The following is a 55,229-nucleotide window of genomic DNA, read 5'->3' as shown; positions in this document are numbered from 1 at the left end:
GAAGGCACGGCTATGCTGCGCGACTTCCGTATTACCGATTTTCAGAACTACCAGGCCATCATTGGCCATCAGGCCGTCGCGCTCGATCCCACGGATACTGAGCAGATGGATATGCGCACCTTAATGAATACCGATACCGATCGTGCGCGTGCTGAACTGCACTGGCGTATCACGCTGGTCTTCACCGTATTTATGATGGCGCTGATGGTGGTTCCGCTGAGCGTGGTAAACCCGCGCCAGGGCCGCGTGCTGTCGATGCTGCCAGCGATGCTGCTGTATCTGGTGTTCTTCCTGCTGCAAACCTCAATCAAGTCTAACGGCGGGAAAGGAAAAATTGACCCGATGATCTGGACCTGGGTCGTGAATGGTTTGTATCTGCTGCTGGCAGTCGGACTCAACTTGTGGGACACGGTGCCTGTGCGTCGTCTTCGTGCCCGGTTTACGCGTAAAGGAGCCATCTAATGCAGGCGTTTGGCGTACTTGACCGCTATATCGGTAAAACGATTTTCACCACCATCATGATGACCCTGTTCATGCTGGTGTCGCTCTCGGGCATTATCAAATTTGTAGACCAGTTGAAAAAAGCCGGGCAGGGGAGTTACGACGCGTTGGGCGCCGGGATGTATACCCTGCTCAGCGTACCAAAAGATGTGCAGATCTTCTTCCCGATGGCGGCCCTGTTGGGGGCGCTGCTGGGCCTGGGGATGCTGGCTCAGCGTAGCGAGCTGGTGGTTATGCAGGCATCGGGTTTTACCCGTATGCAGGTTGCGCTGTCGGTGATGAAAACCGCGATCCCGCTGGTGCTGTTGACCATGGCGATTGGCGAATGGGTCGCGCCGCAGGGCGAACAGATGGCGCGTAACTACCGTGCTCAGGCTATGTACGGCGGTTCACTGCTCTCCACGCAGCAGGGATTATGGGCGAAAGATGGTCAGAACTTTGTCTATATCGAACGCGTGAAAGGGGACGATGAACTGGGCGGCGTGAGTATCTATGCCTTCAATAACGATCGTCGTTTACAGTCGGTGCGTTATGCCGCCTCCGCTAAATTTGATGCGAACAACAAGCTTTGGCGGTTATCCCAGGTTGATGAATCTGACCTGACGAACCCGAAACAGATCACCGGTTCGCAGACCGTTAGCGGTACCTGGAAAACCAACCTGACGCCGGACAAGCTTGGGGTGGTAGCGCTCGATCCCGATGCGCTCTCCATCAGCGGTCTGCATAATTACGTGAAGTATCTGAAATCGAGCGGACAGGATGCGGGGCGTTACCAGCTCAACATGTGGAGCAAAATCTTCCAGCCGCTGTCCGTGGCCGTGATGATGCTGATGGCGCTATCGTTCATCTTTGGACCGCTGCGTAGCGTGCCAATGGGGGTTCGCGTGGTAACCGGTATCAGCTTTGGTTTTGTGTTCTACGTCCTCGATCAGATTTTCGGTCCGCTGACGCTGGTGTATGGCATTCCGCCAATTATCGGCGCACTGTTGCCGAGCGCCAGTTTCTTCCTGATCAGCCTCTGGATGCTGCTAAAACGCTCCTGATAAACCTTCTTCCTCGCTCCCGGTTGCCCGGGGGCGAGGCTAATCTCCTGTTTCACCCCGCACTTTTTCTCACAACCTTCAACGCCTCGCCGTGAATTTGAGTATTATTGAGCGATAAAGTCGTGAAGGGATCCTCTATGAAGCAAATTCGAATGCTGGCCCAGTACTACGTCGACCTGATGATGAAGCTCGGGCTGGTGCGTTTTTCCATGCTGCTGGCGCTGGCGCTGGTCGTTCTGGCCATCGTCGTGCAAATGGCCGTGACCATGGTTCTGCATGGTCAGGTCGAGAGCATCGACGTGATCCGCTCTATTTTCTTTGGCCTGCTGATTACCCCATGGGCGGTCTATTTTCTCTCCGTGGTGGTTGAGCAACTGGAAGAGTCCCGACAGCGTTTATCGAAACTGGTGGATAAGCTGGAAGAGATGCGCGAGCGCGATCTCAAACTCAACGTTCAGCTCAAGGACAACATTGCCCAGCTGAATCAGGAAATTTCAGACCGTGAGAAGGCGGAAGCCGAGCGTCAGACCACGCTTGAGCAGCTAAAAGTTGAGATGAAAGAGCGTGAAGTGACGCAGATCCAGCTTGAACAGCAATCCTCTTTCCTGCGCTCGTTCCTCGATGCGTCGCCGGATCTGGTGTTCTACCGTAATGAAGATAAAGAGTTCTCCGGCTGTAACCGGGCCATGGAACTGTTGACCGGGAAAAGCGAAAAGCAGCTGATCCACCTGAAACCTCAGGATGTCTATTCCGAAGAGGCGGCAGCAAAAGTGATGGAGACGGATGAAAAGGTCTTCCGCCATAACGTTTCGCTGACCTATGAGCAGTGGCTGGACTATCCTGACGGGCGCAAAGCCTGCTTTGAGATCCGCAAAGTGCCTTATTACGACCGGGTGGGGAAACGTCATGGTCTGATGGGCTTTGGCCGCGATATCACCGAGCGTAAGCGCTATCAGGATGCGCTGGAGCGCGCCAGCCGGGATAAAACCACCTTCATCTCCACCATCAGCCATGAACTGCGCACCCCGCTGAATGGCATTGTGGGGCTGAGCCGCATTCTGCTGGATACCGAGCTGACCAGCGAGCAGGAAAAATACCTGAAAACGATCCACGTCTCGGCGGTCACGCTGGGCAATATCTTCAATGATATTATCGACATGGATAAGATGGAACGCCGTAAAGTTCAGCTCGACAACCAGCCGGTTGATTTTACCGGTTTCCTCGCGGACCTGGAAAACCTGTCAGGTTTACAGGCTCAGCAAAAAGGGTTGAGCTTTGTGATGGAGCCAACGCTGCCGTTGCCGCATAAAGTGGTGACGGACGGCACACGTCTGCGGCAGATCCTGTGGAACCTCATCAGCAACGCCGTGAAGTTTACCCAGAAGGGGCAGGTTGCGGTGCGCATTCGCTATGACGAAGGCGACATGCTGCACTTTGAAGTTGAGGACTCGGGTATCGGCATTCCTCAAGAGGAACAGGATAAGATCTTCGCCATGTATTATCAGGTTAAAGACAGCCACGGCGGTAAACCGGCGACCGGTACGGGCATTGGACTGGCGGTGTCGAAACGTCTGGCGAAAAGTATGGGCGGGGATATCACCGTTGCCAGCCAGCCGGGTAAAGGCTCCACCTTTACGCTTACCGTCCACGCGCCTGCCGTGGCGGAAGAGGTGGAAGATACGTTTGAGAACGACGATATGCCGCTGCCAGCCCTGCACGTTCTGCTGGTGGAAGATATTGAGCTGAACGTCATTGTCGCTCGGTCGGTACTGGAAAAACTCGGTAACAGCGTGGATGTGGCGATGACCGGGAAAGCCGCGCTGGAGATGTTCACGCCGGGCGAGTATGACCTGGTGCTGCTCGATATTCAGCTACCGGACATGACCGGGCTGGATATCTCCCGCGAGCTGACGCGCAAATATGCTCCTGACGAGCTGCCGCCGCTGGTGGCGTTGACCGCAAACGTGTTGAAAGATAAAAAAGAGTATCTCGAGGCCGGTATGGACGATGTGCTCAGCAAGCCGCTGGCGGTACCCGCCCTGACGGCGATGATCAAGAAGTTCTGGGATACCTGTGATGAAGAGGAGAGCACCATGACGTCTGTTGATAGCGCTAAAGCCCAAACGATACTGGATACCGCCATGCTGGAGCAGTATATCGATCTGGTGGGACCAAAACTGATCACCGATGGCCTCGCCGTGTTCGAAAAAATGATGCCGGGCTATCTGAACGTGCTCGAATCCAACCTGACGGCGCGTGACCAGAAGGGCATCGTCGAAGAGGGACATAAAATCAAAGGCGCGGCAGGATCTGTCGGGTTACGCCATCTCCAGCAGCTGGGCCAACAGATTCAGTCTCCTGATTTACCTGCCTGGGAAGATAACGTAGGTGATTGGGTCGAAGAGATGAAACAAGAGTGGCAAAACGATGTGGCAGTGCTGAAAGCCTGGGTGGACGCCAGAAAAAAATGACCCCGGCTATACCGGGGTGCGCGAATACTGCGCCAACACCAGGGAAATCGTGGCTGCGCCTGATTTTTATGGGTTGTTTTCGCATGGACGCCGCCTGAAAATTGAGGCCGCACGCAGATAAGATAGCAAATCTTAAACAGTTTGTTACATGAATCAGTGAAATGTGTGAAGCATAGCGTTTTAATCAGAATTTTTAATGTGCTTCAGCGAGTTGCATAGAAGGATCGTCAGAATGAAAAAGATTGGTGTCGTGCTGAGCGGATGTGGTGTTTACGATGGTTCAGAGATACATGAAACCGTATTAACGCTGCTGGCATTATCGCGCCAGGGGGCAGACGTTATCTGCTTCGCCCCGGATAAAACCCAGGCAGACGTGATTAATCATCTCACCGGCGAGCCAATGGCGGAAAGCCGTAACGTGCTGATTGAAGCGGCGCGTATTGTGCGCGGCGATATTCACCCGCTGGCACAGGCCGATGCCGCTGAACTTGATGCGCTCATCGTGCCGGGCGGTTTTGGCGCGGCGAAAAACCTGAGCACGTTTGCAACGGAAGGCACGGCGTGTCATGTCGATCCCGATTTGAAAGCGCTATCGCTGGCGATGCATGCGGCAGGTAAGCCGCAGGGCTTTATCTGCATTGCGCCGGCCATGCTGCCGAAGATTTTTGATTTCCCGCTGCGGCTCACGATCGGAACCGACATTGATACCGCTGAGATTGTCGAGGATATGGGCGGCGAACACGTGCCATGTCCGGTAGACGACATTGTGGTGGACGAGGACAACAAGATCATCACCACGCCAGCGTATATGCTGGCGCAGAACATCGCCGAGGCTGCCGCAGGCATTGAAAAGCTGGTGGACAGAGTGCTGGTCCTGACCGAATGAGTCGTAAATTCTCCCCCGGCGGGTGGTTAAAACGGATCCTGCTGCGTATTGTGCTGGTCCTGGCTGTGTTCTGGGGCGGCGGTATTGCGCTGTTCAGCATCCTGCCCGTCCCGTTCTCGGCCGTGATGGCAGAGCGGCAGATTAGCGCCTGGCTCTCTGGGGATTTTGGCTATGTTGCCCATTCTGACTGGGTCAGCATGGATGCAATCTCGCCGTGGATGGGGCTGGCGGTCATTGCGGCAGAAGATCAGAAATTCCCGGAGCACTGGGGTTTTGACGTGGCGGCTATCGAGAAGGCGCTGGATCATAATGAACGTCATGAAAACCGCGTCCGCGGCGCATCGACGCTTTCTCAGCAGACGGTAAAAAACCTGTTCTTATGGGACGGTCGCAGCTGGGTGAGAAAAGGGCTGGAGGCCGGGCTGACGCTGGGCGTCGAGACGGTGTGGAGCAAAAAACGCATTTTAACCGTCTACCTGAATATCGCGGAATTTGGTGACGGCGTATTTGGTGTCGAAGCGGCATCGCAGCGCTATTTTGGCAAGCCCGCCAGCAGGCTGACTATGTCCGAAGCGGCACTGCTTGCCGCCGTGCTGCCGAACCCGCTGCGTTTTAAGGCCAGCGCCCCGTCAGGCTACGTGCGAAGCCGCCAGGCGTGGATTATGCGCCAGATGCGTCAGCTGGGTGGGGAAGGGTTTATGGAGCGAAATAATCTTAGGTAGGGCGGGTAAGCGCAGCGCTACCCGCCGACATGGCGAACGTTAGTCTTCGTCAAACCCGGCGTTGAACAGGGCAATCACTGCCGCCAGCGCTTCTTCTTCCTGCGGGCCGGTGGCTTCAACTTCAATCTGACGGCCTTTGGCAGAATCCAGCATCAGTAGCGCAATCACGCTGTTGGCTTCTGCCTCGGTTCCCTCGTCGTTGCGCAGCAGCACCTCAGCATCAAAACCCTGCATCAGTTCAAACAGCTTCATCGCCGGGCGCGCATGCATGCCCAGCTTGTTGGTGATTTCGACGGTCTGTTTTACGGTCATGTTTTGCGTTTTTCCAGCGTGCGATGACGGGACTGAACGTTCTTCCCGCGTGAGCGGAAGTAATCGGCCAGCTGTTCGGCAATGTAGACCGAACGATGTTTACCGCCGGTACAGCCAATCGCCACCGTCAGGTAGCTGCGATTGTTTGTTTCCAGCATAGGTAACCATAGCTCAAGGTAGCTTCGCGTCTGGTAGATAAAATTGTGTACTTCTGTGTGTCTGTCGAGGAACGCTGCCACCGGCTTATCCAGACCGGTCATCGGACGCAGTTTCGGATCCCAGTGTGGGTTCGGCAGGAAACGCACATCAAAAACGTAATCCGCATCGATAGGTATGCCGTGCTTAAAGCCGAAGGATTCAAACACCATCGTCAGTTCGCGCTCGCGCTTGCCGAGTAAGCGCGTACGCAGCATTTCCGCCAGCTCGTGGACGGACATTTCGGAAGTGTCGACAATCAGGTCGGCCCGGGAACGCAGCGGCTCAAGCAGATCGCTCTCTTTATCGATGGCGCTTTCCAGCGAAAGATTTTTACTGGAGAGCGGATGCAAACGACGTGTATCGCTGTAGCGACGGATCAGCGTGTTGCGGTCAGCATCCAGGAACAAGAGCTGAGGCGAGAAGCATTCCGGCAGGCTGTTCATTGCCTGCTCGAAGATTTCCGGCGATTCCGGCATGTTACGCACGTCGATACTGACGGCGGCAGAGATTTGCCTGTCCGCCAGCGTCCGCGCCAGATCGGGTAACAACACTACCGGCAGGTTATCTACACAGTAAAATCCCATGTCTTCCAGCGCGCGCAGGGCCACGGACTTCCCGGACCCCGAACGACCGCTGACGATCATCAGCACCATGTTCCGTTTCTCCTCAGGGCAGCCGTACTGAAGGCCCTTTCCCGATTATGCCTCATCCTGATTGCCTTCTGCTTCAGTGATAATTTGATAAAGCTCTTCATCACTTTGGGCTGAGCGCAGTCGACGACAAATGGTTTTATCCGCCAGACGTTTGGCAACCAGCGACAGCGTGTGCAGGTGGGTTTTGGTCTGATCGGCAGGAACCAGCAGCGCGAAAAGCAGATCCACAGGCTGGTTATCGATGGCGTCAAAAGCGATAGGCGTTTCCAGTTGCACAAACACCCCCACGGCACGCAGCGTATCTTCTTCCAGCTTGCCATGCGGGATCGCAATGCCATTGCCGATGCCGGTACTGCCCATTTTTTCACGGGTCAGAATGGCTTCAAACACGATCTGCGGCGGCAGACCCAGCTGTTTTGCGGCCAGCTCACTGATGATTTCCAGCGCACGTTTTTTGCTCTGGCAGTGAACGCCACTGCGGGTACAATCCTGGTTAAGGACATTGCTCAGTTGAAGAGCGGAATCGTTGTTTATCATAATTTCACCTAAGCGCTAACTGTACAAATGGCCTGTTGTGTTTCACAACAGGCCGTCCTGCACCCGTTAACTGCCCGGACAATTAGTGTTGTTTCAGTTTATCTTTATGTTTATTGAGCTGTCTCGCAAGCTTATCAATCAAGCCGTCGATAGCCGCGTACATGTCTTGCCCTTCCGCACTGGCATGGAGTTCCCCTCCGTTGACGTGCAGGGTCGCATCCGAGATATGCGTCACTTTCTCCACTTTCAACACAACATAGACCTGGTTGATCCTCTCGAAATACTGCTCGAGTTTCGCAAACTTAGTGTTTACAAAATCGCGTAAAGCCTCAGTAATCTCGACGTTATGTCCGGTGATATTGAGCTGCATAGTGTCTTCCTTATCGGTTGTGTCAAACCAGTTGTTTACGCTGGTTAGACGGCGGAATGGATAAAGACTCTCGATACTTCGCGACAGTACGACGTGCCACCATAATACCCTGATCGGACAGCATGGTGGTTAACTTACTGTCACTGAGTGGCTTCGCGGGGTTCTCCGCGGCGATCAACTTCTTCACCAGTGCGCGAATAGCCGTTGACGAGGCTTCGCCGCCGCCTTCGGTGTTCACGTGGCTGGAGAAGAAATACTTAAGCTCAAAAATACCGCGTGGGCTGTGCAGATATTTCTGCGTGGTCACGCGGGAAATGGTTGATTCATGCATCTCGACGGCCTGGGCGATGTCTGCCAGCACCATCGGTTTCATAAACTCTTCGCCCTGCTCAAAGAACGCCTGCTGCTGTTCGACAATACAGCGGCTGACGCGCAGCAGCGTGTCATTACGGCTCTCCAGGCTCTTGATCAACCAGCGTGCTTCCTGAAGGTTGCTGCGAATGTATTGATTATCAGCGTCATTACGTGCGCTGGTGCACATGGAGGCGTATTGCTGGTTGATTTGCAGGCGAGGAATGCTGTCGGCGTTCAGTTCAACGACCCAGCGGCCATTGTGTTTTCTCACCAGCACATCGGGGATGACATATTCCGGTTCGCTGGTCTGGATCGACTGCCCCGGACGCGGATCGAGCGACTGGATCAGATTCACCGCTTCCTTCAGCACCTCTTCTTTCAGGCGTGTGACGCGCATCAGGGTGCGGAAGTCGTGATTCGCCAGCAGATCCAGATGATCGCTGATGATGAGCCGGGCTTCGTCAATCCACGGTGTCTCTTTGGCAAACTGCGAAAGCTGGATCAGAAGGCAGTCGCGCAGATCTTTCGCGGCGACACCTATCGGGTCGAAACGCTGAACGCGTTTCAGGACGGCTTCAATCTCTTCCAGTTCAATCTCGTCATTGCCGATGCTTTCCAGAATCTCGTTCAGCGTCACGGTCAAATAGCCCGTGTCGTCAACGGCATCGACAATCGAGGTGGCAATGGCGCGATCGGTATCGGAGAAAGGAGTCAGCTCTACCTGCCACATCAGGTAGTCCTGAAGCGACTGGGTGGTTTCGCCCTGGTAGACCGGGAGTTCATCGTCCTGGTAGTCTGCGCGCGTCCCGGAAGGGGTACCCGCGGTGTAGATTTCATCCCAGCTGGCATCCAGCGGCAGTTCGTCCGGCATCTCTTTCTGTTCGAGCGCATCTACGGAGTCGAGCGTTTCTGTGTCCTGCGTCTGCTGGGCGTCTACCTCGTCATGAAGATCGGTTTGCTCCAGCAGCGGATTGCTGTCCAGCGCCTGCTGGAGCTCCTGCTGGAGTTCTAACGTGGACAGCTGCAACAGACGGATTGCCTGCTGTAGCTGCGGCGTCATGGCCAGTTGCTGGCTGAGCCGTAATTGCAAACCTTGCTTCATGTTCAGAGCGTTTTTCTCCGGTTCGGCGTGACTTAACCTCTACCCTATCAGAGTCTGAAGTCTTCCCCAAGGTACACGCGCTTAACATGCTCATCTTCGAGGATTTGCTGCGGCGTACCGTGGGCAATCAGATGGCCCTGGCTCACTATGTAGGCGCGCTCACACACGGCCAGCGTTTCACGAACGTTGTGGTCCGTGATCAGTACGCCAAGCCCGCTGTCGCGCAGGTGCTCAATGATACGTTTGATATCGATAACGGAGATGGGGTCAACGCCCGCAAACGGTTCATCCAGCAGGATGAATTTTGGGTTTGCTGCCAGCGCGCGCGCAATCTCAACGCGGCGGCGTTCACCACCGGACAGCGCCTGGCCGAGGCTGTCACGCAGATGCTCGATATGAAACTCTTCCATCAGCTCGTTCGCACGGTCAGTGCGCTGCTCGCTGGTCAGATCGTCACGGATCTGGAGCACGGCCATCAGGTTGTCGAACACGCTTAAGCGGCGGAAAATAGACGCTTCCTGCGGCAAATAGCCGATGCCACGACGCGCGCGGGCATGAAGCGGCAGCAGGCTGATATCTTCATCATCGATGATGATGTTGCCGGCGTCACGCGGGACGATGCCCACCACCATGTAGAAGGTCGTGGTTTTACCCGCCCCGTTAGGGCCAAGCAAACCCACGATTTCGCCGGAGTTGACGGTCAGACTGACATCTTCGACGACGCGGCGGCCCTTATACGCTTTCGCGAGGTTTTTTGCAGTTAAAGTTGCCATAACGAATTAGTTACTCTTTTTCTGTGCCGGAGCCTGACCGTTGTTCTTGTCCTGCAACTGCGAAGGCACAAGCACGGTCGTGACGCGTTTGCCTTTTTCACTGGAGGCCTGCATTTTCTGCTCTTTCACCAGATAGGTGATCTTGTCGCCTTTGATATTGCTGTCCAGCTGTTCCAGGTAAGCATTACCGGTCAGGATGACCAGATCCTTCGCCAGTTCATAGTGCATATGCGAGGCATGGCCTTTCACCGGCTTGCCGTTGTCCTGCATCTGGTAGAAGGTGGCCGGGTTGCCATAACCATCGATAATCTCTTTGCCCTGCTCGCCGCCCGGACGGGTAACGACCACTTTGTCGGCGTTGATTTTAATTGTGCCCTGGGTCATGACGACGTTGCCGGTAAAGGTGACGACGTTACCCTGCATATCCAGAGACTGGGTATCGGATTCAATATGAATCGGCTGTTCGGTGTCGCCAGTCACAGCAAGCGCGGGAAGACTGGCCGCCAGCAGCGCGCTGGCGATAACAACTTTAAGGCTGAGTTTGTTTGTTTTGAATTTCATAGGAGGTTCTAACCTTTTCAATCAGCTCGGCGTTTTTGCTGCGTAAGTTCCCGCGCATTCTTAAACCGCTGGAATTAAATGTTGTGCCATACAGGGTGACTAGATCCTGCGACGTGACATCCTGGGTGACCAGGTTGATCTGGGCGTTATCCGTCGTAATTTTTCGCAGTTGCGCGTCAGCGGTCAGGGCGTTGACTTCAACGTGACCATACAGGTAAAGCATACGGTCATTTGTCAGTTTTGCCCGGTCAGACTTGATAGACCACGTCGGCACTTTGTCCGTATCAAAGGTGGTCATGACCGGTTGGGTAAACCACGAGGAACCGTCATCTGAAAAATATTCTACATGCTGAGCAACGAGGCGATAGTTCAGCGCGCCTTCCGGGCTATAGACCACGGTGTCGCTGTGATCGCTTTTATAGGTCGGGTCGCTCGTGTTAACCACTTCCGCTTGCGTATCATCGCGGTCAGCGAGGTTGACGCCAATCAGTACCAGGGCGACAAGCGCAAGCAGAATGATAACCCAACGTCTGGTTTTACTCATATCGATTGCCCTTTCGCCTCATCAAGCTTGCCCTGCGACAGCAGAAGCAGATCGCAGACTTCACGGACGGCGCCGCGGCCACCGTGAATATGGGTAACGTAATCAGCACGCGGGATCAGCAGCGGGTGCGCGTCAGCCACGGCGATGCTCAGACCCACCTCCGCCATCACTGGCCAGTCGATCAAATCATCCCCGACGTATGCCACATTCTCTGGTGCAATGGCCAGTTTTCCCAGCAGATCCCGGAAAGCTACCATCTTATCAGACTGCCCCTGATAGAGATGGGTAATGCCCAGCGTTTCACACCGATCTTCTACCAGTTTAGCTTTCCGCCCGGTGATGATTGCAACTTCAATTCCGGACGTGAGCGCACAGCGGATACCGTAACCGTCGCGAACGTTAAAGGCTTTCAGCTCTTCGCCGTTATTGCCCATATAAATCAGACCGTCGGAGAGCACACCATCCACATCGAGGATCAACAGGCGGATATTTTCCGCCTTTGCCATCATGTGGGCGCTCACCGGGCCATAACAGGTTGCAAGGGATGCACCCGCATTACTCATTGTCTTATCCTTCATTACACTACGCCAGCGCGCAGCAGATCATGCATATGTACCACACCCAGCAGTTGGTCGCCATCGGCAACCATCACTGAGGTAATATGACGGGACTGCATCAGGTTCAGCACATCTACCGCCAGCGTGCCCGGACGGACGCGGATCCCGCCTGGCGTCATCACATCAGCAATGCCCAGCGTTCGGACATCTACACCCATATCGAATACCCGGCGCAGGTCGCCGTCGGTGAAAATGCCCTGAATCTTCATCAGATCGTCGCAGATAACCGTCATGCCCAGGTTTTTACGGGTGATCTCCAGTAACGCGTCGCGCAAAGAGGCCTCTTTGCTCACGTGCGGGATCTCATCTCCGGTGTGCATAATATCGTTAACCCGCAGCAGCAGTTTGCGCCCGAGCGCGCCGCCGGGATGAGACAGGGCAAAATCTTCAGGCGTAAAACCGCGGGCTTCCAGCAGCGCAACGGCAAGGGCATCGCCCATCACCAGCGCGGCGGTTGTGCTGGAGGTCGGCGCCAGCCCCAGCGGACAGGCTTCTTTAGGCACTTTCACGCACAGGTGAATATCCGCCGCACGCGCCATGCTGCTTTCCGGTCGGCTGGTCATGCAAATCAGCGGTACGTGCAGACGCTTCAGTACCGGGATCAACGCCAGGATTTCATTCGATTCCCCGGAGTTGGACAGCGCAATAACCACGTCCTGCGGCGTAACCATGCCGAGGTCACCGTGCGCGGCTTCACCGGGATGAACGAAGAATGACGACGTGCCGGTACTGGCAAAGGTCGCCGCCATTTTGCGTCCGATATGGCCGGATTTGCCCATCCCCATCACCACGACTTTGCCGGCACAGTAGAACATCTTCTCACAGGCCAGACTAAAATCCTGATTAATGTACTGATCTAACTGCGCCAGACCTTCACGTTCAATCTCCAGAACGTCTTTGCCTGCTTTCTGAAAGTCAAAACCCGGCTGCAATTCTATTTGCGACATAATGCGTTTCCGTTTACCCAGAGAGAAGAGGCGAAAGCCAGTACAGCATCGCCAGCCATACGATAAATCCACCCGTCAGCAGCGCGCCTGCGCCTTTGCCGATCTGCTCTTTTCGCCGCCAGCAGAGCAGGGCGAAAATCACGCTGACCAGCAGCATCACACCGTAATCGCGCGTGAAAACCATAGGGTTAAACGGCCCCGGCGAGATTAGCGCCGGCAGCCCCGTCACGATTGCGATATTGAAAATATTCGAGCCGATGATATTGCCGATGGCGATATCATCTTCCCCTTTACGCGCCCCGGCGATGGCGGTGGCCAGCTCTGGCAGGCTGGTGCCGATGGCGATTACCGTCAGACCGATTGTCAGTTCGCTCATCGCAAACGCGTTCGCCAGCACCGTCGCGTTATCGACCACCATCCGCGTGGCCATTGGCATGATGATTAGCGCGACGCCCAACCACAGCAGGGCGACGGGTAAGGTTCCTTCCCGGGGCAGCTCGGCGAGATGCTCACGCGTGAGGCTATCGTTACCCTGTTTTTCCGCCAGACGTGCGATCTTCACGCTGTAAAGCAACCAGATCACGGCCAGGGCGAGCAGGAATATACCGTCACCGACGCTCAGCACCCCGTCATAAAGTACGTAGCCTGCCAGCAGACTGACGACTAACATTAACGGCAATTCCCGGCGCAAAACATCAGAATGCACGCGAAATGGATGCAGTAATGCGGCTAAGCCTAAAATCAGTAAGATATTGACGATGTTAGAGCCAATCGCGGTGCCGATAGCGAGGTCGACCTGCCCATGCAGCGAGGCTGAAACAGAAACGATGATTTCAGGAAGCGATGTGCCTACACTGACCACCGTCATGCCGATAATGATGGGCGGCATGCCAATGAGTCGACAGAGAATGGATGCGGCAAAGACCAAACGGTCAGCACTGTAGACCACCAACAGTAAACCAATTATTAACAGTGCTGTTGCTAAAAGCATCAAAAGTCCTTTCTTCAGGTATACTCGCTGGTCCACTGCGCACGAATGTTGGCGCCAGATGAAGTCTGAGACGTAACGAATTCCTAATTTTGACTTTATGCGCCGGAAAAGTAAAACAAATGCCAGCTTTCGCTAACCCCAATAGTGAATATTCTGTAAAAATGCGGGGTTTAGGGCTGATTTACGCTTCATGCCAGCCGTGAAGCAAGGTAAGTAAGGAACCATAAATGAGCCAAACGATGGCGAATATAGTCGATGTCCGGGGCGTCAGTTTTTCTCGCGGCAACCGGTTAATATTTGATGATATTTCGCTGACCGTGCCGCGCGGTAAAATCACCGCCATCATGGGGCCGTCAGGGATCGGTAAAACCACGTTGCTGCGTCTTATCGGCGGGCAAATCCCCCCTGACAGCGGCGAAATTCTCTTCGACGGCGAAAATGTCCCGGCGATGTCTCGCTCGCGCCTCTACACGGTTCGCAAACGGATGAGCATGCTCTTTCAGTCGGGCGCGCTGTTCACGGATATGAACGTTTTTGACAACGTGGCCTATCCGTTGCGTGAGCACACCCATCTTCCTCCTGAGCTGTTGCACAGTACGGTGATGATGAAGCTTGAAGCCGTGGGGCTGCGGGGGGCTGCGAAACTCATGCCGTCCGAACTCTCGGGTGGGATGGCGCGCCGCGCCGCGCTGGCGCGTGCTATTGCCCTGGAACCCGATTTAATCATGTTCGATGAACCGTTCGTCGGGCAGGACCCCATCACCATGGGCGTGCTGGTGAAGTTAATTTCGGAGCTGAACAGCGCCCTTGGCGTCACCTGCGTGGTGGTTTCCCACGACGTGCCGGAAGTGCTGAGTATCGCTGATTACGCCTATATTGTGGCTGACAAAAAGATCGTCGCCCACGGCAGCGCGCAGGCGTTGCAGGAGAATGGCGATCCGCGCGTGCGGCAGTTCCTGGACGGTATCGCAGATGGGCCGGTGCCTTTCCGCTATCCGGCGGGCGACTATCATGACGATTTACTCGGAATAGGGAGTTAAGCCACTCATGCTGTTAAATGCGTTGGCGGGTCTTGGACACCGTGGCCTAAAAACCATCAGTACGTTCGGGCGTGCCGGATTAATGTTGTTCAACGCGCTGGTCGGCAAACCGGAGTTCCGCAAGCATGCGCCGTTACTGGTGCGGCAGCTTTATAACGTCGGCGTGCTGTCGATGCTTATCATCATCGTGTCGGGTCTGTTTATTGGCATGGTGCTGGGGTTGCAGGGGTATCTGGTGCTGACAACCTACAGCGCGGAAACCAGCCTTGGCATGCTGGTGGCGCTCTCGCTGCTGCGTGAACTCGGGCCGGTGGTTGCCGCGCTGCTGTTCGCCGGGCGTGCCGGGTCAGCGTTGACGGCGGAAATTGGCCTGATGCGCGCCACCGAGCAGCTCTCCAGTATGGAGATGATGGCAGTCGATCCGCTGCGCCGGGTAATCTCGCCGCGCTTCTGGGCCGGGGTTATCTCCTTGCCGTTACTGACTATCCTCTTTGTGGCGGTAGGTATCTGGGGAGGCGCGCTGGTTGGCGTTAACTGGAAAGGCATTGATGCCGGATTCTTCTGGTCTGCCATGCAGGACGCCATCGATCTGCGGATGGATTTGGTGAACTGTCTGATCAAGAGCGTGGTTTTCGCTGTGACGGTTACCTGGATTGCGTTGTTTAATGGTTACGATGCCATTCCGACGTCGGCGGGCATTAGCCGTGCAACGACGCGTACTGTCGTACATTCGTCGCTGGCCGTTTTAGGTCTGGATTTTGTGCTCACCGCACTGATGTTTGGGAATTGAGTTCATGCAAACGAGAAAAAATGAAATTTGGGTTGGCGTGTTTCTGCTTCTGGCGCTGCTGGCCGCGCTGTTCATCTGCCTGCGAGCGGCGGACATCACCTCTGTTCGCGCCGAGCCGACGTATCGTGTCTACGCGACTTTCGATAACATCGGCGGCCTGAAAGCGCGCTCACCGGTGCGTATTGGTGGCGTCGTTATCGGACGTGTCGCTGACATTACGCTTGATGAGAAAACCTATCTGCCGCGCGTCGCGATGGATATCGAAGAGCGCTATAACCACATTCCGGACACCAGCTCGCTTTCTATCCGCACCTCTGGCCTGCTGGGGGAGCAATATCTGGCCCTTAACGTTGGTTTTGAAGATCCTGAGCTGGGAACGACTATCCTTAAAGACGGTAGCGTAATCCAGGATACCAAGTCAGCGATGGTGCTGGAAGATATGATTGGTCAGTTCCTTTACAACAGTAAAGGGGATGATAAAAAGTCTGACGATGCCCCTGCGCAGAGTGAAGACCACACCAACGTCGAACCGACGCCAGGCGCGACGAATTAATTTCAGGAGAAGTCATTCATGTTTAAACGACTGTTAATGGTTGCCATGCTGGTCATTGCCCCTCTTACCGCGGCGCACGCTGCGGATCAGAGTAACCCGTACAAACTGATGGATGAGGCCGCGAAGAAAACCTTCGACCGTCTTAAAAACGAACAGCCAAAAATCCGTTCTAACCCTGATTATCTGCGTGATGTGGTGGATCAGGAACTGCTGCCGTATGTGCAGATCAAGTATGCGGGCGCACTGGTGCTGGGCCGTTACTACAAAGACGCGACCCCGGCACAGCGCGAGGCTTACTTTGCGGCGTTCCGTGAATACCTGAAACAGGCTTACGGCCAGGCGCTGGCGATGTACCACGGGCAGACCTATCAGATTGCCCCTGAACAGCCGCTGGGCGATGCCACTATCATTCCTATTCGCGTGACGATTATCGATCCAAACGGTCGTCCACCGGTTCGTCTGGACTTCCAGTGGCGTAAAAACAGCCAGACCGGAAACTGGCAGGCGTACGACATGATCGCTGAAGGCGTCAGCATGATCACCACTAAACAGAACGAGTGGAGCGATCTGCTGCGCACTAAAGGCATCGATGGCCTGACGGCTCAGCTTCAGTCCATCTCTCGTCAGAAAATTACCCTGGACGAGAAGAAGTAATGTCACAGCAGCTTAGCTGGGCGCGTGACGGCGAGACGTTGACGCTGACGGGAGAGCTGGATCAGGATCTGCTTAACCCGCTGTGGGACGCTCGCCATAACGCGATGCAGGGCGTGACGCTGATTGATCTCCATGGCGTCACGCGGGTAGATACCGCCGGTATCGCCCTGCTGGCGCACCTGGTGGCCACGGGCAAAAAGCAGGGGAGCAGCGTTACCCTGACGGGGGTAAGCGATAACGTGATTACCCTTGCACAGCTTTACAATTTGCCCGAAGACGTATTACCTCGTTAATTTTTTCAGTACGTTACTTCTGAAAGCCCCGACAGTTTACGCGTCGGGGCTTTTTGCTTGTTTAAGACCGCGCCACTTTGCTCTAAGATGTTGAGCTTGTTTTCACTATCAGATGATGTAGACCCCATGGAAAATAATGAAATCCAGACTGTGCTGATGAATGCACTCTCCCTTCAGGAAGCCCACGTCTCTGGCGATGGCAGTCACTTCCAGGTTATTGCTGTGGGTGAGATGTTCGACGGAATGAGTCGCGTGAAGAAACAGCAGGCTGTGTACGCGCCGCTGATGGAATACATTGCGGATAACCGCATCCACGCCCTGTCGATTAAAGCGTTCACCCCACAGGAGTGGGCACGCGATCGCAAACTAAACGGTTTTTGAGCTGAGGGCGAAACGCCCGCAGCACGGTTGAATTTATAAGAGAGCAAACGATGGATAAATTTCGTGTACAGGGACCCACGCGTCTCCAGGGCGAAGTCACAATTTCTGGCGCTAAAAACGCCGCGCTGCCCATTCTTTTCGCTGCGCTGCTCGCAGAAGAGCCGGTAGAGATCCAGAACGTACCGAAGCTGAAAGATATCGACACGACCATGAAGTTGCTCGGCCAGTTGGGCACCAAAGTGGAGCGTAACGGTTCCGTCTGGATCGATGCCAGCAACGTGAACAACTTCTCAGCGCCGTATGAGCTGGTGAAAACCATGCGTGCTTCCATCTGGGCGCTTGGTCCGCTGGTGGCGCGTTTCGGTCAGGGACAGGTTTCACTGCCGGGCGGATGCGCTATCGGCGCGCGTCCCGTTGACCTGCATATCTTCGGCCTGGAAAAACTCGGCGCGGAGATCAAGCTGGAAGAGGGTTATGTTAAAGCGTCCGTCAATGGTCGTCTGAAAGGCGCGCACATTGTCATGGACAAAGTGAGCGTGGGCGCAACGGTCACCATCATGTCGGCTGCTACGCTGGCAGAAGGCACTACCATCATCGAAAACGCCGCCCGTGAGCCGGAGATCGTGGATACCGCGAACTTCCTGGTCGCGCTGGGGGCGAAGATCAGCGGGCAGGGCACAGACCGTATCACCATCGAAGGCGTTGAACGTCTGGGTGGCGGTGTGTACCGCGTTCTGCCGGACCGTATCGAAACCGGTACTTTCCTGGTGGCCGCAGCCATTTCTGGCGGTAAGATTGTCTGCCGTAACGCCCAGCCGGATACCCTGGATGCGGTGCTGGCGAAGCTGCGCGATGCGGGTGCGGACATTGAAATCGGTGAAGACTGGATCAGCCTCGATATGCACGGGCAGCGTCCTAAAGCCGTTAACGTGCGTACTGCGCCACATCCGGCATTCCCGACGGATATGCAGGCACAGTTCACGCTGTTGAACCTGGTGGCCGAAGGCACGGGCTTCATCACGGAAACTATCTTCGAAAACCGTTTCATGCACGTACCGGAACTGATCCGTATGGGTGCGCATGCTGAGATTGAAAGCAACACGGTAATTTGCCACGGCGTTGAAAAACTGTCCGGTGCGCAGGTGATGGCGACCGATCTGCGCGCGTCTGCGAGCCTCGTGCTGGCAGGTTGTATTGCGGAAGGGACTACCGTTGTCGATCGTATCTACCACATCGATCGTGGTTACGAGCGTATTGAGGACAAACTGCGCGCGCTGGGTGCAAATATCGAGCGTGTGAAGGGCGAGTAATCGTTCCGGCACCCCCCTGCCACAACAGGCCGGGGGATTGCTGTTCCTGTCAATCCTGGTGCATCAGTCCTGATGCGCTTTCTTCGTTTTGCTCTGGCGCATCATGCGCGTTCTGTCGATAAATTCATGGGTAATGGGATCGTGGTAGCGTGACGGCCATATCACCCACGGATGCGTATCAAGCGCCGTCGCGATAATCAGTTCCCCCTTCGGCCATGGGCGGGTCAGGGCGTTTGCCAGCGTCGACGAGCTTAGCCCATGACGACGTGATTCGGCAGCCAGCGATGTTCCTTTTTTACGCAGTGCCGCAATAATGTCAGCAGAATGCCAGTCGATGAATTTTGTATCCATAATGCTGTCCTTGTGTTCGTTATCGTCCACGTCGTTTCGTGTGAAAAGACAGCATTACTATACTCACTTCGAACATGTGTTCTAAAAAGTTCATGTTACGAGAAGCAATATTCAGAATAAGGCACGGCTTTATACATGCGGCCTGTAACCCGATGGGCTTACGCGGAAATGTAATTTATTGGTGTGTACTGGAATCTCCCTGCGTGGGCGCAGGGAGATGAGGAGGGGATTATCGATCGCGCTGGACGGCGATGTGCGCGAGGCCGATTAGCGCATCACGCCATGGGCTGTCGGGAATGACCTGAATGGCGGCGATGGCTTTGTCCGCTTCTTCTTCAGCGCGCTGACGCGTCCATTCCAGGGAGCCGCAGATAGCCATTGTTTCCAGTACCGGTTCCAGAAGATGGCGTCCATTTCCCTGCTCGATAGCCTCCCGGATCATTTTCGCCTGCTCTGGTGTGCCATTGCGCATCGCGTGGAGCAGCGGCAGCGTTGGCTTGCCTTCGTTCAGGTCATCGCCGACGTTTTTACCGAGCGTTTCGCCATCCGCGCTGTAGTCCAGCAAATCATCAATCAGCTGGAACGCGGTGCCGAGATAACGGCCATAGTCCTGAAGGCCCTTTTCCTGAGCTTCGCTACAGCCTGCCAGAATGCCGGAGCATTGCGCGGCGGCTTCGAACAGACGTGCGGTCTTGCTGTAAATCACCCGCATATAGTTTTCTTCGGTGATGTCCGGGTCGTTGACGTTCATCAGCTGTAGGACTTCACCTTCAGCGATAACGTTCACGGCTTCTGACATCACTTCCAGCACCTTCAGCGAGCCAAGGCTGGTCATCATCTGGAAGGCGCGGGTATAGATAAAATCGCCTACCAGAACGCTTGCCGCATTACCAAACGCGGCGTTGGCGGTGGCTTTTCCACGACGCATGTCTGATTCATCCACAACATCGTCGTGAAGCAGGGTGGCGGTGTGGATAAATTCGATCAGCGCCGCGATCGTGACGTGGGCATTTCCCTGATAGCCAACCGCGCGTGCGGCCAGAATGGCAATCATCGGACGAATACGTTTACCGCCGCCGCTGACGATGTAATAGCCCAACTGATTGATCAGCTGAACGTCAGAGTTGAGTTGCTCCAGGATTGCTGCATTCACACCCGCCATATCTTGCGCGGTTAACTCATTGATTTTTTCTAAATTCATCGCAAAAGCCGGGCTTTTTATCCTGTTTATCCCACACGAGATGGGTACACAAAGGGTTTCGGTTTATAAATAGTATTGCTGATTGTACTGAAAAAACGGCTCAGATAAACGTTACCGTACGTGTTGTGTTTTTTTTCTTCATGTATTGATGGTAGCACTTGTCAAAGGCTCGCGTTTTGCGTAATATTCGCGCCCTATTGTGAATATTTATAGCGCACTCTGAATCATACGAGGATGTGCGCGGAAGCGGAGTTTATATGTACGCGGTTTTCCAAAGTGGTGGTAAACAACACCGAGTAAGCGAAGGTCAGACCGTTCGCCTGGAAAAGCTGGACATCGCAACTGGCGAATCTGTTGAGTTCGCTGAAGTTCTGATGATCGCAAACGGTGAAGAAGTCAAAATCGGCGTTCCTTTCGTTGATGGCGGCGTTATCAAAGCTGAAGTTGTTGCTCACGGTCGTGGCGAGAAAGTTAAAATCGTTAAGTTTCGTCGTCGTAAACACTATCGTAAGCAGCAGGGCCACCGTCAGTGGTTCACTGATGTGAAAATTACTGGCATCAGCGCCTAAGACCTGAGGAGAGATTTAAATGGCACATAAAAAGGCTGGCGGCTCCACACGTAACGGTCGCGATTCAGAAGCTAAACGCCTGGGCGTTAAGCGTTTCGGTGGCGAATCCGTTCTGGCGGGTAGCATCATCGTTCGTCAGCGTGGCACCAAGTTCCACGCGGGTACCAACGTAGGTTGCGGTCGTGACCACACTCTGTTTGCTAAAGCAGACGGTAAAGTGAAATTTGAAGTTAAAGGCCCGAACAACCGTAAATACATCAGCATCGTTGCTGAGTAAGGTTTTCTCGGTCCGGTAACGGATTAAAGCCCCGCAACGTGTTGCGGGGCTTTTTACATTGGAAACCCGGAAAATTTTCTGTAGGGAAAACGGGCATGAAGCAGCAGGCCGGCATGGGTATTCTTTTGGCGCTCACTACCGCAATGTGCTGGGGTGCGCTGCCAATTGCAATGAAGCAGGTACTGGAAGTCATGGAGCCACCGACGGTGGTGTTTTATCGCTTCCTGATGGCAAGCATAGGCCTGGGCGCCATTCTGGCCGTCAAAGGTAAGCTGCCACCGCTGCGCATCTTCCGAAAACCGCGTTGGCTGGTGTTACTGGCTATCGCGACGGGCGGTCTGTTCGGTAACTTCATTCTGTTCAGCTCTTCCCTGCAATATCTTAGCCCTACAGCGTCGCAGGTGATTGGTCAGCTTTCACCGGTCGGCATGATGGTCGCCAGCGTATTCATCCTCAAGGAGAAGATGCGCGGCACGCAGATCATCGGGGCAAGCATGCTGCTTTGCGGGCTGGTGATGTTCTTTAACACCAGCCTGATTGAGATTTTTACCCGCCTGACGGATTACACCTGGGGTGTCATTTTTGGGGTGGGTGCAGCAACGGTCTGGGTGAGTTATGGCGTCGCGCAAAAGGTGTTATTGCGCCGTCTTGCCTCACAGCAGATCCTCTTTTTGCTGTACACTTTGTGTACACTGGCATTATTGCCTTTAGCGAAGCCGGGTGTAATTACCCAGCTCAGCGACTGGCAACTGGCGTGCCTCATTTTTTGTGGGCTGAATACGCTGGTCGGTTATGGCGCTCTGGCTGAAGCCATGGCGCGCTGGCAGGCAGCACAGGTGAGCGCCTTAATCACGCTTACCCCGCTGTTTACGCTGTTATTTTCAGATTTGTTATCAATGGCCTGGCCCGATGTCTTCGTCAAGCCGATGCTCAACCTGTTGGGTTATCTCGGTGCGTTTGTCGTGGTTGCGGGCGCGATGTATTCCGCCATTGGTCATCGTCTCTGGGGGCGTTGGCGCAAAAATGAAGCGGTTGTAATAGTCCCCCGCTCAGGCGAATGAGTTACGGAGAGTAAAATGAAGTTTGTTGATGAAGCGACGATTTTGGTCGTGGCAGGTGATGGCGGTAACGGTTGTGTAAGCTTCCGCCGTGAAAAATATATTCCTCGTGGCGGTCCTGACGGCGGTGACGGTGGGGACGGTGGCGACGTGTGGCTGGAGGCGGATGAAAACCTCAACACGCTGATCGACTACCGTTTCGAAAAATCTTTCCGCGCCGAGCGTGGCCAGAACGGCCAGAGCCGCGACTGTACCGGTAAACGCGGTAAAGACGTGACGATCAAAGTGCCGGTGGGTACGCGTGTCATCGATCAGGGCACGGGCGAAACCATGGGTGATATGACCAAACACGGTCAGCGCCTGATGGTGGCGAAAGGCGGCTGGCATGGTCTGGGTAACAGCCGTTTCAAATCTTCCGTTAACCGTACCCCGCGTCAGAAAACCATGGGTACCCCGGGTGATAAGCGCGACCTGCAACTGGAACTGATGCTGCTGGCGGATGTGGGGATGCTGGGTATGCCAAACGCCGGTAAATCGACGTTTATCCGTGCGGTCTCTGCGGCGAAACCCAAAGTAGCGGATTATCCGTTTACGACGCTGGTGCCGAGCCTGGGCGTTGTCCGTATGGATAACGAGAAGAGCTTTGTGGTCGCTGACATCCCGGGTCTGATTGAAGGGGCAGCAGAAGGCGCCGGTCTGGGTATTCGCTTCCTGAAGCACCTTGAGCGTTGTCGCGTACTGTTGCACCTCATCGACATCGATCCAATCGACGGTTCCGATCCGGTTGAAAACGCCCGTATTATTATCGGCGAGCTGGAGAAATACAGTGAAAAACTGGCGCAAAAACCGCGCTGGCTGGTATTTAACAAGATCGACCTGATGGATAAAGCGGAAGCTGAAGCGAAAGCTAAAGCGATTGCCGACGCGATGGGTTGGGAAGATAAGTACTATCTGATCTCTGCCGCCAGCCAGGTTGGCGTGAAAGATCTCTGCTGGGATGTGATGACCTTTATCATCGAGAATCCGGTTGTTCAGGCAGAAGAGGCGAAACAGCCTGAAAAAGTCGAATTCATGTGGGATGACTACCACCGCCAGCAGCTCGAAGAGCTGGAAGCGGAAGAAGATGATGAAGACTGGGACGATGACTGGGATGAAGACGACGAAGAAGGTGTCGAGTTCATCTACAAGCACTAACTCCTGTATAAAGCCCCTTAACGGGGCTTTTTTTTATCCTATTTTCGCCGGTAACCAACAGCTGGCGATGAGGCCGCCCTCAGCGCCGTTCTCCAGCGTTAAATGGCCATGATGGAGCTGTACGATACGCTGTACGATGCTCAGCCCAAGGCCGCTGCCGCCGTAGCGCTGGTCGAGACGTCGGAAAGGTTCGGTGATCGACTGGCGGTGCGCCTCATCAATACCCGGCCCCTGATCGGTAACGCTCACCCGGGTACCGCCCTCCGTCGCTGTTAATGCCACTTCAATGGTTGTGCCTGCCGGGCTGTAGCGGGCGGCATTCTCCAGAAGGTTCCTTAGCATCAGACGTAACAGGACGGCGTCCCCCTGTACCGTCAGCGCGCTGTGGGCCGGCCATATTACCGTATGCTCTTTGGCTTCATGCTCCAGGCTGAGCGGAGCAATGATCGTCTCCGTCCAGTTCACGGTATCGTAATGGCCGCTGGCCATCGCCTGCCCGGCACGCGCCAGCATCAGCAGCTGTTCCACTGTGTGCATCAACTGATCGATACGGCTTATCAGTGGCGTGGCCTGCGGGGAACCGGACTGAGCCATCAGTTCCAGATGGAGCCTAATCCCCGCAAGCGGCGTACGTAACTCGTGTGCCGCATCGGCGGTAAACAGGCGTTCCTGTTGAATAGTGTGGTCCAGCCGGGCGAGGAGTTGATTGAGCGACGTGGTTACAGCGCCTATCTCTTCCATATCGGAATACATCGGCAGGGGAGTCAGATTATCCGCCGAACGGTTCGCAAGGCTGGCGCGAAGTTTGTTGAGTGGTCGGGTGATCCAGGTGACGGCCCAAAATGAGAAGAGCAGGGTAAAACCGACCATCACCAGAGAAGGGACCAGCAGGGAGGCAATGGCTTCGCGGATCTCTTTTTCGACATGGTTGTTGCGCGCTTTGGCGGACAACGTTTCGTTCACCAGAAAACCGATCTGCTCGCGGCTCTCATGCCACAGCCAGACAACGCTAATGAGTTGAAAAAATAGCAGAATAACCGCCAGCAACACCATTAATCGCCGGCGCATACTGTTCATTTCTGGCTCTCCAGACGGTAACCCACGCCGCGTACGGTTTTGATGCGATCTTTACCGAGCTTGCGCCGCAGATTATGAATGTGAACTTCAAGCGTGTTTGATCCTGGATCGTCCTGCCAGGAGTAGATGTCCTGTTGCAGCGTTTCACGGTGCACGGTCTGCCCGCTGCGCATGATCAGGCGCGTCAGCAGAGCGAACTCTTTTGGCGTCACTTCCACAGGCTGAGACTGGCGCAGCACCTGCTGAGTTTGCAGATTGAGGGTGATATCTCCGTCCGTCAGCAGGTTGTCGCTGTGGCCCTGATAGCGGCGGATCAACGCCCGTACGCGAGCCTGTAGCTCGGCAAGGGCGAAGGGTTTTACCAGATAATCGTCAGCGCCAGAATCCAGCCCGTTAATTCTGTCTTCAATGGCATCGCGGGCGGTGAGAATCAAGACGGGATTCTCAACCCCGCGACGACGCCACTGGCAGAGCAGCGTCGCGCCGTCTTTATCCGGCAGCCCTAAATCCAGGATCACGAGGCTGTATTCACCGCTCTGGATCAGGGCATCTGCTTCAGCGGCCGTGGTGGCACAATCCAGGGCGTAGCCTTCATTCCCCAGCGCCAGCGCTAACCCTTCCTGCAATAACAGATCGTCTTCAACTATCAGTAGTTTCATCGCTAGTTATTCTGGTAGATGTCCTTATAGAGCCTGCTTTCGAAACGCACCAGTGGAATACGGCGATTGCGCTGGTCAGCCGGTTCGACGGCATAGCCGGAAAGATACTGCACAAATGCCATGCGTTGTCCGCTGGCGGTAGTGATAAAACCGGCAAGGTTGTAAACGCCTTGCAGGGAACCCGTTTTGGCTGACACTTTGCCATCCACGCCCGCAGCGTGAAGGCCCGCGCGGTACTGAAGAGAGCCGTCGTGTCCGGCAAGCGGCAGCATCGTAATAAAGTTTAGCTCAGCGTCATGCTGAGCAATGTACTGCAAGACCTGCATCATGGTGGCCGGCGAGATCAGGTTATGACGCGATAAACCGGAACCATCAACGGCGATCGTATTGCCCAGATCGATACCCGCCTGCTGGCGCAGGATCTGACGTACGGCATCAGAACCGGCCCGCCAGGTGCCCGGCACACCAAATCGCGCGTGCCCAATCATGCGGAACACCGTGTCGGCAATCATGTTATCCGACTTTTTCAGCATAATCTTAAGCAAATCATGCAGTGGCGCGGACTGTTTGCTGGCGATCACCGTGCCTGGCTCATTCACCTGCGTCTGGCGCAGCAGCGTTCCGGTGTAGGTTATGCCCGCCTGCTTCAGTTCATCTTTAAAAATGGCACCGGCATAGCCCGCGCCATCCTGAATGGCGAAGGCCAGCGGGAGGGGATCGGACCGCTGGGTCAGGCAGCCGGTGAGCGTATAGCGATTGAGATCGCCCGGTACCACGTCCAGCTCGCAATACTGCGCCTCCGGGGAGCCTTTCGCCAGCGTCCGCACCTGGCTGAACATCGTGACCGGGTAGTATGAGGCCACGCGGATAAAAGCTAAGTCATTTGGTTTTGGCGCGCTGTAAAGCGATACGGAGAAGCAGTTACGGTCAACGATGGCGGCGGCTGGCGGGGCGCTAAAGCACTGCGTCATGTCGTTCCACGGCCAGCCAGGCGCTTTATCGTGGCTGGCGAAAATGGAGGTGTCGATCAGCACGTTGCCATCAATTTTTGTTACGCCGGATTTTTTCAGTACCGCCACCATATTGCGGACATCCTGGCGCTTAAAGGTGGGATCGCCACCAAAACGGGCGATAAGATCGCCTTTCAGTTCGCCACCCTCAACGTTACCTCTGGTTTCAAGGGTGGTAGTAAAACGGAAGTCAGGCCCGAGCTGGAGCAGGGCGGCGAGGGCAGTGATCACCTTCTGGGTACTGGCAGGCAGCGCCATCTGTTGACTGTGATAGTCAATCTCGGGAGCCTGTGCGCCAACCTTCTGCACCATCAGGGCAAGGTTCGCGCCGGCGGGCAGTTGATTAATGTACTCATCAACATTCGCGGCCTGAACGGTGAACGTTATACTGGTAGTCAATCCGATGATAAAACTGGAAAATCGCATAATCTCGCGCTAACAACCCGAAAACAAACCGTCATACTACGGTGCATGGCACTGTAAAGTAAACGATGACCCATAGTGAACTTCGCGGTAAAATGCATATCAAATTGAAAAATTGCTGCTGACCTGGGGCGTTGCTCCCGGGTCGGTTTTCTTTTTGCTTCTGGCCTGTTCAGGTGGGCTGGAGCAGGGAACACTGCTCCCAACAGGAATGTTTAAGAGGTATAACAAATGCAAGCTATTCCGATGACCTTACGTGGTGCCGAAAAACTGCGCGAAGAGCTGGATTTTCTCAAATCCGTGCGTCGCCCTGAAATCATCGCCGCTATCGCGGAAGCGCGTGAGCATGGCGACCTGAAAGAGAATGCTGAATACCACGCGGCGCGTGAGCAGCAGGGTTTCTGTGAGGGGCGCATTAAAGATATCGAGGCGAAACTGTCTAACGCGCAGGTTATCGATATCACCAAAATGCCAAATAATGGCCGTGTGATCTTCGGCTCTACCGTCAGCGTCCTGAATCTGGACAACGACGAAGAGCAGACCTATCGCATCGTGGGTGATGATGAAGCGGACTTCAAACAGAACCTGATTTCGGTGAACTCGCCGATTGCTCGTGGCCTGATTGGCAAAGAGCAGGACGATGTGGTCACCATCCGCACCCCTGGTGGTGAAGTGGAATACGAAATTATTAAGGTTGAATACCTGTAATTCGCTTCTCTACTAAGATGTTGATACATTGTAAAGAAAAGAAAAAGGCCGCATAGCGGCCTTTTATCAACTCAAGGAGCATGGCATTTTGCTCGCCTGCTGAAAGAAATCCCTCGTTTCACACAGAAAATGTGTTCGATTCAGGATATCCTTAACGTGGCAGCGAGATTTTGCGCTCTTTAGATGGGCGATAGAGCACCAGCGTTTTACCGATGACCTGTACATTACAGGCGCCGGTTTCGCGCACGATGGCTTCCACGATCAGGTTTTTAGTGTCTCTGTCTTCAGAGGCGATTTTCACCTTGATCAGCTCGTGGTGTTCCAGCGCTTGTTCAATCTCGGCAAGCACCCCTTCGGTCAAACCATTGTTGCCAAGCATCACTACAGGCTTGAGCGGATGTGCCAGACCTTTAAGGTGCTGTTTTTGTTTAGTACTCAGATTCATCGTATATTTTTGCTTACGTTGGGATTGAAAACGGTTCATTCTACCGCCATCTCCCTAATATCGCCAAATAGCTGCGTAGAAATTTACGTCACAGGCAAGCAACGATGAACCAGGACGGAAATGTTAAATGACAGGTAAAAAGCGTTCTGCCAGCTCCAGCCGCTGGCTTCAGGAACACTTTAGCGATAAATATGTTCAACAGGCGCAGAAAAAGGGGTTGCGTTCCCGCGCCTGGTTTAAACTTGATGAAATACAGCAAAGTGACAAACTTTTTAAACCGGGAATGACGGTGGTCGACCTCGGTGCGGCACCTGGCGGATGGTCCCAGTATGCGGTTACGCAGATCGGCGGAACGGGCCGAATCATCGCATGCGATCTTTTACCAATGGATCCCATCGTCGGTGTCGACTTCCTTCAGGGCGACTTTCGTGATGAATTAGTGCTTAAAGCACTACTTGATCGTGTAGGTGACAGTAAGGTCCAGGTTGTCATGTCGGATATGGCGCCAAATATGTGTGGAACACCGGCGGTGGATATCCCCCGCGCCATGTATCTGGTGGAACTAGCGTTAGAAATGTGTCGTGATGTACTAGCGCCTGGTGGTAGTTTTGTTGTGAAGGTGTTTCAGGGCGAAGGTTTCGAGGAGTATCTTAAGGAAATTCGCTCCCTGTTTGCGAAGGTCAAAGTTCGTAAGCCGGACTCTTCCCGGGCCCGTTCCCGTGAAGTGTATATTGTAGCGACCGGGCGAAAATGATAACCGGTAGATTTCAGGCGAAAGTTTGAATGAAACTGGATATAGAGTATCCTGACGCTGTTTTTAACACAGTTGTAATATGAGGTTAATCCCTTGAGTGACATGGCGAAAAACCTAATACTCTGGCTGGTCATTGCCGTTGTGCTGATGTCAGTATTCCAGAGCTTTGGGCCCAGCGAGTCGAATGGCCGCAAGGTGGATTATTCTACCTTCCTGCAAGAGGTCAATCAGGACCAGGTTCGCGAAGCGCGTATCAACGGACGTGAGATCAACGTTACCAAGAAAGATAGTAACCGTTACACGACTTACATCCCGGTGAACGATCCTAAGCTGCTTGATAACCTTCTGACCAAAAACGTCAAAGTGGTAGGCGAGCCGCCGGAAGAACCAAGCCTGCTGGCTTCTATCTTCATTTCCTGGTTCCCGATGCTGCTTCTTATCGGCGTCTGGATCTTCTTTATGCGCCAGATGCAGGGCGGTGGTGGCAAAGGTGCCATGTCGTTCGGTAAGAGCAAGGCGCGTATGCTGACGGAAGACCAGATCAAGACCACGTTTGCTGACGTAGCAGGTTGTGACGAAGCAAAAGAAGAGGTGGGTGAACTGGTTGAATACCTGCGCGAGCCGAGCCGTTTCCAGAAACTGGGCGGTAAGATCCCGAAAGGCGTCCTGATGGTCGGCCCTCCGGGTACCGGTAAAACCCTGCTGGCAAAAGCCATCGCGGGTGAAGCGAAGGTGCCGTTCTTTACTATTTCAGGTTCTGACTTCGTTGAAATGTTCGTGGGTGTCGGTGCATCTCGTGTGCGTGACATGTTCGAGCAGGCTAAGAAGGCAGCACCGTGCATCATCTTCATCGATGAAATCGACGCCGTAGGCCGCCAGCGTGGCGCAGGCTTGGGTGGTGGTCACGATGAACGTGAGCAGACGCTGAACCAGATGCTGGTTGAGATGGACGGCTTCGAAGGTAACGAAGGTATCATCGTTATCGCGGCAACTAACCGTCCGGACGTACTCGACCCTGCGCTGCTGCGTCCAGGCCGTTTTGACCGTCAGGTTGTGGTCGGTCTGCCGGATGTTCGCGGTCGTGAACAGATTCTGAAAGTGCATATGCGACGCGTACCGCTGGCGCCAGATATCGACGCGGCAATCATTGCGCGTGGTACTCCAGGCTTCTCCGGTGCGGATCTGGCTAACCTGGTCAACGAAGCAGCACTGTTTGCCGCTCGCGGTAACAAGCGCGTGGTGTCCATGGTGGAATTCGAGAAAGCGAAAGACAAAATCATGATGGGGGCGGAACGTCGCTCCATGGTGATGACGGAAGCGCAGAAAGAGTCCACGGCATATCACGAAGCGGGCCACGCGATTATCGGTCGTCTGGTGCCGGAACACGATCCCGTACACAAGGTGACGATTATTCCGCGCGGTCGTGCGCTGGGTGTGACCTTCTTCCTGCCTGAAGGCGACGCGATCAGCGCCAGCCGTCAGAAGCTGGAAAGCCAGATTTCAACCCTGTACGGCGGTCGTCTGGCTGAAGAGATTATCTACGGTGCGGAACATGTTTCCACCGGTGCGTCGAACGATATTAAAGTGGCGACAAACCTGGCGCGTAACATGGTGACTCAGTGGGGCTTCTCCGACAAACTCGGTCCGCTGCTGTATGCAGAGGAAGAGGGCGAAGTATTCCTGGGCCGCTCTGTGGCAAAAGCGAAACATATGTCCGATGAAACGGCACGTATCATCGACCAGGAAGTGAAAGCGCTGATTGAACGTAACTACGCTCGCGCCCGTCAGATCCTGAACGACAATATGGACATCCTGCATTCGATGAAAGATGCGCTCATGAAATATGAGACCATCGATGCACCGCAGATTGACGACCTGATGGCGCGCCGCGAAGTGCGTCCGCCGGCAGGCTGGGAAGACCCAGGCGCGTCTAACAATTCTGACAACAATGGCACCCCGCGTGCGCCGCGTCCGGTCGATGAACCGCGTACGCCAAACCCGGGCAACACCATGTCAGAGCAGTTGGGCGACAAGTAAGTCACTGCTGTTGAAGCGTTTGTCTGTATCTCAAACCCTGGAGCTTGCTCCGGGGTTTTTCTTATCTGTTTAACCACATTAATCCCAGGGACTTCACCATGAAACTATTCGCCCAGGACTCGCATCTCGACCTTTCACATCCCCATGTGATGGGGATCCTGAATGTCACGCCTGATTCCTTCTCTGACGGCGGCACGCATAATTCGCTTATCGACGCGGTTAAACACGCGAATTTAATGATTAACGCGGGTGCCACCATCATTGACGTTGGAGGGGAGTCAACGCGGCCTGGCGCGGCGGAGGTTTCGGTGGAAGAAGAGCTGGCGCGCGTGGTGCCGGTGGTAGAGGCTATCGCCCGGCGCTTTGAAGTGTGGATCTCCGTTGATACCTCCAAACCCGAAGTGATCCGTGAAGTGGCGAGAGTGGGCGCTCACATTATCAATGATATCCGCTCGCTGACCGAGCCGGGCGCGATTGAAGCCGCCGCAGAAACCGGGCTACCGGTGTGTCTGATGCATATGCAGGGTCAGCCTAAGACAATGCAGGAGGCGCCAAAATATGAAGATGTGTTTGCCGACGTCACCCGCTTCTTTATTGAGCATATCGAACGCTGTGAACGTGCGGGTATCGCAAAAGAGAAATTGCTGCTCGACCCGGGCTTCGGTTTCGGTAAAAATCTCTCACACAATTACGCGTTGCTTGCGCGCTTATCAGAGTTTCATCAGTTCGGCCTGCCACTGCTGGTGGGAATGTCGAGAAAATCGATGATTGGTCAGTTGTTGAATGTCGGGCCGAGCGAACGTCTGAGCGGCAGTCTGGCCTGCGCGGTGATTGCCGCGATGCAAGGTGCACACATCATTCGCGTCCATGACGTAAAAGAAACAGTAGAAGCCATGCGTGTGGTGGAAGCCACACTGGCAGCGAAGGAAAACAAACGCTATGAGTAATCGTAAATATTTTGGTACCGATGGCATCCGTGGGCGCGTAGGCGATGCGCCAATTACCCCTGACTTTGTCCTGAAGCTGGGCTGGGCAGCGGGGAAAGTGCTGGCGCGTCATGGCTCCCGTAAGATCATTATTGGGAAAGATACCCGTATTTCGGGTTATATGCTGGAGTCCGCGCTGGAAGCCGGGCTGGCGGCGGCGGGGCTTTCAGCTTCCTTTACGGGGCCAATGCCGACCCCTGCTGTTGCCTATCTGACCCGCACCTTCCGTGCGGAAGCGGGCATCGTCATTTCAGCTTCCCATAATCCGTTCTATGACAACGGTATCAAATTCTTCTCCATCGACGGCACCAAACTGCCGGATGACGTGGAAGAGGCGATTGAAGCGGAAATGGAAAAAGAGATCACCTGTGTTGACTCCGCTGAGCTGGGTAAAGCAAACCGTATTGTCGATGCCGCAGGCCGCTACATTGAATTCTGCAAAGGCACTTTCCCGAATGAGCTGAGCCTGGCACACCTCAAAATTGTGGTGGACTGTGCCAACGGTGCGACTTACCACATTGCGCCGAATGTGTTCCGCGAGCTGGGTGCCAAAGTGATCACTATCGGCTGCGAGCCGGATGGTCTGAACATCAACGAAGAAGTCGGCGCGACAGACGTGCGTGCCTTGCAGGCGCGTGTGCTGGCTGAAAAGGCCGATCTGGGTATTGCCCTGGATGGCGATGGTGACCGTGTGATCATGGTTGACCACGAAGGTAACAAGGTCGATGGCGATCAGATCCTCTACATCATTGCCCGTGAAGGCCTGCGTCAGGGGCAACTGCGCGGTGGCGCGGTGGGCACGCTGATGAGCAATATGGGCCTGGAACTGGCGTTGAAACAGCTGGGCATCCCGTTTGTTCGTGCGAAAGTGGGTGACCGCTACGTGCTGGAAAAACTCCAGGAGAAAGGCTGGCGTATTGGCGCGGAAAACTCCGGCCACGTGATCCTGCTCGATAAAACCACCACCGGTGACGGTATTGTGGCGGCGCTTCAGGTTGTTGCCGCGATGGCGCGTAACCATATGAGCCTGCACGATCTGTGCAGCGGCATGAAAATGTTCCCGCAGATTCTGGTCAATGTGCGTTTCACCGCGGGTAAAGGCGACCCGCTGGAAAATGATAACGTGAAAGCGGTGATGGCAGACGTGGAAGCGACTCTTGGCAGCCGTGGGCGCGTCCTGCTGCGTAAGTCGGGTACCGAGCCGCTGATCCGCGTGATGGTGGAAGGCGAAGACGAAGCGCAGGTAACCGAATTTGCGCACCGCATTGCGGATGCAGTCAAAGCTGCATAATCTTTCAGAATAAGTGTTTAAAAAGGCGGCGTTTGCCGCCTTTGTTTTAAGCAATGAATGGCTTTTTGCTGTTTTTTTCCGCAGTTGATACAATGCCTCGAAAATGCCCTTGCGAAGGTGATTCGCTTTGGTTAGTATTCACACCCGCTTCAGTGGGAAACAAAATCCTGCTAATTGGTCGAAGCATTGGTATGCGGCAAATCCGCAAGGAACAGGTTGATTATGTACGAAGCTCTTTTAGTTATTTTCCTTATTGTAGCCATCGCTCTCGTAGCGCTGATTATGCTACAGCAAGGTAAAGGCGCTGATATGGGAGCCTCCTTCGGAGCAGGCGCTTCCGGTACGCTGTTCGGTTCAAGTGGTTCTGCGAACTTCATGACCCGTACGACGGCGATTCTGGCTACGCTGTTCTTCATCATCAGTCTGGTGCTGGGCAATATCAACAGCAACAAGACCAGTAAAGGAAGCGAGTGGGAAAATCTGAGCGCGCCAGCAAAAACTGAGCAAACTCAGCCAGCTGCACCGGCTAAGCCAACCAGCGATATCCCGCAGTAAGTATTCCGTACCGAGGTGGTGGAATTGGTAGACACGCTACCTTGAGGTGGTAGTGCCCTAACGGGCTTGTGGGTTCGAGTCCCATCCTCGGTACCAATATTCCAGAAGAAAGACGTCGCGAGACGTCTTTTTTTTCGTCTGTACATTCTGTGTATCCGATCTTTTGTAGGGCGGGTAAGCGCAGCGCCACCCGCCGTTTTGCCCGGTGGCGCTGCGCTTACCGGGCCTACGAAGGCCACAAAAAAGGCGCCCAATGGGCGCCTTTTGCATGACTTGCTGTCGATTATTTCTTATCGCTGTGTTCCAGGTTCTCAACCTGAGGGAGGCCATTACCAGAACTGGCGGAGAGCAGGCCATTCTCAACATAGTTGAACAGCTTCTCACGGGTATCGGTGATGTCCAGGTTACGCATGGTCAGCTGGCCAATACGATCGTCCGGAGAGAACACTGACTCACCTTTCTCCATGGTCAGACGCTCTGCTTTATAGGTCAGGTTGTCAGACACGGTATTGAGGATGGAGTAATCATTGCCGCGACGCAGTTCCAGGGTCACTTCGCCGGTGATTGCGCTTGCCACCCAACGTTGCAGGGCGTCACGCAGCATCAGCGCCTGTGGATCAAACCAGCGACCCTGATACAGCAGTTTGCCCAGCTGACGGCCATGAGAGTGATACTGCTCGATGGTGTCTTCGTTGTGAATACCGGTCAGCAGACGCTCGTAAGCGATGTGCAGCAGCGCCATCCCCGGCGCTTCGTAAATGCCACGGCTTTTTGCTTCGATGATACGGTTTTCGATCTGATCGCTCATACCCAGACCGTGACGACCGCCGATGCGGTTTGCTTCCAGCATCAGTTCAACATCGTCGGAGAAGGTTTTACCGTTCAGGGCAACCGGATGACCACGTTCGAAACGCACGGTCACTTCTTCCGCCGGGATCTTCACGTTCTCATCCCAGAACTTCACGCCCATGATCGGGTTAACAATTTTTACGCTGGAGTTCAGGAATTCCAGGTCTTTCGCTTCGTGCGTCGCACCCAGCATATTGGAGTCGGTGGAGTAGGCTTTCTCAACGGACATCTTGTAGTCAAAGCCGCAGGCAATCATAAACTCAGACATTTCATGACGGCCACCCAGCTCGTCGATGAAGTCGGTATCCAGCCACGGTTTGTAGATCTGCAACTCGGCGTTGGTCAGCAGGCCATAACGATAGAAACGTTCAATATCGTTGCCTTTATAGGTGCTACCGTCCCCCCAGATGTTCACGCCATCTTCTTTCATGGCGGCGACCAGCATAGTGCCGGTGACGGCACGACCCAGCGGGGTGGTATTGAAATAGGTCAGGCCGCCGGTCGTATTATGGAAAGCACCGCACTGGATCGCGGCAATCCCTTCGGCAACCAGCTGCTTACGGCAGTCGATCAGACGTGCGTTCTCTGCGCCATATTCCATGGCACGACGAGGGATCGCGTCATAATCTTCCTCGTCCGGCTGACCCAGGTTCGCAGTATATGCATAAGGAACCGCTCCCTTCTGGCGCATCCACAGCAGTGCAGCGCTGGTATCCAGGCCGCCAGAAAAAGCGATGCCAATACGTTGTCCTACCGGGAGATGCTTGAGAATCGTCGTCATATAATAAAACCCTGCTTGATTGACTGATTAGAGACCGCTTTCGCTCTCGATGCATGTTTATGCAAAATAAGTGAGTATTCATTTAATCATCTTTTATCGACGACCGAAAGAGACGTGTGCGTTTTTTGTAAAAATTTCCCTTTTATTGCCCTGGCTGAAGTTGGGTTGACAGGTGGGGTCAACTATCAATATACTGAACGCCGATTTTACGTCCCGTCTTCGGTACCAAATCCCAGCATTATTTGCAAATTCTGTCCAAAACGCGTAGAATTTGCCACGTTTCAGGCGCGGGGTGGAGCAGCCTGGTAGCTCGTCGGGCTCATAACCCGAAGGTCGTCGGTTCAAATCCGGCCCCCGCAACCACTTTCCCATAAAGTTCTTTTTCAAATATACTGTGAAGACTTAGAGCCTTCGTAGCTGGATTTGAAAAAATGCTTTCGGAGAGTGCTCCAGGCCACAGTTGTGGCTATAGGGTTCAGTTATCTAAAGCCCCGATTTATCGGGGTTTTTTGTTATCTGACTACAGAATAACTGGGCTTTACGCCCTTTTTTTATGTCTTGGGGGTGGGCTTGTCCACATTAGAGCAAAAATTAACAGAGATGATTACTGCGCCGGTCGAAGCACTGGGCTACGAACTGGTCGGCATCGAATTCGTTCGCGGCCGTACATCCACACTGCGCATCTATATTGATAGTGAAGATGGCATCAATGTTGATGATTGTGCTGATGTCAGCCACCAGGTGAGTGCGGTTCTTGATGTTGAAGATCCGATTACCGTTGCGTACAACCTGGAAGTTTCCTCACCTGGCCTCGATCGTCCGATGTTCACGGCCGAGCACTACGTGCGCTTTACCGGTGAAGAAGTGGCTCTCGTTCTGCGTATGGCCGTACAGAACCGCCGTAAATGGCAGGGAATTATCAAAGCCGTTGATGGTGAAATGATCACGGTGACAGTCGAAGGCAAAGATGAAGTGTTCGCGCTGAGTAATATCCAGAAGGCGAACCTGGTTCCCCACTTTTAACAGTCTGGATTGAGGTGAAAAGCCCGCGATGAACAAAGAAATTTTGGCTGTTGTTGAAGCCGTCTCCAACGAGAAATCACTGCCGCGTGAGAAGATTTTCGAAGCGCTGGAAAGTGCACTGGCTACAGCAACCAAGAAAAAATACGAACAAGAGATCGATGTTCGCGTAGAAATCGATCGTAAAAGCGGTGACTTCGATACATTCCGTCGTTGGGTAATCGTTGAAGAAGTGACCCAACCGACCAAAGAGATCACGCTGGAAGCGGCACGTTTTGAAGACGAAAGTCTGAACGTGGGTGACTACGTTGAAGATCAGATTGAATCTGTTACCTTCGACCGTATCACCACCCAGACCGCGAAGCAGGTTATTGTGCAGAAAGTTCGCGAAGCCGAGCGCGCGCTGGTTGTCGATCAGTTCCGCGATCAGGAAGGCGAAATCATCACTGGTGTGGTGAAGAAAGTGAACCGCGACAACATCTCTCTGGAGATCAAATCCGAAGGGCTGCCGGGTAACGCTGAAGCCGTGATCCTGCGCGAAGACATGCTGCCGCGTGAAAACTTCCGCCCAGGCGACCGTATTCGTGGTGTGCTGTATGCCGTACGTCCTGAAGCGCGTGGTGCACAGCTGTTCGTGACGCGTTCTAAACCAGAAATGCTGGTTGAACTGTTCCGTATCGAAGTGCCGGAAATCGGCGAAGAAGTTATCGAAATCAAAGCGGCGGCCCGCGATCCGGGTTCCCGTGCGAAAATTGCGGTGAAAACCAACGACAAGCGTATCGACCCGGTCGGTGCTTGCGTCGGTATGCGTGGCGCACGTGTTCAGGCGGTTTCTACCGAACTGGGCGGCGAGCGCATTGATATCGTTCTGTGGGACGATAACCCGGCGCAGTTCGTGATCAACGCAATGGCACCGGCTGATGTGGCGTCTATCGTTGTTGACGAAGACAAACACACCATGGATATCGCTGTAGAAGCGGGCAACCTGGCGCAGGCGATTGGCCGTAACGGTCAGAACGTACGTCTGGCGTCACAGCTGAGCGGCTGGGAACTCAACGTGATGACCGTTGATGACCTTCAGGCCAAGCATCAGGCTGAAGCCCACGCGGCGATCGATACCTTCACCAAATACCTGGACATTGACGAAGACTTCGCCACTGTGCTGGTTGAAGAAGGTTTCTCTACGCTGGAAGAACTGGCCTACGTGCCAATGAAAGAGCTGCTGGAAATTGACGGTCTGGATGAACCAACCGTTGAAGCCCTGCGTGAACGCGCTAAAAACGCACTGACCACCCTGGCGCTGGCTCAGGAAGAAAGCCTTGGCGATAAGAAGCCGGCTGATGACCTGCTGAATCTGGAAGGTCTTGATCGTGCGATTGCGTTCAAGCTGGCTGCCCGTGGTGTTTGTACGCTGGAAGATCTCGCTGAGCAAGGCGTTGATGACCTGGCCGATATCGAAGGTTTAACCGACGAGAAAGCCGGCGAACTCATCATGGCCGCACGTAATATTTGCTGGTTCGGCGACGAAGCGTAATAAACTGTAGCAGGAAGGAACAGCATGACTGATGTAACTGTAAAATCGCTGGCTGCTGAGATTCAGACCTCCGTGGACCGCCTGGTACAGCAATTTGCTGATGCAGGGATCCCGAAGTCCGCTGATGACTCGGTGACCGCGCAAGAAAAACAAACCTTGTTAGCGCACCTGAACCGTGAACACGGCTCTACGCCTGACAAGTTAACGCTACAGCGTAAAACGCGTAGCACGTTGAACATCCCTGGTACCGGTGGCAAAAGCAAGTCGGTACAAATTGAAGTCCGCAAGACGCGCACCTTTGTAAAACGTGATCCGCAAGAGGCAGAACGCCTTGCCGCGGAAGAGCAGGCACAGCGTGAAGCGGAAGAACAAGCTCAGCGTGAGGCAGAAGCCACTGCCAAACGTGAAGCAGAATTAAAAGCTGAACGTGAGGCCGCAGAAAAAGCGAAACGCGACGCCGGTGAAAAAGCGAAGCGTGACGCTGCGGAAAAAGACAAAGTGAGCAATCAACAGACTGACGAAATGACCAAAACTGCCCAGGCTGAAAAAGCCCGCCGTGAAAATGAAGCTGCCGAGCTGAAGCGTAAAGCGGAAGAAGAAGCCCGCCGCAAGCTTGAAGAAGAAGCTCGCCGCGTCGCCGAAGAAGCGCGTCGCATGGCAGAAGAAAACGAGAAGAACGGTGTGAATACCGCTGAACCAACTGAAGATACCAGCGATTATCACGTCACCACGTCTCAGCATGCGCGTCAGGCAGAAGACGACAACGACCGCGAAGTTGAAGGTGGTCGTGGCCGTACTCGCAGTGCAAAAGCTGCGCGTCCTGCGAAAAAAGGTAACAAACACGCTGAATCAAAAGCTGACCGTGAAGAAGCGCGTGCAGCGGTTCGCGGCGGTAAAGGCGGCAAGCGTAAAGGTTCCGCTCTCCAGCAGGGCTTCCAGAAGCCTGCTCAGGCCGTTAACCGTGACGTTGTGATCGGCGAAACCATCACCGTTGGCGAACTGGCTAACAAGATGGCGGTGAAAGGCTCTCAGGTCATCAAAGCGATGATGAAACTGGGCGCAATGGCCACCATCAACCAGGTCATCGACCAGGAAACCGCACAGCTGGTTGCCGAAGAGATGGGCCACAAAGTTATCCTGCGTCGTGAAAACGAGCTGGAAGAAGCAGTAATGAGCGACCGTGATACGGGCGCAGCGGCTGAACCGCGCGCACCGGTCGTGACCATCATGGGTCACGTTGACCACGGTAAAACCTCTCTGCTTGACTACATTCGTTCTACTAAGGTTGCCTCCGGCGAAGCGGGTGGTATTACCCAGCACATCGGTGCTTACCACGTAGAAACCGAAAACGGCATGATCACCTTCCTGGATACCCCAGGCCACGCAGCGTTTACCTCAATGCGTGCTCGTGGTGCTCAGGCAACGGATATCGTTGTTCTGGTTGTTGCTGCCGACGATGGCGTGATGCCACAGACCATTGAAGCTATCCAGCACGCGAAAGCGGCGCAGGTGCCTCTGGTTGTCGCAGTTAACAAAATCGATAAGCCAGAAGCCGATATGGATCGCGTGAAGAACGAACTGTCCCAGTACGGCGTTATGCCGGAAGAGTGGGGCGGTGAAGCGCAGTTCATCCCTGTATCTGCAAAAGCAGGTACCGGTATCGACGACCTGCTGAACGCTATCCTGCTTCAGGCTGAAGTTCTGGAGCTGAAAGCGGTTCGTAAAGGTATGGCGAGCGGCGCGGTAATCGAATCCTTCCTGGATAAAGGTCGTGGTCCGGTTGCAACCGTTCTGGTTCGCGAAGGTACTCTGCACAAGGGCGACATCGTTCTGTGTGGTTTCGAATACGGTCGCGTTCGTGCGATGCGTAACGAACTGGGTCAGGAAGTGCTGGAAGCGGGTCCGTCCATTCCAGTGGAAATTCTCGGCCTGTCCGGTGTTCCGGCTGCCGGTGACGAAGTCACCGTGGTACGTGACGAGAAGAAAGCGCGTGAAGTCGCTCTGTATCGTCAGGGTAAATTCCGTGAAGTGAAGCTGGCTCGTCAGCAGAAATCTAAACTCGAGAACATGTTCGCCAACATGACCGAAGGCGAAGTTCACGAAGTGAACATCGTTCTGAAAGCGGACGTTCAGGGTTCTGTGGAAGCGATCTCCGACTCCTTGCTGAAACTGTCTACCGACGAAGTGAAAGTGAAGATCATCGGTTCTGGCGTAGGTGGTATCACCGAAACCGACGCAACCCTGGCAGCAGCGTCCAACGCGATCCTGGTTGGCTTCAACGTTCGTGCTGACGCATCTGCGCGTAAAGTGATTGATGCTGAAAGCCTGGATCTGCGTTACTACTCCGTCATCTATAACCTGATTGACGAAGTGAAAGCAGCGATGAGCGGCATGCTGTCTCCTGAGCTGAAACAGCAGATCATCGGTCTGGCTGAAGTACGTGACGTGTTCAAATCACCGAAATTCGGTGCGATCGCGGGCTGTATGGTTACCGAAGGGACCATCAAGCGTCACAACCCAATCCGCGTACTGCGTGACAACGTGGTTATCTACGAAGGTGAGCTGGAATCCCTGCGCCGCTTCAAAGATGACGTTAACGAAGTCCGTAACGGCATGGAATGTGGTATCGGCGTGAAGAACTACAACGACGTTCGCGTTGGCGATATGATCGAAGTGTTCGAGATCATCGAAATTCAGCGTACCATCGCGTAATCTTCGTCAACTGAAGAGTAATTAGCGTAGGCCGGGTAAGCGAAGCGCCACCCGGCAGTAATTTTAAAAAGGGGCTTAAGCCCCTTTTTTGTCTGGAGAATTTATTATGGCGAAAGAATTTGGTCGCCCACAGCGCGTCGCGCAGGAGATGCAGAAAGAGATCGCTCTCATTCTGCAACGTGAAATCAAAGATCCACGCGTGGGTATGATGACCACCGTGTCTGGCGTGGAAATGTCCCGCGACCTGGCGTACGCCAAAGTGTTTGTTACTTTCCTGAATGACCAGGATGAAGACGCCGTGAAGAACGGCATTAAAGCGTTGCAGGAAGCCTCTGGTTTCATCCGCTCTCTGCTTGGCAAAGCAATGCGCCTGCGTATCGTGCCAGAGCTGACCTTCTTCTACGACAACTCGCTGGTTGAAGGTATGCGTATGTCCAACCTGGTGACCAGCGTGGTGAAACATGACGATGAGCGTCGTGTTAACCCGGCGGACGACAGCAAGGAGGACTGATGAGTCGTCCTCGTCGTCGCGGTCGTGACGTGCATGGCGTGCTGTTGCTGGATAAACCACAGGGCGCATCCAGCAACGACGTGCTGCAAAAAGTGAAGCGTATTTATAACGCCAACCGTGCAGGGCACACTGGCGCGCTGGATCCGCTGGCAACCGGCATGCTGCCGATCTGCCTGGGGGAAGCGACAAAGTTTTCCCAGTACCTGCTGGATTCGGATAAGCGCTACCGCGTGATTGCCAAACTGGGCCAGCGCACGGATACCTCCGATGCAGATGGCCTGGTGGTGGAAGAGCGCCCGGTGACCTTCAGCGCGGAGCAACTTGATGCGGCGCTGGACAGCTTCCGTGGTGATACGCTACAGGTGCCGTCGATGTATTCGGCGCTGAAATATCAGGGCAAAAAGCTCTACGAATATGCGCGTCAGGGCATTGAGGTTCCGCGTGAAGCTCGTCCGATTACCGTGTATGAGTTGCTGTTCATTCGCCACGAAGGTGATGAACTCGAGCTGGAAGTACACTGTTCGAAAGGGACCTATATCCGCACCATCATTGATGACCTCGGTGAAAAGCTGGGCTGCGGCGCGCATGTGATTTATCTGCGTCGTCTGGCGGTCAGCAAATATCCGGTCGAACGCATGGTGACGCTTGAGCATCTGCACGCCCTGGTTGAGCAGGCGCAAGCGCAGGGCGTTGCGCCTGCCGATCTGCTGGACCCGCTGCTGATGCCAATGGACAGTCCGGCAGTGGACTTCCCGGTTGTTAATCTTCCTTTAACATCGTCCGTTTACTTTAAGAACGGAAACCCGGTTCGCACATCGGGGGCGCCGCTTGAGGGCCTGGTACGCGTGACGGAAGGTGACGAAGGGAAATTCATCGGTATGGGCGAAATGGACGGCGAAGGGCGTGTGGCGCCGCGTCGTCTGGTCGTCGAATATCCGGTCGAAGCGTGACGGTGATAACGCCTCACCTTGCGATAAGCAGGGGAGACGAGTAGAATATCGCCGCTTAACGCCTGGTAAATTGTTTAACAATCTGCGGGGCGTACATGGGATAGCTGAATTAGAGATCGGCATCCTTACATTCTTTATACTTTGGAGTTTGAAAATGTCTCTAAGCGTTGAAGCTAAAGCTAAAATCGTTTCTGAGTTTGGTCGTGGTACTAACGACAGCGGTTCTACCGAAGTTCAGGTTGCACTGCTGACTGCACAGATTAACCACCTGCAAGGTCACTTTGCAGAGCACAAAAAAGATCACCACAGCCGTCGTGGTCTGCTGCGTATGGTTTCTCAGCGTCGTAAACTGCTCGACTACCTGAAGCGTAAAGATGTTGCACGCTACACCGCGCTGATCGAGCGTCTGGGCCTGCGTCGCTAATTCTTGCGAGTTTCAGAAAAGGGGGCCTGATGGCCCCTTTTTTCAACCAGACGGCAGCAATTCAATGGAAACTATTGTATTGTTGCTATAAATGATCTTCATTGCAGAGGTTCGCGCGGCTAATGAGAGGCTTCACCCATGAGGGTGTCGGTTGTCATTAGTCGCGAGGATGCGAAGAAGGTCGGGTTAAATCGTCAGCACACCTGAGGTGTGCTTTCAAACATTTAAGAAAGGACAGAATTTTGCTGAATCCGATCGTTCGTAAATTCCAGTATGGTCAGCATACCGTCACGCTGGAAACCGGCATGATGGCGCGTCAGGCTACTGCTGCCGTTATGGTAAGCATGGATGACACTGCTGTATTCGTTACCGTAGTTGGCCAGAAAAAAGCTAAACCAGGTCAGGACTTCTTCCCACTGACCGTTAACTACCAGGAGCGTACCTACGCTGCCGGTAAAATCCCGGGTGGCTTCTTCCGTCGTGAAGGCCGTCCAAGCGAAGGCGAAACCCTGATCGCGCGTCTGATTGACCGCCCGGTTCGTCCGCTGTTCCCGGAAGGCTTCGTAAACGAAGTTCAGGTTATTGCGACCGTTGTTTCCGTTAACCCACAGGTTAACCCGGACATCGTTGCTATGATCGGCGCATCTGCGGCCCTGTCACTGTCTGGTATTCCATTCAATGGCCCAATCGGTTCCGCGCGCGTTGGCTACATCAACGACCAGTACGTACTGAACCCAACTCAGGAAGAGCTGAAAGAGAGTAAGCTGGACCTGGTTGTTGCCGGTACTGAAGCAGCGGTTCTGATGGTTGAATCCGAAGCTGAACTGCTGAGCGAAGATCAGATGCTGGGCGCTGTGGTATTTGGCCACGAGCAGCAGCAGATCGTTATCCAGAACATCAACGACCTGGTGAAAGAAGCCGGTAAACCACGTTGGGACTGGCAGCCAGAAGCGGTGAACGAGGCGCTGAACGCACGCGTTGCTGCACTGGCAGAAACTCGTCTGAGCGACGCATACCGCATCACCGACAAACAGGAGCGCTATGCTCAGGTTGATGTGATCAAATCTGAAGTGACCGCGACCCTGGTTGCCGAAGACGAAACGCTGGACGCTAACGAGATTGGCGAAATCCTGCACGCCATCGAGAAAAACGTTGTTCGTAGCCGCGTCCTGGCAGGCGAGCCGCGTATCGATGGCCGTGAAAAAGACATGATCCGTGGTCTGGACGTGCGTACTGGCGTACTGCCACGTACTCACGGTTCTGCGCTGTTCACCCGTGGTGAAACGCAGGCGCTGGTAACCGCGACCCTAGGTACCGCACGTGACGCACAGATCATCGACGAACTGATGGGCGAGCGTACTGACAGCTTCCTGTTCCACTACAACTTCCCTCCGTACTCTGTGGGCGAAACCGGTATGGTTGGCTCACCGAAGCGTCGTGAAATTGGTCACGGTCGTCTGGCGAAGCGCGGCGTGCTGGCAGTGATGCCAGAAGCAGACAAATTCCCGTACACCGTACGTGTGGTGTCTGAAATCACCGAATCCAACGGTTCCTCTTCTATGGCTTCCGTGTGTGGTGCCTCTCTGGCGCTGATGGATGCAGGCGTGCCAATTAAAGCCGCCGTTGCAGGTATCGCAATGGGTCTGGTGAAAGAGGGCGACAACTACGTTGTTCTGTCTGACATTCTGGGCGACGAAGACCACCTGGGCGATATGGACTTCAAAGTAGCGGGTTCCCGTGACGGTATCTCTGCCTTGCAGATGGATATCAAAATTGAAGGTATCACCAAAGAGATCATGCAGGTTGCTCTGAACCAGGCTAAAGGTGCGCGTCTGCACATCCTGGGCGTGATGGAACAGGCGATTAATGCGCCGCGTGGCGACATTTCTCAGTTCGCTCCACGTATCCACACCATCAAGATCAATCCAGACAAGATCAAAGATGTTATCGGTAAGGGCGGTTCTGTTATCCGTGCACTGACCGAAGAAACGGGCACCACCATCGAAATCGAAGATGACGGTACTGTGAAGATCGCAGCAACCGACGGCGAGAAAGCGAAATACGCTATCCGTCGTATCGAAGAGATCACGGCAGAAATCGAAGTGGGCCGTATCTACAATGGTAAAGTGACCCGTATCGTTGACTTTGGCGCATTCGTTGCCATCGGTGGCGGTAAAGAAGGTCTGGTACACATCTCTCAGATCGCTGACAAGCGCGTTGAGAAAGTGACCGATTACCTGCAAATGGGTCAGGAAGTACCGGTGAAAGTTCTGGAAGTTGACCGCCAGGGCCGTATCCGTCTGAGCATTAAAGAAGCAACCGAGCAGTCTCAGCCTGCTGCGGCGCCGGAAGCTCCGGCTGCTGAACAGCAAGGCGAGTAAGGTTGCCATTTGCCCTCCGCGCAGGCGGAGGGCTTATTATCAGGCAGGACGCCTTGTTAAGCCGCCGGGGGACAGGACGTTCATCCAATAGTTGTCTTCGGGAGTGGGAAATGAAGCCTTTTTTGCGCTGGTGTTTCGTTGCGACAGCTTTAACGCTGGCAGGATGCAGCAACTCTGCCTGGCGTAAGAGCGAAGTCCTCGCAGTGCCATTGCAACCGACTTTGCAGCAGGAAGTCATTCTGGCACGCATGGAACAAATACTTGCCAGTCGGGCTTTAACCGATGACGAACGCGCACAGCTTTTATATGAGCGCGGAGTGTTGTATGATAGTCTCGGTCTGAGGGCACTGGCGCGAAATGATTTTTCACAAGCGCTGGCGATTCGACCTGATATGCCTGAAGTATTCAATTACTTAGGCATTTATTTAACGCAGGCAGGCAATTTTGATGCTGCCTATGAAGCGTTTGATTCTGTACTTGAGCTTGATCCAACTTACAACTACGCGCACTTGAATCGCGGTATCGCATTGTATTACGGCGGTCGTGATAAGTTAGCGCAAGATGATCTGCTGGCGTTTTATCAAGACGATCCTAATGATCCTTTCCGCAGCCTGTGGCTTTACATCGTTGAGCAGAAGCTCGATGAGAAGCAGGCCAAAGAAGCACTGAAACAGCGCTTCGAGAAATCGGACAAGGAACAGTGGGGATGGAACATTGTCGAGTTCTACCTGGGCAACATTAGCGAAGCAACGCTGATGGAACGCCTCAAGGCGGACGCAACGGATAACACCTCGCTCGCTGAGCATCTCAGTGAAACCAACTTCTATTTAGGTAAGTACTACCTAAGTCTGGGGGATATGGACAGCGCTACGGCACTGTTCAAATTAGCGGTTGCTAACAACGTACATAACTTCGTTGAGCACCGTTATGCATTGTTGGAATTATCGCTCTTGGGCCAGGAGCAAGACGACCTGGCAGAATCGGACCAGCAATAGCTGACGACATAAACATCAGCCCGTAATCTTTTGATTGCCATCACCTTCACTGGTGAGGGCGTTGTTGTTCGTCAATACACCTAATTTGAGCCGGTTCACACTTTTCAATGAAAATTGCTAATCATTTTCACGATGAGCTAAGTAGACTGGCCGCCATTAATATCGAGGCACTTGTACTACATGGCTGAATTCGAAACCACTTTTGCAGATCTGGGCCTGAAGGCTCCTATCCTTGAAGCCCTTAACGATCTGGGTTACGAAAAACCATCTCCGATCCAGGCTGAGTGTATCCCACACCTGCTTTCTGGTCGTGACGTGCTGGGCATGGCCCAGACTGGTAGCGGTAAAACCGCAGCATTCTCGCTGCCGCTGCTGAACAACATTGATCCGGACCTGCGCGCGCCGCAGATCCTCGTCCTGGCTCCAACCCGTGAACTGGCTGTTCAGGTTGCTGAAGCCATGACGGAATTCTCTAAACATATGCGCGGCGTAAACGTGGTTGCCCTGTACGGCGGCCAGCGTTATGACGTGCAGTTACGCGCCCTGCGCCAGGGTCCACAGATTGTTGTCGGTACGCCGGGCCGTCTGCTGGATCACCTGAAGCGCGGTACCCTGGACCTCTCTAAACTGAGCGGTCTGGTACTGGACGAAGCCGATGAAATGCTGCGTATGGGCTTCATCGAAGACGTAGAAACCATCATGGCGCAGATCCCGGAAGGTCATCAGACCGCTCTGTTCTCTGCAACTATGCCAGAAGCGATCCGTCGCATTACCCGCCGCTTCATGAAAGAGCCGCAGGAAGTGCGTATTCAGTCCAGCGTGACCACTCGCCCGGACATCAGCCAGAGCTACTGGTCTGTATACGGCATGCGCAAAAACGAAGCGCTGGTGCGTTTCCTGGAAGCAGAAGATTTTGATGCGGCGATTATCTTCGTTCGTACCAAAAACGCGACCCTGGAAGTGGCTGAAGCCCTGGAGCGTAGCGGCTACAACAGCGCAGCGCTGAACGGCGACATGAACCAGGCCCTGCGTGAGCAGACTCTGGAGCGTCTGAAAGACGGTCGTCTGGATATCCTGATTGCAACCGACGTGGCAGCACGTGGCCTGGACGTTGAGCGTATCAGCCTGGTTGTAAACTACGATATCCCAATGGACTCCGAGTCTTACGTTCACCGTATCGGCCGTACCGGTCGTGCGGGTCGTGCAGGCCGTGCGCTGCTGTTCGTTGAGAACCGCGAGCGTCGTCTGCTGCGTAACATTGAACGCACCATGAAGCTGACCATTCCAGAAGCCGAGCTGCCAAACGCAGAACTGCTGGGCAAACGCCGTCTGGAAAAATTCGCCGCGAAAGTACAGCAGCAGCTGGAAAGCAGCGATCTGGATCAGTACCGTGCGCTGCTGTCCCAGATCCAGCCTGTCGCTGAAGGCGAAGAGCTGGACATGGAAACCCTGGCCGCAGCACTGCTGAAAATGGCGCAGGGCGAACGTAGCCTGATCGTGCCACCTGATGCGCCGATGCGTCCTAAGCGTGAGTTCCGTGACCGTGACGATCGCTTCGAACGTCGTGGCGACCGTAACGACCGTGGTCCACGCGGTGACCGTCCAGAGCGTGGTGGTGAAGACCGTCCACGTCGCGAGCGTCGTGACGCTGGCGAAATGGAACTGTATCGCATTGAAGTGGGCCGTGATGATGGTGTTGAAGTTCGTCACATCGTTGGCGCGATCGCTAACGAAGGCGACATCAGCAGCCGTTACATCGGTAACATCAAGCTGTTCGGTTCCCACTCCACCATCGAGCTGCCAAAAGGCATGCCGGGCGAAGTACTGCAACACTTTACTCGCACCCGCATCCTGAACAAGCCGATGAACATGCAGCTGCTGGGCGATGCACAGCCACGTCCTGACCGTGGCGGCGAACGTCGTGGCGGTGGTCGCGGTTTCGGTGGCGAGCGTCGTGAAGGCGGTCGCAGCGAAGGTCGCGGTGGTGAAGGCCGTCGTTTCTCCGGTGAGCGCCGCGAAAACCGTGGTCCACGCCGTGAAGAAGGCGCCAGCCGTCGTCGTTTCGGTGACGCGTAAGCCTTTCGCTTCTGACGTAAAGTAAAATATACAGCCCCGATAGTTGCTATCGGGGCTTTTTTTATTCCTTTTGTACTCTTGTACTGGTACAGTGCAACACACTAAAATGCAGAACCACATTTTTCACTGGAGATAAGGCCGCATGGCAACACTAACCACCACCCAAACGTCACCTTCGCTGCTTGGCGGCGTGGTGATCATCGGCGGAACCATCATTGGTGCCGGGATGTTTTCCCTGCCTGTGGTCATGTCCGGTGCGTGGTTCTTCTGGTCGCTGGCGGCGCTGGTTTTCACCTGGTTCTGCATGCTCCATTCCGGGCTGATGATCCTTGAAGCAAACCTGAACTACCGCATTGGCTCCAGCTTCGACACCATCACCCGGGATCTGTTGGGCAAAGGCTGGAACCTGGTGAACGGGCTGTCCATCGCGTTTGTACTCTATATCCTGACCTACGCGTACATTTCAGCGAGCGGGTCGATTCTGCATCACACCTTCTCAGAGATGTCGCTGAACGTTCCGGCGCGTCTGGCGGGTCTCTGCTTCGCGCTGGGCGTGGCGTTTATCGTCTGGATGAGCACCAAAGCGGTCAGCCGCATGACGGCAATCGTGCTGGGCGCAAAGGTCATCACCTTCTTCCTGACCTTCGGCAGCCTGCTGGGGCACGTCACGCCGGCCACGCTGTTTAACGTTGCCGAAGTGAACACCTCCTACACGCCGTACCTGCTGATGACGCTGCCATTCTGTCTGGCGTCGTTCGGCTACCACGGCAACGTACCGAGCCTGATGAAGTACTACGGCAAGGATCCGCGCACCATCGTGAAATGCCTGGTTTACGGCACGCTGCTGGCGCTGGGGCTGTATGTGATCTGGCTGCTGGGGACGATGGGTAACATCCCGCGTCCGGAATTTATCGGCATTGCGCAGAAGGGCGGTAACATTGATGTGCTGGTACAGGCGCTGAGCGGCGTGCTGAACAGCCGCAGTCTGGATCTGCTTCTGGTGGTCTTCTCGAACTTTGCGGTAGCGAGCTCATTCCTCGGCGTGACGCTGGGCCTGTTTGACTACCTGGCGGATCTGTTTGGTTTTGATGACTCTGCTATGGGGCGCTTCAAAACCGCGCTGTTGACCTTCCTGCCGCCGATTGTGGGCGGCCTGCTGTGGCCGAACGGTTTCCTGTACGCCATCGGCTATGCGGGACTGGCGGCCACCATCTGGGCGGCGATTGTACCGGCGCTGCTGGCGCGCAAATCACGTAAGCGCTTCGGCAGCCCGAAATTCCGCGTCTGGGGCGGAAAACCGATGATTGCGCTGATTCTGGTATTTGGTATCGGCAATGCGGTGGTGCACGTGCTGTCGAGTTTTAATCTGTTGCCTGTGTATCAGTAAAACGTGCGGTCTGAACCCCTCACCCCGGCCCTCTCCCCATGGGAGAGGGAGAAAAGAATGTAGGCCCGGTAAGCGAAGCGCCACCGGGCAAAGCAAAAAACTACCCCACCAACTCCTCTTTCACCTGCATCGCCAAATCAAACGAATGCAGACGCGCCTGGTGATCGAAAATCTGGCCGTTAACCATAATCTCATCCGCCTGGGTTTCACGCAGCACCGCCTCCAGCCCGTGACGCACTTTCGCCTTATCACCCACCAGCGACATACTCAGAGCCTGCTGCACGCCATACTGCTCGGAGGCCGACCACAGCTGATGCATATTCTCTACCGGCGGTGGAAGCTGGCCCGTCTCACCGCGACGCAGCTTCACAAACGCCTGCTGCATAGAGGTAAACAGGAATTCCGCGTCGCGGTTGCTGTCGGCGGCAATGATATTGATACACACCATCGCATACGGCTTCTCCAGACGTTCAGACGGTTGGAAGTGCGTACGATAAAGATGCAGTGCCTGATGCAGCATATCCGGTGCGAAGTGGGAAGCGAACGCGAACGGCAGCCCCAGTTGAGCGGCGAGCTGTGCGCTGTACAGGCTTGAGCCTAACAGCCATACCGGGATCTTTTCCCCGTACCCCGGCACAGGACGCACGTGCGGGTTCGGATCCCGCGCGTCAAACCAGTCCACCAGCTCGGCCACATCGCGCGGGAAGTTATCGATATCGCCGCTCATATGGCGACGCAGGGCGCGCATGGTCGGCTGGTCGCTGCCCGGCGCGCGGCCAAGCCCTAGATCAATACGGCCCGGATAAAGGGTATTCAGCGTCCCGAACTGCTCGGCAATCACCAGCGGGGCGTGGTTCGGCAGCATCACACCGCCGGAGCCCAGGTGCAGAGTGGTGGTATTCGCCGCCAGATAGCCAATCAGCACCGAGGTGGCGGCGCTGGCGATGCCCACCATATTGTGGTGCTCCGCCAGCCAGTAGCGGTGATAGCCGCGCTTTTCGGCAAGCTGAGCAAGATCGAGAGAGTGCGTGAAGGCTTCTCTGGCCGAGGAGCCTTGTGGGATCGGCGCCAGATCCAGCACCGAAAACGGAATGGTTTTGTCAGTCATAACAGCTCACTTTGTCGACGGTCAATCTTTAATACTGCATTAAAAAATGATAACCGTTGTTAACAAAGTGAGCCTTTTTTACGCCTGCAATTCCAGCCCGGCGAGACGTCTCCAGTAACCGTTGCAGTCGCTGTTTGCCGTCAACGGCAGCGGTGAGGCGCCGTTTTCGTTGGCGCGGAAGGCGTCCAGCATCGCGAAAACGCCGGTATCAAGCGGCGAAAGACGCACCATATCCACCAGCCCGTGCATTGACGCCAGTTCGTTGCCGAGGTTATAGACGTAACCGCTCATGGTCTGAATGCCGTTGAGGACAAACACCTGCTGGTTCTCCTGCGACAGCATACTGCGGCCGTTCGGGTACTTAATGCAGCAGGTTTCGCACTCGTCTTTCGGGCGATCTTCGGAACGTGCGGTGAAGCAGCGGGCAGAGTAGGCCAGCGGCAGATGGCCGTAGCTCAGAACCTCCACTTCAAACTTGTTGCGAATGCCCAGCTCTTCGCACTGTGTGAGCAGGTTGGCCAGCCAGTCGCGGGAGAGCTCAACCGGCATGCACCAGCGGGTCATCCCCTGTTTGAGCAACAGGCGCAGGGTCACCGCGTTATAGCAGTTCAGCGCATGTCCGGCGACAAACGGCAGCTTACGCTCGGCACACAGGTTTACCACGCCCAGGTCGCTCGCCTCCAGCAGGAACTCACCGTTTTCGACGTAGCGCTTCAGCTCGCCCAGTTCAGAGGACGCCTGCACCAGCGCCAGCGTCGAGAGCACCACCTGCTTGCCGCTGCCGGCCAGGTTTTTCGCTATATCCAGCCAGTCGCCCACTTTGGTGGCGCGGCGCTTGCTGCACACCGCTTCGCCGAGGTAAATCACATCGGCGCTGCTGTTAGCCGCCTGCTGGTAAAAATCTTCCAGCGTCTCTTTTGGCCAGTAGTAAAGCACCGGCCCTAATGAATATTTCATGATTATCTCACTGCCATTTACGGTGGTACGCGCCGAGCGTAGTTTGGGTGCCTTCAGACATCGCGCCGAGCGTCTCCATCCAGGCCGCTTGTGGAGCATAGTTTTGCGGGTCCGCCATGCAGCGGTCGATGGCCTGACGCCACACCTTCGCCACCTGGCTCACGTAGGCCGGGCTGCGCTGGCGGCCTTCGATTTTCACCGAGGCAATATTGGCGGCCAGCAGTTCCGGCAGCAATTCCAGCGTGTTGAGGCTGGTGGGCTCCTCCAGCGCGTGGTAGCGCTCGCCGTCCACCAGATAGCGGCCCTTACACAGTGTCGGATACCCCGCGTTTTCACCGTCCTGATAGCGGTCAATTAACACGTCATTCAGGCGTGACTCCAGTCCCTGCGGTGTTTGCTGCCAGCGAACGAAGCGGGCAGGCGAGCAGGCGCCGACGGTATTTGGCGATTCCCCGGTGAGATAGGAAGAAAGATAGCAGCGGCCTTCGGCCATGATGCACAGGCTGCCGAAGGCAAAAACCTCCAGCGGCACTGGCGTGACGCGCGCCAGTTGCTTAACCTGATGAATAGAAAGCACGCGCGGCAGCACCACGCGAGCCACGTCAAAGTGTCGATGATAAAAACGCACGGCCTCTTCATTGGTGGCCGATGCCTGAACAGAGACGTGGCGCTCAATATGCGGATAACGTTCTGCCGCATACTCAAGCATGGCGAGGTCAGCCAGGATCAGCGCATCTGCGCCCAGTTGGGCCGCCATATCCACGGCGCGTTGCCAGCGGGCATAGCCATCAGGATGGGCAAAAGTATTGATGGCGATGTGCAGTTTGCGCCGGTGCTGGTGAACGAAGTTAACGGCTTCCTGAAGCTTTTTCTCCGTAAAGTTAAGACCCGCAAAATGGCGGGCGTTGGTATCATCTTTCAGCCCGATATAGACCGCATCGGCCCCATTTTCGATGGCCGCCTTAAGCGCCGGAAGGTTTCCGGCAGGGCAGAGCAGCTCCATAATTTATCCCGATGTTGTCGATCGCAGGGATCGTAAAAAATGTTAACGAGCTGGGATTTTAATTAACCCATACGCGACAATTTTTGATTTAAGGCAGCTAATGGCGTATTGATGGCACCAATAATGAGGTATACCGGACAACGGTTTGTTGATTTACGCCGCTATCTTCTTGTCGGGATATGGCAAAATAGCAGGACTATAGCTATCAGGGAGTAAAGCTCGTGCTGGATAAACTGCGTTCACGTCTCGTACAATTTGGTCCATCAATGCTGAGCGTGCCGGTAAAACTGGCACCGTTCGCGCTTAAACGCCAGGTGCTGGAACAGGTACTGAGCTGGCAGTTCCGCCAGGCGCTACAGGACGGTGAGCTGGAGTTTCTGGAAGGCCGCTGGTTAAAGATTGAAGTGCGCGATATCGGGTTGCGCTGGTTTACTTCCGTTGAGAACGATCGGCTGATCGTCCGTGAAACCGCCGAGGCGGATGTCAGCTTTAGCGCGGATGCCAGCGATCTGCTGATGATCGCCGCGCGCAAACAGGATCCGGACACCCTCTTCTTCCAGCGTCGTCTGGTGATTGAAGGCGACACGGAGCTCGGTCTGTACGTCAAAAATTTAATGGATGCCATTGAGCTGGAGCAGATGCCGAAAGCGCTGCGTATGATGTTGATGCAAATGGCAGATTTCGTTGAGGCCGGGCTAAAAACCCCGCCGGACAGTAAACACACTTCAGTAGGTGAGCCATGCTGATTCGAGTCGAAATTGGGATTGATGCGCCGGGTATCGATGCGTTGTTACGCCGCTCTTTTGCAGGCGACGCCGAAGCCCAACTGGTTCACGATCTTCGCGAAGATGGCCTGATTACGCTGGGCCTGGTTGCCACCGACGATGAAGGGCAGGTGGTCGGCTACGTGGCCTTCAGCCCGGTGATTGTGCAGGGCGAAGAGTTGCAGTGGGTCGGCATGGCGCCGCTGGCGGTGGATGAAAACTACCGTGGCCAGGGCCTGGCGCGCCAGCTGGTCTATGAAGGGCTGGATTCCCTGAATGAATTTGGCTATGCCGCTGTCGTCGTTCTGGGCGATCCGGCGTTCTATGAACGTTTAGGTTTTGAGCCAGCGGCTAAACACGATCTGCGCTGCCACTGGCCGGGCACGGAAACATCTTTCCTGGTGCATCCTCTGGCGGATGATGCGCTCGACGGCGTTACCGGTCTGGTGGAGTACCACGATCATTTCAATCGTTTTTAAGCAGGCTTTCGCGTAGCGCCTCGAAAGAGCCGTCCCCGTTGACGAGACGCTCTTTCTGGCGCTTCGTCAGCTGCTTGATGCGGTATTCCAGCCTGAGCGCCAGGGATCTGTCGCCCACGGCGGCTGAAAACGCTAACTGAAGTTCACCTTTCCCCCGCAGCGCCTTCGCCCCTTTCCCCGTTTGATGTTGTAAAAAACGCCGTGCCACATCGGTCGTGATCCCGGTGTAGAGTGCGTTATCAGCGGTTCGGACAAGATAGAGAAACCAGCACACGGTAAACAGATTCAGTATGTTAAGGTGAACGCACCATAGCATGAGAGAGAGCGAAAATGGAAACACTGGCCGCCATTAACCGCTGGCTGGCAAAGCAGCATGTCGTGACCTGGTGCGTCTGTAAAGACGAGGAGATGTGGTGCGCAAATGCCTTTTATTACTACGATCCCGGGCGCGTGGCCTTTTACGTGATGAGCGAAGATAAAACGCGGCATGCGCAGATGACGGGCCAGCGGGCAAAAGTGGCGGGCACGGTAAACGGTCAGCCTAAAACCGTTGCGCTGATCCGCGGGGTCCAGTTTAAAGGCGAAATTCGTCGCCTGGAAGGTGAGGAGAGCGACGCGCAACGTAAACGCTATACGCGCCGCTTCCCGGTGGCCGCGGCGCTAAAAGCCCCGGTGTGGGAAATCCGCCTTGATGAGCTGAAATTTACCGACAACACCCTGGGCTTTGGCAAGAAGCTGCACTGGTTACGCGCCGAGCAGGCGTAGCGCTTCACGGTTAAACGCTGGCAGATCGTCCGGTGTACGGCTGGTGATCAGCTGATCGTTATCGTTCACCACTTCCTGATCGTAGAACTCGGCTCCCGCGTTTTTCAGATCGATAACGATCGGCTTCACCGCGGTGAGCTTACGCCCGCGTACCACCTCGGCGCTGATCAGCAGCTGCGGACCGTGGCAAATGGCAAATACCGGTTTACCGGTGCCGACGAAGTCACGGGTAAAGGTGACGAAACGCTCGTCTCCGCGCAGGGAATCCGGTGAATGACCGCCCGGTAACAGCAGGGCGTCGAAATCCGACGGGCTGACGTTATCAATGGATTCGTCAATGGTCACGCTGGCTTCGCCCTTATGGCCCTTCACGGTTTTACCCGCTTCTTTCTCGATGGTGACCACCTCGTGGCCCGCCTTGCGGAATGCCTCTGCTGGCGACGTAAATTCTGAATCTTCAAACTCGTCGGTAATCAAGACTGCGATTTTTTTACCCATGCTTCCTCCGTTGTTTTCGCTTCAGACTGTTTTTTTCCCGTTTGTGGTAAATACTTACCGGTAACAGACTTTTAAGTGTGGTAGAGCAGGCCCAGAACGCAAACGGACAATTCTGTAAAGGGGATAAGATGAGTCAGGTACTGATTACCGGCGCAACCGGGCTGGTGGGTGGACATCTGCTGCGGCTGCTGATCCAGGATCGGCATATCAATTATATCGCCGCCCCGACGCGTCGCCCGCTGTTGGATATCACCGGCGTCTATAACCCGCACGATCCACAGCTCACCGACGCGCTGGCGCAAGTGCAGGATCCCATTGATATCGCCTTTTGCTGCCTTGGCACCACCCGACGGGAAGCGGGCAGTAAAGAAGCTTTTGTCCATGCGGATTACACACTGGTGGTGGATACCGCCCTGACGGCGAAAAAGCTGGGCGCAAAACATTTCCTGGTGGTCAGCGCGCACGGCGCGAACGCAGGCTCGCCGTTTTTTTACAACCAGGTGAAGGGCAAAATGGAAGAGGCGTTAATCGCGCAGAAATGGGAGCGCCTGACCATCGCGCGGCCTTCCATGCTGATGGGGCACCGTGACGAACGTCGTTTTAACGAGTCTATTTTCGCTCCGCTGTTTCGCATTCTGCCGGGTAACTGGAAGTCCATCGAGGCGCGGGATGTCGCGCTGGCGATGCTAAAAGAGGCGCTGGCTCCGTCGCAGGAGGGGGTTAATATTATCCCTTCGGCAAAACTGCGTGAAATCGCGCAGGGCGAGGCGTAAACTTCCCCGGCTTATTAAATAACACCTTCCGGGGAATGGTATGACTGGTCAGTCTTCATCTCAG

61 protein-coding genes and 2 tRNA genes (2 of these 63 only partly in view) are annotated in these 55,229 nt (G+C 54.7%); 40 read left to right on the top strand and 23 right to left on the bottom strand.

Features of this window, described 5'->3' with window-relative positions; genetic code table 11:
- The 5 genes from lptF to mtgA all read left to right on the top strand — a co-directional run.
- Positions 1–462: the 3' end of an LPS export ABC transporter permease LptF gene (gene lptF, locus ACJTMZ_RS15880; protein ID WP_003861881.1), read on the top strand. Its footprint begins 639 nt before the window's first position; only the last 462 of its 1,101 coding nucleotides appear in the window; the start codon falls outside the window, past its left edge; the stop codon is at positions 460–462.
- Positions 462–1,544, top strand: coding sequence for an LPS export ABC transporter permease LptG (gene lptG, locus ACJTMZ_RS15875; RefSeq protein WP_001147540.1), 1,083 nt, complete (start codon positions 462–464; stop codon positions 1,542–1,544). The genes lptF and lptG overlap by 1 nt, the downstream gene beginning before the upstream one ends.
- A 137-nt stretch (positions 1,545–1,681) precedes the next feature.
- On the top strand, positions 1,682–4,015 hold the full coding sequence (gene arcB / locus ACJTMZ_RS15870) for an aerobic respiration two-component sensor histidine kinase ArcB (RefSeq protein ID WP_017382727.1): 2,334 nt from the start codon (positions 1,682–1,684) through the stop codon (positions 4,013–4,015).
- Between the two features lie 232 nt (positions 4,016–4,247).
- Positions 4,248–4,901 carry an isoprenoid biosynthesis glyoxalase ElbB gene (elbB, locus tag ACJTMZ_RS15865; RefSeq protein ID WP_015571987.1) on the top strand — a complete coding sequence of 218 codons (654 nt, stop codon included), beginning with the start codon at positions 4,248–4,250 and terminating at the stop codon, positions 4,899–4,901.
- A complete protein-coding gene (gene mtgA / locus ACJTMZ_RS15860; RefSeq protein ID WP_015571986.1) occupies positions 4,898–5,623 on the top strand; it encodes a monofunctional biosynthetic peptidoglycan transglycosylase in 726 nt (241 codons plus the stop codon). The genes elbB and mtgA overlap by 4 nt, the downstream gene beginning before the upstream one ends.
- A gap of 39 nt (positions 5,624–5,662) precedes the next feature.
- Here the strand turns inward: mtgA and npr are convergent, their stop codons facing one another.
- From npr to ACJTMZ_RS15805, 11 genes are all read right to left on the bottom strand, one after another.
- Positions 5,663–5,935, bottom strand: a complete 273-nt coding sequence (gene npr, locus ACJTMZ_RS15855) for a PTS phosphocarrier protein NPr (RefSeq protein WP_003861872.1) — start codon at positions 5,933–5,935, stop codon at positions 5,663–5,665.
- A complete protein-coding gene (rapZ, locus tag ACJTMZ_RS15850) occupies positions 5,932–6,786 on the bottom strand; it encodes an RNase adapter RapZ (RefSeq protein ID WP_003861870.1) in 855 nt (284 codons plus the stop codon). Before rapZ ends, npr begins: the two co-directional genes overlap by 4 nt.
- A gap of 45 nt (positions 6,787–6,831) precedes the next feature.
- A complete protein-coding gene (ptsN, locus tag ACJTMZ_RS15845; protein ID WP_003861869.1) occupies positions 6,832–7,323 on the bottom strand; it encodes a PTS IIA-like nitrogen regulatory protein PtsN in 492 nt (163 codons plus the stop codon).
- A gap of 82 nt (positions 7,324–7,405) precedes the next feature.
- Positions 7,406–7,693 carry a ribosome hibernation promoting factor gene (gene hpf / locus ACJTMZ_RS15840; protein WP_003861866.1) on the bottom strand — a complete coding sequence of 96 codons (288 nt, stop codon included), beginning with the start codon at positions 7,691–7,693 and terminating at the stop codon, positions 7,406–7,408.
- A 22-nt stretch (positions 7,694–7,715) separates the two neighbouring features.
- Positions 7,716–9,149, bottom strand: a complete 1,434-nt coding sequence (gene rpoN, locus ACJTMZ_RS15835; protein ID WP_045907663.1) for an RNA polymerase factor sigma-54 — start codon at positions 9,147–9,149, stop codon at positions 7,716–7,718.
- A gap of 47 nt (positions 9,150–9,196) precedes the next feature.
- Positions 9,197–9,922: an LPS export ABC transporter ATP-binding protein gene (lptB, locus tag ACJTMZ_RS15830; protein ID WP_003861862.1), complete on the bottom strand. Its 726-nt coding sequence runs from the start codon at positions 9,920–9,922 to the stop codon at positions 9,197–9,199.
- A 6-nt stretch (positions 9,923–9,928) separates the two neighbouring features.
- The gene (lptA, locus tag ACJTMZ_RS15825) at positions 9,929–10,483 is read right to left on the bottom strand and encodes a lipopolysaccharide ABC transporter substrate-binding protein LptA (RefSeq protein ID WP_006812136.1); all 555 of its coding nucleotides are present in this window, start codon (positions 10,481–10,483) and stop codon (positions 9,929–9,931) included.
- Positions 10,452–11,027: an LPS export ABC transporter periplasmic protein LptC gene (lptC, locus tag ACJTMZ_RS15820; RefSeq protein WP_045327358.1), complete on the bottom strand. Its 576-nt coding sequence runs from the start codon at positions 11,025–11,027 to the stop codon at positions 10,452–10,454. The genes lptA and lptC overlap by 32 nt, the downstream gene beginning before the upstream one ends.
- Positions 11,024–11,590: a 3-deoxy-manno-octulosonate-8-phosphatase KdsC gene (kdsC, locus tag ACJTMZ_RS15815; protein ID WP_017693909.1), complete on the bottom strand. Its 567-nt coding sequence runs from the start codon at positions 11,588–11,590 to the stop codon at positions 11,024–11,026. Before kdsC ends, lptC begins: the two co-directional genes overlap by 4 nt.
- A 14-nt stretch (positions 11,591–11,604) precedes the next feature.
- Complete coding sequence (gene kdsD / locus ACJTMZ_RS15810) at positions 11,605–12,591, bottom strand: arabinose-5-phosphate isomerase KdsD (RefSeq protein WP_003861853.1); 987 nt, start codon at positions 12,589–12,591, stop codon at positions 11,605–11,607.
- Positions 12,592–12,604: 13 nt separating this feature from the next.
- A complete protein-coding gene (locus ACJTMZ_RS15805; RefSeq protein ID WP_003861852.1) occupies positions 12,605–13,582 on the bottom strand; it encodes a calcium/sodium antiporter in 978 nt (325 codons plus the stop codon).
- Between the two features lie 227 nt (positions 13,583–13,809).
- Between ACJTMZ_RS15805 and mlaF the strand changes: the two genes are divergently transcribed.
- From mlaF to murA, 7 genes are all read left to right on the top strand, one after another.
- Positions 13,810–14,622 carry a phospholipid ABC transporter ATP-binding protein MlaF gene (gene mlaF, locus ACJTMZ_RS15800; protein WP_017382730.1) on the top strand — a complete coding sequence of 271 codons (813 nt, stop codon included), beginning with the start codon at positions 13,810–13,812 and terminating at the stop codon, positions 14,620–14,622.
- Positions 14,623–14,629: 7 nt separating this feature from the next.
- The gene (gene mlaE / locus ACJTMZ_RS15795) at positions 14,630–15,412 is read left to right on the top strand and encodes a lipid asymmetry maintenance ABC transporter permease subunit MlaE (protein ID WP_003861848.1); all 783 of its coding nucleotides are present in this window, start codon (positions 14,630–14,632) and stop codon (positions 15,410–15,412) included.
- A gap of 4 nt (positions 15,413–15,416) precedes the next feature.
- Positions 15,417–15,965 carry an outer membrane lipid asymmetry maintenance protein MlaD gene (gene mlaD, locus ACJTMZ_RS15790; RefSeq protein WP_006812131.1) on the top strand — a complete coding sequence of 183 codons (549 nt, stop codon included), beginning with the start codon at positions 15,417–15,419 and terminating at the stop codon, positions 15,963–15,965.
- Between the two features lie 18 nt (positions 15,966–15,983).
- Positions 15,984–16,619, top strand: a complete 636-nt coding sequence (gene mlaC / locus ACJTMZ_RS15785; RefSeq protein ID WP_006812130.1) for a phospholipid-binding protein MlaC — start codon at positions 15,984–15,986, stop codon at positions 16,617–16,619.
- Positions 16,619–16,912: a lipid asymmetry maintenance protein MlaB gene (mlaB, locus tag ACJTMZ_RS15780; RefSeq protein ID WP_003861843.1), complete on the top strand. Its 294-nt coding sequence runs from the start codon at positions 16,619–16,621 to the stop codon at positions 16,910–16,912. The genes mlaC and mlaB overlap by 1 nt, the downstream gene beginning before the upstream one ends.
- Before the next feature lie 126 nt (positions 16,913–17,038).
- Positions 17,039–17,293, top strand: coding sequence for a BolA family iron metabolism protein IbaG (gene ibaG, locus ACJTMZ_RS15775; protein WP_003861840.1), 255 nt, complete (start codon positions 17,039–17,041; stop codon positions 17,291–17,293).
- 50 nt (positions 17,294–17,343) lie between these two features.
- Positions 17,344–18,603 (top strand): UDP-N-acetylglucosamine 1-carboxyvinyltransferase, encoded by a 1,260-nt coding sequence (murA, locus tag ACJTMZ_RS15770; RefSeq protein WP_006812128.1) that lies wholly within the window; start codon positions 17,344–17,346, stop codon positions 18,601–18,603.
- Positions 18,604–18,666: 63 nt separating this feature from the next.
- Here the strand turns inward: murA and sfsB are convergent, their stop codons facing one another.
- A complete protein-coding gene (gene sfsB, locus ACJTMZ_RS15765; protein WP_017382732.1) occupies positions 18,667–18,954 on the bottom strand; it encodes a DNA-binding transcriptional regulator SfsB in 288 nt (95 codons plus the stop codon).
- 229 nt (positions 18,955–19,183) lie between these two features.
- A complete protein-coding gene (gene ispB / locus ACJTMZ_RS15760; protein WP_006812126.1) occupies positions 19,184–20,155 on the bottom strand; it encodes an octaprenyl diphosphate synthase in 972 nt (323 codons plus the stop codon).
- 257 nt (positions 20,156–20,412) lie between these two features.
- Here ispB and rplU point away from each other — a divergent pair, with 257 nt between their 5' ends.
- The 4 genes from rplU (at position 20,413) to cgtA (ending at position 23,253) form a co-directional block, all read left to right on the top strand.
- The gene (gene rplU, locus ACJTMZ_RS15755; protein WP_003025032.1) at positions 20,413–20,724 is read left to right on the top strand and encodes a 50S ribosomal protein L21; all 312 of its coding nucleotides are present in this window, start codon (positions 20,413–20,415) and stop codon (positions 20,722–20,724) included.
- A 19-nt stretch (positions 20,725–20,743) separates the two neighbouring features.
- Positions 20,744–21,001 carry a 50S ribosomal protein L27 gene (rpmA, locus tag ACJTMZ_RS15750; protein WP_003861831.1) on the top strand — a complete coding sequence of 86 codons (258 nt, stop codon included), beginning with the start codon at positions 20,744–20,746 and terminating at the stop codon, positions 20,999–21,001.
- A gap of 95 nt (positions 21,002–21,096) precedes the next feature.
- Positions 21,097–22,062 (top strand): DMT family transporter, encoded by a 966-nt coding sequence (locus ACJTMZ_RS15745; protein ID WP_015571979.1) that lies wholly within the window; start codon positions 21,097–21,099, stop codon positions 22,060–22,062.
- Between the two features lie 15 nt (positions 22,063–22,077).
- Positions 22,078–23,253: an Obg family GTPase CgtA gene (cgtA, locus tag ACJTMZ_RS15740; RefSeq protein WP_006812124.1), complete on the top strand. Its 1,176-nt coding sequence runs from the start codon at positions 22,078–22,080 to the stop codon at positions 23,251–23,253.
- Between the two features lie 33 nt (positions 23,254–23,286).
- On the opposite strand, the gene pmrB is transcribed toward cgtA, so the two are convergent.
- From pmrB to dacB, 3 genes are read right to left on the bottom strand one after another with little or no spacing between them, the layout of a single operon-like run.
- On the bottom strand, positions 23,287–24,330 hold the full coding sequence (gene pmrB / locus ACJTMZ_RS15735; protein WP_017382733.1) for a two-component system sensor histidine kinase PmrB: 1,044 nt from the start codon (positions 24,328–24,330) through the stop codon (positions 23,287–23,289).
- Complete coding sequence (gene pmrA, locus ACJTMZ_RS15730; RefSeq protein WP_015571977.1) at positions 24,327–24,989, bottom strand: two-component system response regulator PmrA; 663 nt, start codon at positions 24,987–24,989, stop codon at positions 24,327–24,329. The genes pmrB and pmrA overlap by 4 nt, the downstream gene beginning before the upstream one ends.
- A gap of 2 nt (positions 24,990–24,991) precedes the next feature.
- Positions 24,992–26,425, bottom strand: coding sequence for a serine-type D-Ala-D-Ala carboxypeptidase (dacB, locus tag ACJTMZ_RS15725; protein WP_015571976.1), 1,434 nt, complete (start codon positions 26,423–26,425; stop codon positions 24,992–24,994).
- 228 nt (positions 26,426–26,653) lie between these two features.
- Between dacB and greA the strand changes: the two genes are divergently transcribed.
- Entirely contained in the window at positions 26,654–27,130 is a 477-nt protein-coding gene (gene greA / locus ACJTMZ_RS15720) for a transcription elongation factor GreA (protein WP_006812122.1), read from the top strand.
- 151 nt (positions 27,131–27,281) lie between these two features.
- Here the strand turns inward: greA and yhbY are convergent, their stop codons facing one another.
- Positions 27,282–27,575: a ribosome assembly RNA-binding protein YhbY gene (yhbY, locus tag ACJTMZ_RS15715; RefSeq protein ID WP_003861814.1), complete on the bottom strand. Its 294-nt coding sequence runs from the start codon at positions 27,573–27,575 to the stop codon at positions 27,282–27,284.
- A gap of 127 nt (positions 27,576–27,702) precedes the next feature.
- Between yhbY and rlmE the strand changes: the two genes are divergently transcribed.
- From rlmE to ACJTMZ_RS15685, 6 genes are all read left to right on the top strand, one after another.
- Positions 27,703–28,329 (top strand): 23S rRNA (uridine(2552)-2'-O)-methyltransferase RlmE, encoded by a 627-nt coding sequence (gene rlmE, locus ACJTMZ_RS15710; RefSeq protein ID WP_003861812.1) that lies wholly within the window; start codon positions 27,703–27,705, stop codon positions 28,327–28,329.
- Between the two features lie 102 nt (positions 28,330–28,431).
- Positions 28,432–30,366: an ATP-dependent zinc metalloprotease FtsH gene (gene ftsH, locus ACJTMZ_RS15705; RefSeq protein ID WP_003861810.1), complete on the top strand. Its 1,935-nt coding sequence runs from the start codon at positions 28,432–28,434 to the stop codon at positions 30,364–30,366.
- Positions 30,367–30,464: 98 nt separating this feature from the next.
- Positions 30,465–31,313: a dihydropteroate synthase gene (gene folP, locus ACJTMZ_RS15700; RefSeq protein WP_003861807.1), complete on the top strand. Its 849-nt coding sequence runs from the start codon at positions 30,465–30,467 to the stop codon at positions 31,311–31,313.
- Positions 31,306–32,643 carry a phosphoglucosamine mutase gene (gene glmM, locus ACJTMZ_RS15695; RefSeq protein ID WP_017693917.1) on the top strand — a complete coding sequence of 446 codons (1,338 nt, stop codon included), beginning with the start codon at positions 31,306–31,308 and terminating at the stop codon, positions 32,641–32,643. The genes folP and glmM overlap by 8 nt, the downstream gene beginning before the upstream one ends.
- Positions 32,644–32,865: 222 nt before the next feature.
- A complete protein-coding gene (gene secG, locus ACJTMZ_RS15690) occupies positions 32,866–33,198 on the top strand; it encodes a preprotein translocase subunit SecG (RefSeq protein WP_003861803.1) in 333 nt (110 codons plus the stop codon).
- A 9-nt stretch (positions 33,199–33,207) separates the two neighbouring features.
- A tRNA-Leu gene (locus ACJTMZ_RS15685) sits at positions 33,208–33,294 on the top strand.
- Positions 33,295–33,481: 187 nt separating this feature from the next.
- On the opposite strand, the gene argG is transcribed toward ACJTMZ_RS15685, so the two are convergent.
- On the bottom strand, positions 33,482–34,828 hold the full coding sequence (argG, locus tag ACJTMZ_RS15680; protein ID WP_015571974.1) for an argininosuccinate synthase: 1,347 nt from the start codon (positions 34,826–34,828) through the stop codon (positions 33,482–33,484).
- A 286-nt stretch (positions 34,829–35,114) separates the two neighbouring features.
- Between argG and ACJTMZ_RS15675 the strand changes: the two genes are divergently transcribed.
- From ACJTMZ_RS15675 to mtr, 12 genes are all read left to right on the top strand, one after another.
- A tRNA-Met gene (locus tag ACJTMZ_RS15675) sits at positions 35,115–35,191 on the top strand.
- Positions 35,192–35,398: 207 nt separating this feature from the next.
- Positions 35,399–35,851: a ribosome maturation factor RimP gene (gene rimP, locus ACJTMZ_RS15670; RefSeq protein ID WP_014833432.1), complete on the top strand. Its 453-nt coding sequence runs from the start codon at positions 35,399–35,401 to the stop codon at positions 35,849–35,851.
- A 28-nt stretch (positions 35,852–35,879) separates the two neighbouring features.
- Positions 35,880–37,382: a transcription termination factor NusA gene (gene nusA, locus ACJTMZ_RS15665; RefSeq protein ID WP_003861798.1), complete on the top strand. Its 1,503-nt coding sequence runs from the start codon at positions 35,880–35,882 to the stop codon at positions 37,380–37,382.
- A 24-nt stretch (positions 37,383–37,406) separates the two neighbouring features.
- Positions 37,407–40,094: a translation initiation factor IF-2 gene (gene infB / locus ACJTMZ_RS15660; protein ID WP_006812117.1), complete on the top strand. Its 2,688-nt coding sequence runs from the start codon at positions 37,407–37,409 to the stop codon at positions 40,092–40,094.
- A gap of 106 nt (positions 40,095–40,200) precedes the next feature.
- Positions 40,201–40,605, top strand: coding sequence for a 30S ribosome-binding factor RbfA (gene rbfA / locus ACJTMZ_RS15655; protein WP_003861793.1), 405 nt, complete (start codon positions 40,201–40,203; stop codon positions 40,603–40,605).
- Positions 40,605–41,555, top strand: a complete 951-nt coding sequence (gene truB, locus ACJTMZ_RS15650) for a tRNA pseudouridine(55) synthase TruB (protein WP_017693918.1) — start codon at positions 40,605–40,607, stop codon at positions 41,553–41,555. The genes rbfA and truB overlap by 1 nt, the downstream gene beginning before the upstream one ends.
- Positions 41,556–41,709: 154 nt before the next feature.
- Positions 41,710–41,979 carry a 30S ribosomal protein S15 gene (rpsO, locus tag ACJTMZ_RS15645; RefSeq protein ID WP_003861789.1) on the top strand — a complete coding sequence of 90 codons (270 nt, stop codon included), beginning with the start codon at positions 41,710–41,712 and terminating at the stop codon, positions 41,977–41,979.
- Between the two features lie 242 nt (positions 41,980–42,221).
- Complete coding sequence (gene pnp / locus ACJTMZ_RS15640) at positions 42,222–44,360, top strand: polyribonucleotide nucleotidyltransferase (RefSeq protein ID WP_017382452.1); 2,139 nt, start codon at positions 42,222–42,224, stop codon at positions 44,358–44,360.
- Between the two features lie 110 nt (positions 44,361–44,470).
- Positions 44,471–45,355, top strand: a complete 885-nt coding sequence (gene nlpI / locus ACJTMZ_RS15635; protein ID WP_003861782.1) for a lipoprotein NlpI — start codon at positions 44,471–44,473, stop codon at positions 45,353–45,355.
- Positions 45,356–45,462: 107 nt separating this feature from the next.
- Complete coding sequence (yrbN, locus tag ACJTMZ_RS15630; protein ID WP_097397692.1) at positions 45,463–45,543, top strand: protein YrbN; 81 nt, start codon at positions 45,463–45,465, stop codon at positions 45,541–45,543.
- A complete protein-coding gene (locus tag ACJTMZ_RS15625; RefSeq protein ID WP_003861780.1) occupies positions 45,536–47,431 on the top strand; it encodes a DEAD/DEAH family ATP-dependent RNA helicase in 1,896 nt (631 codons plus the stop codon). The genes yrbN and ACJTMZ_RS15625 overlap by 8 nt, the downstream gene beginning before the upstream one ends.
- Positions 47,432–47,573: 142 nt before the next feature.
- Positions 47,574–48,818, top strand: coding sequence for a tryptophan permease (mtr, locus tag ACJTMZ_RS15620; RefSeq protein ID WP_006812114.1), 1,245 nt, complete (start codon positions 47,574–47,576; stop codon positions 48,816–48,818).
- A gap of 100 nt (positions 48,819–48,918) precedes the next feature.
- Here mtr and ACJTMZ_RS15615 read toward each other — a convergent pair whose 3' ends face one another.
- The 3 genes from ACJTMZ_RS15615 to ACJTMZ_RS15605 form a co-directional block, all read right to left on the bottom strand.
- Complete coding sequence (locus ACJTMZ_RS15615) at positions 48,919–49,926, bottom strand: LLM class flavin-dependent oxidoreductase (RefSeq protein ID WP_032672051.1); 1,008 nt, start codon at positions 49,924–49,926, stop codon at positions 48,919–48,921.
- A gap of 78 nt (positions 49,927–50,004) precedes the next feature.
- Entirely contained in the window at positions 50,005–50,883 is an 879-nt protein-coding gene (locus ACJTMZ_RS15610; protein ID WP_033487754.1) for a U32 family peptidase, read from the bottom strand.
- Positions 50,884–50,890: 7 nt separating this feature from the next.
- Positions 50,891–51,886, bottom strand: coding sequence for a peptidase U32 family protein (locus tag ACJTMZ_RS15605; RefSeq protein ID WP_003861773.1), 996 nt, complete (start codon positions 51,884–51,886; stop codon positions 50,891–50,893).
- Positions 51,887–52,107: 221 nt separating this feature from the next.
- Between ACJTMZ_RS15605 and ACJTMZ_RS15600 the strand changes: the two genes are divergently transcribed.
- Both ACJTMZ_RS15600 and ACJTMZ_RS15595 read left to right on the top strand, forming a co-directional pair.
- A complete protein-coding gene (locus tag ACJTMZ_RS15600; protein WP_003861771.1) occupies positions 52,108–52,632 on the top strand; it encodes an SCP2 domain-containing protein in 525 nt (174 codons plus the stop codon).
- Positions 52,626–53,129 carry a GNAT family N-acetyltransferase gene (locus ACJTMZ_RS15595; protein ID WP_045341648.1) on the top strand — a complete coding sequence of 168 codons (504 nt, stop codon included), beginning with the start codon at positions 52,626–52,628 and terminating at the stop codon, positions 53,127–53,129. The genes ACJTMZ_RS15600 and ACJTMZ_RS15595 overlap by 7 nt, the downstream gene beginning before the upstream one ends.
- Here the strand turns inward: ACJTMZ_RS15595 and ACJTMZ_RS15590 are convergent.
- Complete coding sequence (locus ACJTMZ_RS15590) at positions 53,116–53,445, bottom strand: GIY-YIG nuclease family protein (RefSeq protein ID WP_003861768.1); 330 nt, start codon at positions 53,443–53,445, stop codon at positions 53,116–53,118. The genes ACJTMZ_RS15595 and ACJTMZ_RS15590 overlap by 14 nt on opposite strands.
- A 14-nt stretch (positions 53,446–53,459) precedes the next feature.
- Here ACJTMZ_RS15590 and ACJTMZ_RS15585 point away from each other — a divergent pair, with 14 nt between their 5' ends.
- Positions 53,460–53,894 (top strand): YhbP family protein, encoded by a 435-nt coding sequence (locus tag ACJTMZ_RS15585; RefSeq protein ID WP_047365703.1) that lies wholly within the window; start codon positions 53,460–53,462, stop codon positions 53,892–53,894.
- On the opposite strand, the gene ACJTMZ_RS15580 is transcribed toward ACJTMZ_RS15585, so the two are convergent.
- Positions 53,874–54,392, bottom strand: a complete 519-nt coding sequence (locus tag ACJTMZ_RS15580; RefSeq protein WP_015571965.1) for a type 1 glutamine amidotransferase domain-containing protein — start codon at positions 54,390–54,392, stop codon at positions 53,874–53,876. The two genes, ACJTMZ_RS15585 and ACJTMZ_RS15580, sit on opposite strands and share 21 nt — an antisense overlap.
- Positions 54,393–54,520: 128 nt before the next feature.
- Between ACJTMZ_RS15580 and ACJTMZ_RS15575 the strand changes: the two genes are divergently transcribed.
- Together ACJTMZ_RS15575 and ACJTMZ_RS15570 are read left to right on the top strand one after the other, a co-directional pair.
- On the top strand, positions 54,521–55,165 hold the full coding sequence (locus ACJTMZ_RS15575) for an NAD(P)H-binding protein (protein ID WP_023295493.1): 645 nt from the start codon (positions 54,521–54,523) through the stop codon (positions 55,163–55,165).
- Positions 55,166–55,205: 40 nt separating this feature from the next.
- Positions 55,206–55,229, top strand: the 5' end (the start) of a protein-coding gene (locus ACJTMZ_RS15570; protein ID WP_023295492.1) for a permease. The gene runs 1,014 nt beyond the window's last position; the window shows 24 of its 1,038 coding nt (coding positions 1–24); its start codon is at positions 55,206–55,208; its stop codon lies off the right edge, out of view.

Origin of the sequence: Enterobacter sp. DN, assembly GCF_046054285.1 — a bacterium.
Taxonomy (GTDB): domain Bacteria; phylum Pseudomonadota; class Gammaproteobacteria; order Enterobacterales; family Enterobacteriaceae; genus Enterobacter; species Enterobacter hormaechei_C.
This window is presented reverse-complemented; position numbering and strand designations above follow the sequence as displayed.

Coding starts and splice junctions, on each gene's coding strand:
- lptG (WP_001147540.1), top strand. CDS start 462: ATGCAGGCGTTTGGCGTACTTGACCGCTATATCGGTAAAACGATTTTC.
- arcB (WP_017382727.1), top strand. CDS start 1,682: ATGAAGCAAATTCGAATGCTGGCCCAGTACTACGTCGACCTGATGATG.
- elbB (WP_015571987.1), top strand. CDS start 4,248: ATGAAAAAGATTGGTGTCGTGCTGAGCGGATGTGGTGTTTACGATGGT.
- mtgA (WP_015571986.1), top strand. CDS start 4,898: ATGAGTCGTAAATTCTCCCCCGGCGGGTGGTTAAAACGGATCCTGCTG.
- npr (WP_003861872.1), bottom strand. CDS start 5,935: ATGACCGTAAAACAGACCGTCGAAATCACCAACAAGCTGGGCATGCAT.
- rapZ (WP_003861870.1), bottom strand. CDS start 6,786: ATGGTGCTGATGATCGTCAGCGGTCGTTCGGGGTCCGGGAAGTCCGTG.
- ptsN (WP_003861869.1), bottom strand. CDS start 7,323: ATGATAAACAACGATTCCGCTCTTCAACTGAGCAATGTCCTTAACCAG.
- hpf (WP_003861866.1), bottom strand. CDS start 7,693: ATGCAGCTCAATATCACCGGACATAACGTCGAGATTACTGAGGCTTTA.
- rpoN (WP_045907663.1), bottom strand. CDS start 9,149: ATGAAGCAAGGTTTGCAATTACGGCTCAGCCAGCAACTGGCCATGACG.
- lptB (WP_003861862.1), bottom strand. CDS start 9,922: ATGGCAACTTTAACTGCAAAAAACCTCGCGAAAGCGTATAAGGGCCGC.
- lptA (WP_006812136.1), bottom strand. CDS start 10,483: ATGAAATTCAAAACAAACAAACTCAGCCTTAAAGTTGTTATCGCCAGC.
- lptC (WP_045327358.1), bottom strand. CDS start 11,027: ATGAGTAAAACCAGACGTTGGGTTATCATTCTGCTTGCGCTTGTCGCC.
- kdsC (WP_017693909.1), bottom strand. CDS start 11,590: ATGAGTAATGCGGGTGCATCCCTTGCAACCTGTTATGGCCCGGTGAGC.
- kdsD (WP_003861853.1), bottom strand. CDS start 12,591: ATGTCGCAAATAGAATTGCAGCCGGGTTTTGACTTTCAGAAAGCAGGC.
- ACJTMZ_RS15805 (WP_003861852.1), bottom strand. CDS start 13,582: ATGCTTTTAGCAACAGCACTGTTAATAATTGGTTTACTGTTGGTGGTC.
- mlaF (WP_017382730.1), top strand. CDS start 13,810: ATGAGCCAAACGATGGCGAATATAGTCGATGTCCGGGGCGTCAGTTTT.
- mlaE (WP_003861848.1), top strand. CDS start 14,630: ATGCTGTTAAATGCGTTGGCGGGTCTTGGACACCGTGGCCTAAAAACC.
- mlaD (WP_006812131.1), top strand. CDS start 15,417: ATGCAAACGAGAAAAAATGAAATTTGGGTTGGCGTGTTTCTGCTTCTG.
- mlaC (WP_006812130.1), top strand. CDS start 15,984: ATGTTTAAACGACTGTTAATGGTTGCCATGCTGGTCATTGCCCCTCTT.
- mlaB (WP_003861843.1), top strand. CDS start 16,619: ATGTCACAGCAGCTTAGCTGGGCGCGTGACGGCGAGACGTTGACGCTG.
- ibaG (WP_003861840.1), top strand. CDS start 17,039: ATGGAAAATAATGAAATCCAGACTGTGCTGATGAATGCACTCTCCCTT.
- murA (WP_006812128.1), top strand. CDS start 17,344: ATGGATAAATTTCGTGTACAGGGACCCACGCGTCTCCAGGGCGAAGTC.
- sfsB (WP_017382732.1), bottom strand. CDS start 18,954: ATGGATACAAAATTCATCGACTGGCATTCTGCTGACATTATTGCGGCA.
- ispB (WP_006812126.1), bottom strand. CDS start 20,155: ATGAATTTAGAAAAAATCAATGAGTTAACCGCGCAAGATATGGCGGGT.
- rplU (WP_003025032.1), top strand. CDS start 20,413: ATGTACGCGGTTTTCCAAAGTGGTGGTAAACAACACCGAGTAAGCGAA.
- rpmA (WP_003861831.1), top strand. CDS start 20,744: ATGGCACATAAAAAGGCTGGCGGCTCCACACGTAACGGTCGCGATTCA.
- ACJTMZ_RS15745 (WP_015571979.1), top strand. CDS start 21,097: ATGAAGCAGCAGGCCGGCATGGGTATTCTTTTGGCGCTCACTACCGCA.
- cgtA (WP_006812124.1), top strand. CDS start 22,078: ATGAAGTTTGTTGATGAAGCGACGATTTTGGTCGTGGCAGGTGATGGC.
- pmrB (WP_017382733.1), bottom strand. CDS start 24,330: ATGAACAGTATGCGCCGGCGATTAATGGTGTTGCTGGCGGTTATTCTG.
- pmrA (WP_015571977.1), bottom strand. CDS start 24,989: ATGAAACTACTGATAGTTGAAGACGATCTGTTATTGCAGGAAGGGTTA.
- dacB (WP_015571976.1), bottom strand. CDS start 26,425: ATGCGATTTTCCAGTTTTATCATCGGATTGACTACCAGTATAACGTTC.
- greA (WP_006812122.1), top strand. CDS start 26,654: ATGCAAGCTATTCCGATGACCTTACGTGGTGCCGAAAAACTGCGCGAA.
- yhbY (WP_003861814.1), bottom strand. CDS start 27,575: ATGAATCTGAGTACTAAACAAAAACAGCACCTTAAAGGTCTGGCACAT.
- rlmE (WP_003861812.1), top strand. CDS start 27,703: ATGACAGGTAAAAAGCGTTCTGCCAGCTCCAGCCGCTGGCTTCAGGAA.
- ftsH (WP_003861810.1), top strand. CDS start 28,432: ATGGCGAAAAACCTAATACTCTGGCTGGTCATTGCCGTTGTGCTGATG.
- folP (WP_003861807.1), top strand. CDS start 30,465: ATGAAACTATTCGCCCAGGACTCGCATCTCGACCTTTCACATCCCCAT.
- glmM (WP_017693917.1), top strand. CDS start 31,306: ATGAGTAATCGTAAATATTTTGGTACCGATGGCATCCGTGGGCGCGTA.
- secG (WP_003861803.1), top strand. CDS start 32,866: ATGTACGAAGCTCTTTTAGTTATTTTCCTTATTGTAGCCATCGCTCTC.
- argG (WP_015571974.1), bottom strand. CDS start 34,828: ATGACGACGATTCTCAAGCATCTCCCGGTAGGACAACGTATTGGCATC.
- nusA (WP_003861798.1), top strand. CDS start 35,880: ATGAACAAAGAAATTTTGGCTGTTGTTGAAGCCGTCTCCAACGAGAAA.
- infB (WP_006812117.1), top strand. CDS start 37,407: ATGACTGATGTAACTGTAAAATCGCTGGCTGCTGAGATTCAGACCTCC.
- rbfA (WP_003861793.1), top strand. CDS start 40,201: ATGGCGAAAGAATTTGGTCGCCCACAGCGCGTCGCGCAGGAGATGCAG.
- truB (WP_017693918.1), top strand. CDS start 40,605: ATGAGTCGTCCTCGTCGTCGCGGTCGTGACGTGCATGGCGTGCTGTTG.
- rpsO (WP_003861789.1), top strand. CDS start 41,710: ATGTCTCTAAGCGTTGAAGCTAAAGCTAAAATCGTTTCTGAGTTTGGT.
- nlpI (WP_003861782.1), top strand. CDS start 44,471: ATGAAGCCTTTTTTGCGCTGGTGTTTCGTTGCGACAGCTTTAACGCTG.
- yrbN (WP_097397692.1), top strand. CDS start 45,463: ATGAAAATTGCTAATCATTTTCACGATGAGCTAAGTAGACTGGCCGCC.
- ACJTMZ_RS15625 (WP_003861780.1), top strand. CDS start 45,536: ATGGCTGAATTCGAAACCACTTTTGCAGATCTGGGCCTGAAGGCTCCT.
- mtr (WP_006812114.1), top strand. CDS start 47,574: ATGGCAACACTAACCACCACCCAAACGTCACCTTCGCTGCTTGGCGGC.
- ACJTMZ_RS15615 (WP_032672051.1), bottom strand. CDS start 49,926: ATGACTGACAAAACCATTCCGTTTTCGGTGCTGGATCTGGCGCCGATC.
- ACJTMZ_RS15610 (WP_033487754.1), bottom strand. CDS start 50,883: ATGAAATATTCATTAGGGCCGGTGCTTTACTACTGGCCAAAAGAGACG.
- ACJTMZ_RS15605 (WP_003861773.1), bottom strand. CDS start 51,886: ATGGAGCTGCTCTGCCCTGCCGGAAACCTTCCGGCGCTTAAGGCGGCC.
- ACJTMZ_RS15595 (WP_045341648.1), top strand. CDS start 52,626: ATGCTGATTCGAGTCGAAATTGGGATTGATGCGCCGGGTATCGATGCG.
- ACJTMZ_RS15590 (WP_003861768.1), bottom strand. CDS start 53,445: ATGCTATGGTGCGTTCACCTTAACATACTGAATCTGTTTACCGTGTGC.
- ACJTMZ_RS15585 (WP_047365703.1), top strand. CDS start 53,460: ATGGAAACACTGGCCGCCATTAACCGCTGGCTGGCAAAGCAGCATGTC.
- ACJTMZ_RS15580 (WP_015571965.1), bottom strand. CDS start 54,392: ATGGGTAAAAAAATCGCAGTCTTGATTACCGACGAGTTTGAAGATTCA.
- ACJTMZ_RS15575 (WP_023295493.1), top strand. CDS start 54,521: ATGAGTCAGGTACTGATTACCGGCGCAACCGGGCTGGTGGGTGGACAT.